General features: G+C 42.3%; 55 protein-coding genes (1 of these 55 running past the window's edge). 33 read left to right on the forward strand and 22 right to left on the reverse strand.

Annotated features, from left to right (window positions below; genetic code table 11):
• Positions 1-617: 617 nt before the first annotated feature.
• Positions 618-1,316 (forward strand): hypothetical protein, encoded by a 699-nt coding sequence (locus ACYVBM_RS13500; RefSeq protein WP_460686200.1) that lies wholly within the window; start codon positions 618-620, stop codon positions 1,314-1,316.
• Positions 1,317-1,387: 71 nt separating this feature from the next.
• Entirely contained in the window at positions 1,388-1,552 is a 165-nt protein-coding gene (locus ACYVBM_RS13505; protein ID WP_460686201.1) for a DUF6728 family protein, read from the forward strand.
• On the opposite strand, the gene lpxB is transcribed toward ACYVBM_RS13505, so the two are convergent.
• Both lpxB and surE read right to left on the reverse strand, forming a co-directional pair.
• Entirely contained in the window at positions 1,538-2,683 is a 1,146-nt protein-coding gene (gene lpxB / locus ACYVBM_RS13510; protein ID WP_460686202.1) for a lipid-A-disaccharide synthase, read from the reverse strand. The two genes, ACYVBM_RS13505 and lpxB, sit on opposite strands and share 15 nt — an antisense overlap.
• Positions 2,684-2,719: 36 nt before the next feature.
• The gene (gene surE / locus ACYVBM_RS13515; RefSeq protein ID WP_460686203.1) at positions 2,720-3,568 is read right to left on the reverse strand and encodes a 5'/3'-nucleotidase SurE; all 849 of its coding nucleotides are present in this window, start codon (positions 3,566-3,568) and stop codon (positions 2,720-2,722) included.
• A 361-nt stretch (positions 3,569-3,929) separates the two neighbouring features.
• Here surE and ACYVBM_RS13520 point away from each other — a divergent pair, with 361 nt between their 5' ends.
• The 5 genes from ACYVBM_RS13520 (at position 3,930) to ACYVBM_RS13540 (ending at position 7,456) form a co-directional block, all read left to right on the forward strand.
• Positions 3,930-4,430, forward strand: coding sequence for a hypothetical protein (locus ACYVBM_RS13520; protein ID WP_460686204.1), 501 nt, complete (start codon positions 3,930-3,932; stop codon positions 4,428-4,430).
• A 108-nt stretch (positions 4,431-4,538) separates the two neighbouring features.
• Positions 4,539-5,153, forward strand: a complete 615-nt coding sequence (locus ACYVBM_RS13525; protein WP_460686205.1) for a hypothetical protein — start codon at positions 4,539-4,541, stop codon at positions 5,151-5,153.
• A gap of 18 nt (positions 5,154-5,171) precedes the next feature.
• Positions 5,172-5,462, forward strand: a complete 291-nt coding sequence (locus ACYVBM_RS13530) for a winged helix-turn-helix domain-containing protein (RefSeq protein ID WP_460686206.1) — start codon at positions 5,172-5,174, stop codon at positions 5,460-5,462.
• A 56-nt stretch (positions 5,463-5,518) separates the two neighbouring features.
• Positions 5,519-6,898 (forward strand): DUF4153 domain-containing protein, encoded by a 1,380-nt coding sequence (locus tag ACYVBM_RS13535; RefSeq protein ID WP_460686207.1) that lies wholly within the window; start codon positions 5,519-5,521, stop codon positions 6,896-6,898.
• A gap of 15 nt (positions 6,899-6,913) precedes the next feature.
• The gene (locus tag ACYVBM_RS13540) at positions 6,914-7,456 is read left to right on the forward strand and encodes a hypothetical protein (RefSeq protein ID WP_460686208.1); all 543 of its coding nucleotides are present in this window, start codon (positions 6,914-6,916) and stop codon (positions 7,454-7,456) included.
• Positions 7,457-7,551: 95 nt separating this feature from the next.
• Here the strand turns inward: ACYVBM_RS13540 and ACYVBM_RS13545 are convergent, their stop codons facing one another.
• The 8 genes from ACYVBM_RS13545 to ACYVBM_RS13580 all read right to left on the reverse strand — a co-directional run bounded on the left by ACYVBM_RS13545 (position 7,552) and on the right by ACYVBM_RS13580 (position 12,951).
• Positions 7,552-8,040 carry a ribonuclease H-like YkuK family protein gene (locus ACYVBM_RS13545; protein WP_460686209.1) on the reverse strand — a complete coding sequence of 163 codons (489 nt, stop codon included), beginning with the start codon at positions 8,038-8,040 and terminating at the stop codon, positions 7,552-7,554.
• A 141-nt stretch (positions 8,041-8,181) separates the two neighbouring features.
• Positions 8,182-9,291, reverse strand: a complete 1,110-nt coding sequence (locus ACYVBM_RS13550; protein ID WP_460686210.1) for a PA0069 family radical SAM protein — start codon at positions 9,289-9,291, stop codon at positions 8,182-8,184.
• A 92-nt stretch (positions 9,292-9,383) separates the two neighbouring features.
• Positions 9,384-9,992 (reverse strand): 2'-5' RNA ligase family protein, encoded by a 609-nt coding sequence (locus tag ACYVBM_RS13555; protein WP_460686211.1) that lies wholly within the window; start codon positions 9,990-9,992, stop codon positions 9,384-9,386.
• Between the two features lie 191 nt (positions 9,993-10,183).
• Positions 10,184-10,615, reverse strand: a complete 432-nt coding sequence (gene apaG, locus ACYVBM_RS13560; protein ID WP_460686212.1) for a Co2+/Mg2+ efflux protein ApaG — start codon at positions 10,613-10,615, stop codon at positions 10,184-10,186.
• Positions 10,616-10,641: 26 nt separating this feature from the next.
• On the reverse strand, positions 10,642-10,983 hold the full coding sequence (locus ACYVBM_RS13565; protein ID WP_460686213.1) for a translation initiation factor: 342 nt from the start codon (positions 10,981-10,983) through the stop codon (positions 10,642-10,644).
• A gap of 75 nt (positions 10,984-11,058) precedes the next feature.
• Complete coding sequence (locus tag ACYVBM_RS13570; RefSeq protein ID WP_460686214.1) at positions 11,059-11,427, reverse strand: four helix bundle protein; 369 nt, start codon at positions 11,425-11,427, stop codon at positions 11,059-11,061.
• Between the two features lie 124 nt (positions 11,428-11,551).
• The gene (nadC, locus tag ACYVBM_RS13575; protein WP_460686215.1) at positions 11,552-12,412 is read right to left on the reverse strand and encodes a carboxylating nicotinate-nucleotide diphosphorylase; all 861 of its coding nucleotides are present in this window, start codon (positions 12,410-12,412) and stop codon (positions 11,552-11,554) included.
• 149 nt (positions 12,413-12,561) lie between these two features.
• Positions 12,562-12,951: a DUF4783 domain-containing protein gene (locus ACYVBM_RS13580; protein ID WP_460686216.1), complete on the reverse strand. Its 390-nt coding sequence runs from the start codon at positions 12,949-12,951 to the stop codon at positions 12,562-12,564.
• 141 nt (positions 12,952-13,092) lie between these two features.
• Here ACYVBM_RS13580 and gpmI point away from each other — a divergent pair, with 141 nt between their 5' ends.
• Positions 13,093-14,640 carry a 2,3-bisphosphoglycerate-independent phosphoglycerate mutase gene (gene gpmI, locus ACYVBM_RS13585; protein WP_460686217.1) on the forward strand — a complete coding sequence of 516 codons (1,548 nt, stop codon included), beginning with the start codon at positions 13,093-13,095 and terminating at the stop codon, positions 14,638-14,640.
• A gap of 57 nt (positions 14,641-14,697) precedes the next feature.
• Here gpmI and ACYVBM_RS13590 read toward each other — a convergent pair whose 3' ends face one another.
• Both ACYVBM_RS13590 and ACYVBM_RS13595 read right to left on the reverse strand, forming a co-directional pair.
• On the reverse strand, positions 14,698-15,240 hold the full coding sequence (locus ACYVBM_RS13590) for a GNAT family N-acetyltransferase (RefSeq protein ID WP_460686218.1): 543 nt from the start codon (positions 15,238-15,240) through the stop codon (positions 14,698-14,700).
• A gap of 46 nt (positions 15,241-15,286) precedes the next feature.
• Positions 15,287-16,852: a calcineurin-like phosphoesterase C-terminal domain-containing protein gene (locus ACYVBM_RS13595; protein WP_460686219.1), complete on the reverse strand. Its 1,566-nt coding sequence runs from the start codon at positions 16,850-16,852 to the stop codon at positions 15,287-15,289.
• Between the two features lie 136 nt (positions 16,853-16,988).
• Here ACYVBM_RS13595 and uvrC point away from each other — a divergent pair, with 136 nt between their 5' ends.
• Positions 16,989-18,809, forward strand: coding sequence for an excinuclease ABC subunit UvrC (uvrC, locus tag ACYVBM_RS13600; RefSeq protein WP_460686220.1), 1,821 nt, complete (start codon positions 16,989-16,991; stop codon positions 18,807-18,809).
• Between the two features lie 17 nt (positions 18,810-18,826).
• On the opposite strand, the gene ACYVBM_RS13605 is transcribed toward uvrC, so the two are convergent.
• The 3 genes from ACYVBM_RS13605 to ACYVBM_RS13615 form a co-directional block, all read right to left on the reverse strand.
• Positions 18,827-19,384: a DUF1543 domain-containing protein gene (locus ACYVBM_RS13605; protein ID WP_460686221.1), complete on the reverse strand. Its 558-nt coding sequence runs from the start codon at positions 19,382-19,384 to the stop codon at positions 18,827-18,829.
• Positions 19,385-19,390: 6 nt separating this feature from the next.
• Positions 19,391-21,427, reverse strand: a complete 2,037-nt coding sequence (locus ACYVBM_RS13610; protein WP_460686222.1) for a thioredoxin domain-containing protein — start codon at positions 21,425-21,427, stop codon at positions 19,391-19,393.
• A gap of 117 nt (positions 21,428-21,544) precedes the next feature.
• Entirely contained in the window at positions 21,545-22,366 is an 822-nt protein-coding gene (locus tag ACYVBM_RS13615) for an alpha/beta hydrolase (RefSeq protein WP_460686223.1), read from the reverse strand.
• A 310-nt stretch (positions 22,367-22,676) separates the two neighbouring features.
• Here ACYVBM_RS13615 and ACYVBM_RS13620 point away from each other — a divergent pair, with 310 nt between their 5' ends.
• Positions 22,677-23,618, forward strand: coding sequence for an ATP-grasp domain-containing protein (locus ACYVBM_RS13620; protein ID WP_460686224.1), 942 nt, complete (start codon positions 22,677-22,679; stop codon positions 23,616-23,618).
• A 107-nt stretch (positions 23,619-23,725) separates the two neighbouring features.
• Positions 23,726-24,835, forward strand: coding sequence for a carboxylate-amine ligase (locus ACYVBM_RS13625; protein ID WP_460686225.1), 1,110 nt, complete (start codon positions 23,726-23,728; stop codon positions 24,833-24,835).
• A 10-nt stretch (positions 24,836-24,845) separates the two neighbouring features.
• Here the strand turns inward: ACYVBM_RS13625 and ACYVBM_RS13630 are convergent, their stop codons facing one another.
• From ACYVBM_RS13630 to ACYVBM_RS13640, 3 genes are read right to left on the reverse strand one after another with little or no spacing between them, the layout of a single operon-like run.
• A complete protein-coding gene (locus ACYVBM_RS13630; RefSeq protein WP_460686226.1) occupies positions 24,846-25,463 on the reverse strand; it encodes a SprT-like domain-containing protein in 618 nt (205 codons plus the stop codon).
• Positions 25,456-25,863: a hypothetical protein gene (locus tag ACYVBM_RS13635; RefSeq protein WP_460686227.1), complete on the reverse strand. Its 408-nt coding sequence runs from the start codon at positions 25,861-25,863 to the stop codon at positions 25,456-25,458. The genes ACYVBM_RS13630 and ACYVBM_RS13635 overlap by 8 nt, the downstream gene beginning before the upstream one ends.
• Entirely contained in the window at positions 25,850-26,071 is a 222-nt protein-coding gene (locus ACYVBM_RS13640; RefSeq protein WP_460686228.1) for an AtpZ/AtpI family protein, read from the reverse strand. Before ACYVBM_RS13640 ends, ACYVBM_RS13635 begins: the two co-directional genes overlap by 14 nt.
• Positions 26,072-26,330: 259 nt before the next feature.
• Between ACYVBM_RS13640 and ACYVBM_RS13645 the strand changes: the two genes are divergently transcribed.
• Complete coding sequence (locus ACYVBM_RS13645) at positions 26,331-28,739, forward strand: penicillin-binding protein 1A (RefSeq protein ID WP_460686229.1); 2,409 nt, start codon at positions 26,331-26,333, stop codon at positions 28,737-28,739.
• A gap of 209 nt (positions 28,740-28,948) precedes the next feature.
• Positions 28,949-30,223 (forward strand): aminotransferase class I/II-fold pyridoxal phosphate-dependent enzyme, encoded by a 1,275-nt coding sequence (locus ACYVBM_RS13650; protein WP_460686230.1) that lies wholly within the window; start codon positions 28,949-28,951, stop codon positions 30,221-30,223.
• A gap of 98 nt (positions 30,224-30,321) precedes the next feature.
• Here the strand turns inward: ACYVBM_RS13650 and ACYVBM_RS13655 are convergent, their stop codons facing one another.
• Entirely contained in the window at positions 30,322-30,726 is a 405-nt protein-coding gene (locus ACYVBM_RS13655; protein WP_460686231.1) for a hypothetical protein, read from the reverse strand.
• A gap of 785 nt (positions 30,727-31,511) precedes the next feature.
• Between ACYVBM_RS13655 and ACYVBM_RS13660 the strand changes: the two genes are divergently transcribed.
• From ACYVBM_RS13660 to ACYVBM_RS13680, 5 genes are all read left to right on the forward strand, one after another.
• On the forward strand, positions 31,512-34,100 hold the full coding sequence (locus ACYVBM_RS13660) for a phosphoenolpyruvate carboxylase (RefSeq protein WP_460686232.1): 2,589 nt from the start codon (positions 31,512-31,514) through the stop codon (positions 34,098-34,100).
• 132 nt (positions 34,101-34,232) lie between these two features.
• Positions 34,233-34,811 carry a DUF4878 domain-containing protein gene (locus ACYVBM_RS13665; protein WP_460686233.1) on the forward strand — a complete coding sequence of 193 codons (579 nt, stop codon included), beginning with the start codon at positions 34,233-34,235 and terminating at the stop codon, positions 34,809-34,811.
• A gap of 5 nt (positions 34,812-34,816) precedes the next feature.
• Positions 34,817-35,218, forward strand: coding sequence for a nuclear transport factor 2 family protein (locus ACYVBM_RS13670; protein WP_460686234.1), 402 nt, complete (start codon positions 34,817-34,819; stop codon positions 35,216-35,218).
• Between the two features lie 64 nt (positions 35,219-35,282).
• Entirely contained in the window at positions 35,283-35,831 is a 549-nt protein-coding gene (locus ACYVBM_RS13675; RefSeq protein ID WP_460686235.1) for an inorganic diphosphatase, read from the forward strand.
• A 97-nt stretch (positions 35,832-35,928) separates the two neighbouring features.
• Positions 35,929-36,555 carry a hypothetical protein gene (locus ACYVBM_RS13680; protein ID WP_460686236.1) on the forward strand — a complete coding sequence of 209 codons (627 nt, stop codon included), beginning with the start codon at positions 35,929-35,931 and terminating at the stop codon, positions 36,553-36,555.
• Positions 36,556-36,585: 30 nt separating this feature from the next.
• On the opposite strand, the gene ACYVBM_RS13685 is transcribed toward ACYVBM_RS13680, so the two are convergent.
• Entirely contained in the window at positions 36,586-37,359 is a 774-nt protein-coding gene (locus ACYVBM_RS13685; RefSeq protein WP_460686237.1) for a C40 family peptidase, read from the reverse strand.
• A gap of 138 nt (positions 37,360-37,497) precedes the next feature.
• Between ACYVBM_RS13685 and ACYVBM_RS13690 the strand changes: the two genes are divergently transcribed.
• The 3 genes from ACYVBM_RS13690 to ACYVBM_RS13700 all read left to right on the forward strand — a co-directional run bounded on the left by ACYVBM_RS13690 (position 37,498) and on the right by ACYVBM_RS13700 (position 39,033).
• Positions 37,498-38,082: an RNA polymerase sigma factor gene (locus ACYVBM_RS13690; protein ID WP_460686238.1), complete on the forward strand. Its 585-nt coding sequence runs from the start codon at positions 37,498-37,500 to the stop codon at positions 38,080-38,082.
• Positions 38,072-38,440, forward strand: coding sequence for a hypothetical protein (locus tag ACYVBM_RS13695; RefSeq protein WP_460686239.1), 369 nt, complete (start codon positions 38,072-38,074; stop codon positions 38,438-38,440). The genes ACYVBM_RS13690 and ACYVBM_RS13695 overlap by 11 nt, the downstream gene beginning before the upstream one ends.
• A 161-nt stretch (positions 38,441-38,601) precedes the next feature.
• Positions 38,602-39,033 (forward strand): hypothetical protein, encoded by a 432-nt coding sequence (locus ACYVBM_RS13700; protein ID WP_460686240.1) that lies wholly within the window; start codon positions 38,602-38,604, stop codon positions 39,031-39,033.
• A gap of 171 nt (positions 39,034-39,204) precedes the next feature.
• Here ACYVBM_RS13700 and ACYVBM_RS13705 read toward each other — a convergent pair whose 3' ends face one another.
• Positions 39,205-40,584, reverse strand: coding sequence for a UDP-N-acetylmuramate--L-alanine ligase (locus ACYVBM_RS13705; RefSeq protein ID WP_460686241.1), 1,380 nt, complete (start codon positions 40,582-40,584; stop codon positions 39,205-39,207).
• Between the two features lie 179 nt (positions 40,585-40,763).
• Here ACYVBM_RS13705 and ACYVBM_RS13710 point away from each other — a divergent pair, with 179 nt between their 5' ends.
• From ACYVBM_RS13710 to gyrB, 3 genes are all read left to right on the forward strand, one after another.
• Positions 40,764-42,188, forward strand: coding sequence for a bifunctional UDP-3-O-[3-hydroxymyristoyl] N-acetylglucosamine deacetylase/3-hydroxyacyl-ACP dehydratase (locus tag ACYVBM_RS13710; RefSeq protein WP_460686242.1), 1,425 nt, complete (start codon positions 40,764-40,766; stop codon positions 42,186-42,188).
• Between the two features lie 41 nt (positions 42,189-42,229).
• A complete protein-coding gene (locus ACYVBM_RS13715) occupies positions 42,230-42,607 on the forward strand; it encodes a hypothetical protein (protein ID WP_460686243.1) in 378 nt (125 codons plus the stop codon).
• A gap of 158 nt (positions 42,608-42,765) precedes the next feature.
• On the forward strand, positions 42,766-44,745 hold the full coding sequence (gyrB, locus tag ACYVBM_RS13720) for a DNA topoisomerase (ATP-hydrolyzing) subunit B (RefSeq protein ID WP_460686244.1): 1,980 nt from the start codon (positions 42,766-42,768) through the stop codon (positions 44,743-44,745).
• Between the two features lie 3 nt (positions 44,746-44,748).
• Here the strand turns inward: gyrB and ACYVBM_RS13725 are convergent, their stop codons facing one another.
• Positions 44,749-45,894, reverse strand: a complete 1,146-nt coding sequence (locus ACYVBM_RS13725; RefSeq protein WP_460686245.1) for a tetratricopeptide repeat protein — start codon at positions 45,892-45,894, stop codon at positions 44,749-44,751.
• Between the two features lie 141 nt (positions 45,895-46,035).
• On the opposite strand from ACYVBM_RS13725, the gene ACYVBM_RS13730 reads away from it, so the two are divergent.
• From ACYVBM_RS13730 to ACYVBM_RS13770, 9 genes are all read left to right on the forward strand, one after another.
• Positions 46,036-46,239, forward strand: coding sequence for a hypothetical protein (locus ACYVBM_RS13730; RefSeq protein WP_460686246.1), 204 nt, complete (start codon positions 46,036-46,038; stop codon positions 46,237-46,239).
• Positions 46,240-46,541: 302 nt separating this feature from the next.
• The gene (locus ACYVBM_RS13735) at positions 46,542-48,188 is read left to right on the forward strand and encodes a glycoside hydrolase family 28 protein (protein ID WP_460686247.1); all 1,647 of its coding nucleotides are present in this window, start codon (positions 46,542-46,544) and stop codon (positions 48,186-48,188) included.
• A 20-nt stretch (positions 48,189-48,208) separates the two neighbouring features.
• Positions 48,209-50,116: a glycoside hydrolase family 88 protein gene (locus ACYVBM_RS13740; protein WP_460686248.1), complete on the forward strand. Its 1,908-nt coding sequence runs from the start codon at positions 48,209-48,211 to the stop codon at positions 50,114-50,116.
• A 54-nt stretch (positions 50,117-50,170) separates the two neighbouring features.
• Positions 50,171-50,998, forward strand: coding sequence for a DUF4350 domain-containing protein (locus tag ACYVBM_RS13745; protein ID WP_460686249.1), 828 nt, complete (start codon positions 50,171-50,173; stop codon positions 50,996-50,998).
• Between the two features lie 80 nt (positions 50,999-51,078).
• Entirely contained in the window at positions 51,079-52,518 is a 1,440-nt protein-coding gene (locus ACYVBM_RS13750; RefSeq protein ID WP_460686250.1) for a tagaturonate reductase, read from the forward strand.
• A gap of 43 nt (positions 52,519-52,561) precedes the next feature.
• Entirely contained in the window at positions 52,562-54,049 is a 1,488-nt protein-coding gene (locus ACYVBM_RS13755) for a UxaA family hydrolase (protein WP_460686251.1), read from the forward strand.
• A gap of 9 nt (positions 54,050-54,058) precedes the next feature.
• Positions 54,059-55,702: a UxaA family hydrolase gene (locus ACYVBM_RS13760; RefSeq protein ID WP_460686252.1), complete on the forward strand. Its 1,644-nt coding sequence runs from the start codon at positions 54,059-54,061 to the stop codon at positions 55,700-55,702.
• A 261-nt stretch (positions 55,703-55,963) separates the two neighbouring features.
• Positions 55,964-57,379 carry a glucuronate isomerase gene (uxaC, locus tag ACYVBM_RS13765; RefSeq protein ID WP_460686253.1) on the forward strand — a complete coding sequence of 472 codons (1,416 nt, stop codon included), beginning with the start codon at positions 55,964-55,966 and terminating at the stop codon, positions 57,377-57,379.
• Positions 57,380-57,419: 40 nt separating this feature from the next.
• Positions 57,420-57,671: the 5' end (the start) of an SDR family NAD(P)-dependent oxidoreductase gene (locus ACYVBM_RS13770; protein ID WP_460686254.1), read on the forward strand. The gene runs 513 nt beyond the window's last position; only the first 252 of its 765 coding nucleotides appear in the window; the start codon lies at positions 57,420-57,422; the stop codon falls past the right edge of the window.

A 57,671-nucleotide genomic window follows, 5' to 3' on the forward strand; every position in this document is an offset into this window, starting at 1 on the left:
ACAACTTAAAGCGAAAGAACTATCCTTACTTCAAAGACTTGCTAAAAAGCATGAATTGCAAGTCATTGGTATTTAGACAGTTGCTTCACTTGTCATTAACAGCACCTATAAAAACGTTTTTAAGTTTGGAATGACAAGTTAAAGAACCCTTGTAGAAACAGATGCCCCATTTCTTTCTTTTGCATTTTTTTTGTTTACCCAAAAAGTGGAGTAAACCTGTCTTGCCGGCAGGCACGAAAGAGCAGCCGGAAAATTGTCGCCAGCTATTTCCGGCAGGAATTACTATCAGCGGTCTGCCTGGCAAATCATCTGTGAATACCCGCCTGACCGACGGCCGGTTTGCTTACACCTGATTTTAGTCTCTATGTTTTCAGGAATTTTGCTTAATGATACCAGTAACTTCAAAAGTCGCCTATTTTTGTCCGGTGCTAATATATCATCGCATTTTTACAAACAGTATTTATTAAAGAGGGCTGGTTCAACTATGAGAAGGTCCGGAAATGTTATTCCCAGTGTAATTACGAATAATTTTAACGGTTGCCAAAGGAAAATGTCAGCGATAATTTATTTATAAAATATCCCCTAATTTTACCTATTCAAAGATTTAAAACAGGGACATGAAGAAAGTTTATTGTATTGCGTGCGGGTTGCTGGCTTTGATGTTTATTGCCAGTGTTAATGTGCTTGCCCAGGATGAGGAAGTAAAAGTCAGTAACGCTAATGAGGGAGAGCCCCTGCCGCCAGAAAATGGCTTTAAAAAACATAACCTGTTTACCGGAGGCAATGTAACCGCTTCTTTTTATACAGGCGGTAGCTTGTTAGGGGCCAGCCCGGTAATAGGCTATAAGCTGAACGATTATTTTGATGCAGGCGTGGTGCTGAACTATGTGTATAACGGCGCCAGGGATTGGCGGGAAGTGAATGACCGGTTTCGCAGGCATATTTACGGACCGGGATTATTTGCCCGGGCTTATCCTGTTCCTTTCTTATTTGCTCAGGCACAGCTGGAGCATAATTTTATAGCAGAAAACTATATAGCAAAGCCCGGCAGTGCTTATTACCAGGACGGCCGGTTTAGGGCAAACGCTACTTCGCTTCTTTTGGGTGGAGGCCTTTCTACAGGCAGGAACAAGGGCGGTACCACATTCTTTTATTTTTCTGTATTAGCCGATGTGTTAAAGAACAGGAACAGCCCGTATATAAGTGTAGATAATTATGGCCAGCCAAACGAGCGGCTAAGGATAGTACCTGTATTACGGGCCGGTGTAAGCGTAGGACTGTTTCAAAAGAGGTATGGCGTGTATGAGGAGTATTAGTTGAAAGGTTGATAAGTTAACCGGATCATAAGGAAAGATCTATTTATCCCGGTCATAAAACTCATTTTGATATGGGCGTGTTTAGACAATTGGCAGAATACCTGTTTCTGAAAAAGAAAGACCCCAACCGGCCTAAAAGCAGCTGGGTAGGCTATATGCACGGTATTAACAGGCTTAGTCTTTTCCTGTTTATTATCTGTATGATCATTCTGGCAATAAAGCTATTGAGAGGCTGATGCTACAATGATCCTGGCCGCTTCCTCCGAAGCATTACCCCCGGTGCTTAATATTTCTTTCAGGGCCTTATAATCCTGCCGGATCTGTGCCTGCTTTCCGGGATCATGGAGCAGTGCATCCAGCTCTTTAGTAAGCAGCTTCACATTCATTTCACCCTGGATCAGCTCTTTTACCACTTCCCTGTCCATAATAAGATTTACTAAAGAAATATATTGAATGCTGATCACTCTTTTCGCAATCTGGTAGCTGATCTCAGAGCCTTTGTAACAGACCACTTCAGGCACACCAAACAGTGCTGTTTCCAGCGTGGCCGTTCCGGAAGTTACTAATGCTGCGGTGGATTGCATCAGCAGCTCATAGGTACGGTTGTTTACAATACTTACGTTAGGGTACTGGCTGGTGAATGTTTCATAGAAAGAGGTCTCCAGAGCAGGGGCCTGCGCCACCACGAACTGATAAGCCGGAAAAGCCTTGCTGACTTCCAGCATTACAGGCAGCTTCTTTTCTATTTCCTGCTTTCGGCTGCCCGGAAGCAGCGCTATTACCGGCTTTTTATTGGGCACTCCTTTATTGTCTTTAATAATAAGATCAGAGCGCGTATTTTGCTTTTTTGCAATTTCTTCTATCAGCGGATGGCCAACATAGGTTACCTCCCAGTTCCATGTATTACTGAAATAATCTTTCTCAAAAGGCAGTATAACCAGCATTTCGTCAATACACTGCTTCATCATTTTCACACGGTTCTCTTTCCATGCCCATACCTGCGGTGAAATGTAGTATACTACTTTAATATGATGCTGTTTGGCCCATTTGGCAATGCGTAAGTTAAAACCCGGGTAGTCGATCAGCACCAGCACATCAGGCTTAAATGACAGGATATCTTCTTTACAGGATTTCAGGTTTTTTAAAATAGTGCCGAGATTTTTTACTACTTCAATAAAACCCATGAAGGCCAGGTCGCGGTAATGCTTTATGAGTTCCATGCCGGCAGCCTGCATCTTATCGCCACCCCAGCCGCGTATTTCTGCGCTGCTGTCAAGTTTTTTAATAGCCGCGATTAAGTTGCTTCCATGCAGATCGCCGGAGGCTTCGCCGGCGATGATATAATATTTATGATTGCGAATTTTCAATATTATTTATTAATTGCTCATTGTGAACGATCTGTCCTATTCTGATTTACGCATGCTCTTTTTAACCACTTTTTTCTCCGCTGTTTTCACGTTGCGGTTGGTTTTGTCTTTCCAAAGTGTTTCCAGGCGTTTCTTTACCACATAATCTGTAAGATCAAATTCTACAGGAACAATACTTACATAGTTGTTGGCAAGCGCCCATACATCGCTGTCCTTTGTATTATCAAAGTTGAGGAACTCCCCTGTTAGCCAGTAATATTTTTTACCGCCCGGATCTTTACGCTCTATGAATTTTTCCTGGTACTTGGCATAAGCCTGTTTGCATATTTTATATCCTTTTATTTCCGACAGCGAAAAGTTGGGAATATTAACGTTCAGCAATATATGTTTGCTTAATCTGTTCTTCAGCATTTTTTCTGTAATCAGCCTTGCATAATGTTGCGCAGCAGCAAAATCAGCGTTCATGCTGTAATTCATTAATGAAAAACCCACGGCAGGAATGCTTTCTATTGCCGCCTCCATTGCAGCAGACATAGTGCCTGAATAGATAACATTAATGCTATGGTTCGGTCCGTGATTGATACCGCTCAAACAAAGATCGGGTTTACGGTGCAGTACTTTGTCAACTGCAAGCTTTACACAATCTACAGGTGTGCCCGAGCAGGAATAGGCTTCAATATCGGGATACAGGTCGGACTTCTGCAAGCGTAACGGATGTCCTAAAGTAATAGCATGACCCATGCCCGATTGGGGTTTATCAGGGGCTACTATTACAATCTTTCCAAGATCTTTTACCGCTTCGTATAAAGCTCTTATACCTGGTGCAGCAATACTATCATCGTTGGTTATAAGTATGGTTGGTTTTTCTTTTCTTGCTTTTGCCATAAGCAGCAAATTTATGATTTGTGTGGAAATGTCAGCTATCAAAAAAACGTTACGGATGAGCAGCTTTATAGGATAAGACCAAGGCGGAAAGCCGGTTAACAGTTGCTTGTTACCGGTTTCGGGAGTTCATGGCATAGTCGCTTTACTTTTGACTTCTGCCTTCCGGTGTTCCGACCCTGGATTTTCAGATTTTCATTCTACCTGAATAATTGTTGAAACTTCATTTCCTAATCATTTGCTAAAACCGCGAACAGCGCTATCTTTTTAAAACAAGCTACCGTCTATTCATCAAAGCGCTTTACAAAAAATTGTAAACCCGTCCGACCCGGTCAATCCAGGCGGTCAATAAAAACTAAAGATCATGAAAAAGCTCATTTTTGCTGCGTTCATTTGTGCCGGATTTTTCTTGTCTCATAGCGCCAATGCGCAGGTCAGCATTCGCATCAATATTGGCAACCAGCCGGCCTGGGGCCCTGTGGGATATGATTATGCACGGTACTATTATTTGCCTGAAGCCAATGTTTATTATGATATTAATGCCGAAAGGTTCATGTACCTGGAAAGAGGCCGCTGGATCACTGCAAGGCAATTGCCTTCTATGTACAGGGGAATTAATTTATATAATACTTACAAAGTGGTTATTAACAGAAATTATCCTCCCTACCGTGATAACCGGAAAGATATTATAGCGTATAACCGGTATAATAATATTCGCAACCAGTATATAATCCGTGATAGCAGGGATGTGAAATATTATCAAAGCAGGTATCATCCAAGGCACAGGGAATGGAGCAATAACGGCGGAAGGGATGCGAACAGGTACGCCGATCGCAGGTATCATGACAAAAACCACCACCGGTAAGCGTTTCAATAGCTTGTTGCAGAGCCGCCCAGCCGGGCGGCTTTTTTATTAAAGAAATTTGGAAGTTCCCCGTTGTTTTATTTACTTTGTTGTTCAAAGTACTTTTTTATGATACAGGATGTAAAGGATGACCTGCAGCATATAAGAAGGATGATGGAGCAGTCATCCCGGTTTATTTCGTTAAGCGGATTGTCGGGTGTGGGTGCTGGACTTATAGCATTAGCCGGAGCTTTTGCTGCGTGGTATATTTTTAAACAGCACAACATTGATTATTTTGATAGCTACAGGAGTGGTGGAACTGCTGGTTGGATGTTAGAGCTGCTGCTGCTTGCCATACTGGTACTGGTTGCTGCCATTGGCTTAGGGGTATTGATCACTGTGAACAAAACCAAAAAGCAGGGACTTAAAGTATGGACCTCCACCACTAAAAAACTACTTACGGCATTATTTATACCCCTGGTATTGGGAGGATTGTTCTGTCTTGCTGCGTTGTACCACGGACATTTTGAAATTATTGCTCCGCTGATGTTACTGGTTTATGGGCTTGCGCTGATCAATGCCGGTAAATATACTTTTTCCGATATCCAGAACCTTGGCTATTGTGAAGCAGTTTTGGGCGTCATTGCTATGTGCTGGCCTGGATATGGTTTGGTATTTTGGGCGGCTGGCTTTGGGGTGCTGCACATTGTTTACGGGCTGCTGATGTATAAAAAATACCGGTAGCCAATATTGTATGGTGTAATGAGCTTATTACAGTATTTAAATAAAGATTTTGAAAGCAGGGTAAGGCTGGGTATTATGTCTGTGCTTGTGGTGAACACATGGGTAGACTTCCTGGAGATGAAAGAACATTTGCAGGTAACAGATGGTAACCTTGCCAGCCATATCAATGCTTTAGAGCAAAAAAAATATATTGAAGTGAAAAAGGAATTTGTGGGAAAGAAAACCAAAACCTCTTACAAAGCTACCAAAACAGGAAAAGAGGCTTTCGAAAAGCATATCAACGCACTGGAGAAATTATTAAGGGGATAACTTTTTTTTATTTATTTACTTTGAATTGCAAAGTACTTTTATTAATATCATTTTTTATGAAAAAGAACATTCTTTTGTTGGGTTCCGTGGGGTTATTTGTGTGGTTATTTTACCGGCAGGCACCCGGAATCAACATCAGTATTTTCGGTATTATTGCCTGGTGCTCTCTGTTTTTTGTAATGGAAAAAAGAAAGAGAACTGCCATTTTTGGGGCGCTTTCAATTGCAGGCTTTGTTTCTGCGCTTTCATTTGCCTGGTATGGCGATTTTATAAGCTTTGCCGCGGTGTTTATATCCCTGTTGCTTGCTGGTTTTAAGGCTATCTATCCCCGGCTGAATGTTTTATCGTTCCCGTTTGCCTTGGCATTTAATTATGCCAGCTTTATTTTCCGGGTATTGGTACCCCAAAAATGGTTGGGCTTATCCATATCCGGCAATGGATTGTTTAAAAGGATATTGGGGTATATTTTAATTCCCGGAATTTTTGTAGCCGTATTTATTGGCGTGTACATGCAGGCCAGTGATAAGTTTGCTTCGCTTTTTGCTATTGATCTTAAATTTGATTTCTTCCAGATAGCCGTTTTGAGCACGGTCGGGTTTTTCCTCATGTTTAACTTCTTTTATTTCTCCGTACCGAAAATGCTTATTTATTACAATGGCTATCTTAAGGATGATTTTTCAGAAGACTATACATTGCGGAAAGCCAAAGGGTTTTATTTGCTTGACATAACCTCGCAAAGGCGCAGCGGAGAGATCTCCCTGGTATTATTAAACCTTGTACTGGCATTCTTTATTATAACTTACAGCATGGAGCAATTTGGGGCAAAAGAAATTTCGGGCACATTAAGCAACGAAGTGCATGAACGGGTATACGTACTGATATTTTCTATTGTTATGGCCATTATAGTGATCATGATCTTTTTCCGGGGGCTATTGAACTTCGATATTCATTCCCGCTTGCTGAAAAGGCTTTCATTTATCTGGATAGGCCTGAATATACTCCTTGTGTTCACGGTATTTTTCAGGAACCTGGAGTACGTAGCGGCTTATGGCCTTACTTTTAAAAGAATCGGGGTATTTGTATTTCTTCTGTTAAGTCTTGCCTGGCTGGTATTAACATGGCACAAGATCGCCTACACGAAAACGAACATCTTCCTGGTGAACCGTATGGTATGGGCTTCCTACACTACGTTGGTAATAAGTTGTGTTATCAACTGGAGCTGGATAGTTACCAGCTATAATACCAATCGTTTTCAGAACCCGGACTGGAGCTATCTCGAAACATTGGATTATAATAAAAAGCTGCTGCATAGTATTTACCTGCAAAACGGAAGGGAACACCGTTGGATTGAAGAACAAGTTAATAATAAGCGGTCTGGAAAATTTCTTTCCAAAAGATTATATTATGAATTCATAAACTTAAAGAATATAAGATAAGGCGTTGAAAGCAGTATGACAACTGAGCAATATATAAAATCAGGAAAAAGAAGCGCTGTAATCTCGCTCCTGTCCGGAACAATTATCTTCGGAACCTACATGCTCACAACCTCCGCTGGATTGCTGTTTTGGGGATACGCCTTTATTGTATTGGCTGGGCTAATGAACTTATTCTTACTGGCCGCTATGCTAATACGGGCAGGTAAAGACCGGGAAAACCGAAGCCGGCTCATTAAAACAGCAAAATTGTTGCTGATCAATATTCCAGTGGCTGTTTTATACTGCTGGATTGTAATGCGTTCTCTTGAAACGCTTAGAATAACATGTACAAATAATACCGGAGCTGATTTAACAGACATCAATATTACCGGATGCAGTGACGGACATATCAATTATTTACAACAGGCAGAAAGTAAAACGTTATACATGTCAATTAAAGCAGATTGCTCCATATCAGTTGATTATTTATGGAACGGGCATAGAATGCAAGAAGAAGTGATAGATTATGTAACTCCGGGAATGGGACAGAAAGTTCACTATAAGATAGAGGGTAAATAAATTTTTTCTTTGCTGCATCATAATGCGCAATACCAACAGAAGCGTACACCTGTATTATAAACCTTTAAATCTCAATCAGTGAGAAGAATTACATCCTACTGCACTACTTTATTGGCACAGCAGGAACTGGCAAAGGCTTCCGGCTTGGCTTTAAAGGCAAATCCCATTCCCGTAATATAGCCAATCGCCTCTTTGAGTGCATCGTTGCTTTTATAAAGCGGACTGGTATTGATGTCGGCATGTATTTCCATATCTACGTTGTGGTTGGTAAATACATTACTTAAATGATACGCCACTTCAATACTTTTAGATACTTCCGTCATCATGCGCTGTTTAATGCTCATCTTCTCCCGGGTGGTTTCGTTATTCAAAAACATAAAACCGCCGCTGCCTTTACGGATGAACACGATCGCTGTAGCAAATTCTGTTTCGGAGCCTTTTACCTGGCTATCGGTACCAATGCACACTTTAAGTGTGTGGCCTAATTCTTTTTCGCGGAGTATAGCGCCCTGCACCTCGTCTTCAATGTAGCTTTTGAGGTACTCGCCCGTCAACTTCCTCCATTGTTTTGTTTGATATTGCATGGGATTAGTGTTTCACAACATTATTTTTTATATCAATATGATACAAATAAATTTATGCACAATATGTGGATGAAACCATTTATTCTTCTAAGTTATGAAACTTACGGCATGGTGATCTTTAAGCCATTGTTATGTTTTGTTTTAAAATAAAGTGAACTGCTGCCCCGGTCTTTTAAAGCTGGAGAGATTTAACCCTGTGCGGCCCTCATTCATGTTGTAAAGTTTGCCGTATTTGGCATATTGCTGGGCCACCATTTCAGCAATGCTGCCTTCTCCCCGCATACGCAGCCCCCATCTGCTGTCGTTTACCTGGCCGTTATGGCTTTGTTCAATTAAATGCCATATCCTGTCGGCCCTGTCGGGGAAATTCTTATACAGCCAATCATGAAACAGGAATTTTATGGCACCGTTCAGCCGTATAAATGTGTAAGCTGTAAAGGTAGCGCCGGCATCTGCCGCAGCTTTCATGATCCGCTGCATCTCATGCTCATTCAGGCCGGGGATCATGGGGCCCATCATAATGCCCATGGTTACACCTGCGTTGCTTAACTCCTCAATTACTTTTAAGCGCTGCAAGGCGGTAGTGGTACGGGGTTCCATTACCCGCCGCAGCTCCTCGTTGAACGAGGTAATAGACACCATGGCCCGTACCAGGTTTTTTTGGGCCATTTCCCGGAGCACGTCTTTATCATGCAGTATGCCCGAATTTTTAGTAAGGATACCTACAGGCTGGTTAAATTCGTTGCACACTTCAAGCAGTCCTCTGGTAAGCCGGTACTTTTTCTCTGCAGGCTGGTAACAGTCTGTATTTCCGCTAAGCATGATGGGCATAACCTCCCATTTGGGATGCATAAGCTGCTTACGGAGCAGCTGTGGCGCATTTTTTTTAACTATGATCTTTCTTTCAAAATCCAGCCCTGCGCTGTAACCCCAGTATTCATGCACATTACGGGCATAACAGTAAATACAGCCATGCTCGCAGCCGGCATAAGCATTCATGCTATAGGCCATACCTACATCAGGACTATCCACTTTGTTTACAATAGTTTTAGCATCCTGTTCAATGTATTGGGTAGCTGTGTTGGGCTCCTCCCAATCATCAATAGCTTCAATATGTTCCTTTACCAACTCATTCTTCAAAAAGCGGTTCCTGGTATTGAACTGGGCCCCGCGTCCCTGTAAATACTGAACCTCTTCCTGCTTTTTCGCAATGCCTACTTTAAAGTGGTCCTGCTTTAGTTTTTTTTCCATAGTTTATCGTATTTTATTTTGAACCCAACAGTAGCGCTGCTACGAGCAGCCTACAAACAATATAAATTTCTCCCTTCAGCAGGGTGGGGCAGCTAAAACAACGTTGCCTGTGAGGCGCTGACAGGAATACTTTGGAACGCAAATTTTTCAAACAGTTCATATTTAGTGGCATCAGGCCTTTTTTTAAGAAGAGTCATTTCGGTTGCAATAAACTTTCCGGAAAAATTGCTGTTGCTATATGCCGCCCATGCGTGTTCATATTGCCAGGGATTTAGCTTTCGTGCGATGGTGATATGTGGCTCCAGTATAAAATGAGGTTTATTATCGTTATCCGGCTTCATCATACCCTGTAAGTGGGCACGTATATTTTTCACCAGGTTTTGTATGGCTGTCCTGGTAACTACATTGATGAATATCGTGTGCGAAGGGAAAGCGCCAAAGCCCTGCAGCTCAATACCAAAGGGAGCGGCTTGTAAAGACAGGGTCCGGAGCCGCTGCCTGATGCGGCTTTCAAAGGTGGTGTATTGTTTGTAATGAACCAGCGTCAAATGCGGTTTGCCTTTAAGCGCTTCAGGAGCTTTATATCTGTCGCAAAAGGCTTGTTTAATGGTGGTAATATGGTCGCTTAAATCTTTACGGGGTTCAAGCAACAATAGGTATTCAGCAACGGCCGGTGTTTTTATCGTATCTGTAAGGGTCATAATAACTAAAATAATTAGCACAATATTACTAATTATTTTAGTTATTTAAAATTTATTTATCCCCATTCAGGAGCATGAAGAATGGGGACTGGTAAGACGAGTAAAAATATAATGGGACCGGAGAAATGAAAAGACTAAAGTTATGGTATTAAGAAAGCCGTGACTTTTATCACAGCATACCATTCATTGCATTAATTGGCTTTGGCCGGTACGATCATTTCAAATTCGGGAATGAGCACCTGGAATTTTTTATGAAGGTCAAGATTTTCCATTTCATACATTCCTTTCATTTTTCCCATATCAGTACTGAGGTTACAGCCGCTCATGTACTGATAGCTGTTCCCCGGCTGCAAAACGGGCTGAACACCTACTACGCCTTCCCCTTCCACTTCCCTGTAAATGCCATTACTGTCGAATATATGCCAGTGGCGGCGTAACAGTTTTACTGCGTGGGGATTATAGTTTTCAAGCGTAATGCGATAGGCAAACATGTACTCGCACTGCAAGGGGTTGCTGTATTCGGGTTGATAAAAAACCTCAACATTCACCATTATGCCTGCTGATATCATATTGCCCATAAAGTAAAAATAACGATTTTTTGGGCTATAATGTAATTTTCTCATATTTCAGCATATGATTGATAGAAAAGCTACCCGCCGCTTTTCTTCACATTTTTATACCCGTTTTTTAAAAACCATTGCAGTATCTTTTCCCGGTGATCTCCCTGTATAATGATCTCACCGTCTTTTACCGAGCCACCTGTTCCGCAAAAGGATTTTAATTTTTTGCCTAATACTTCCAGGTCGTCTTCTGTTCCGGCAAAGCCCAATACTACCGTGGCCGTTTTGCCGCCGCGGTGTTTGGTTTCCAACTGCAGCCTTAGCTTCTGTTCGGCAGGTGGCAGGGTTTGCTTAGCTTCAGCGTCATCGTCAAATTTAAAATTGGGATCGGTGCTGAAAACAAAAGGACTGTTGGATTTATTTTTGGACATATGAAGGTTGAAAAGTTTATAAGTTAAAATATTCAATAAGCAATGTTCAATATTCAATGTTCATTAACTGTAGCATCATTTACTATTTTCTTTGGCTGTGTTAACACTTTTAGAAAGAATGGCTATTAATTCTTCATTTCCCTGCATTACAGCATGCATTTGTGTAAGAGTTTGAATCATTGCTTTACGTATTATGAGCTTTAGGCAAATTCTTGTTTCTTTTAATTCTTTTATCGCGATTTTCATTTTGTGAATAAAATCATTTCTTGATTCTGCACTTTGCACTTCACCATAAAGTAAGGCCGGTGCAAGTCCACAGCGAACCAGTTGACCAGAAATGTAATTTCCGGCTTTGCTGGATGGTAGTTTTTCCACTACGTCTATAATTCCTGAAGCAAATTCAATCAGCCGTTCTTCTAAGTCATAAATCCTTTCTTTGGACATAATTGAAAATTGATTGTTGCGTATTGAAAATTGAGTATTTTAAAAGTCTGATGCCTGCTCTATAGTATTCAGAATATTCAATAAGCAATGTTCAATATTCAATGCTCATTGGTTGGAACTTGTACTATATGACAGCCTTTAAGCTCAGATCAAGGCTTCGTGCCTGGTGTATCAGCCCGCCCACGCTAACATAATCCACACCGGTAGCTGCATAGCTTTCAATAGTGTCTAAGTTAATGCCACCGCTGGCTTCTGTTTCAAATCTTCCGTCGATCAATGCAATCGCTTCTGTTATTTGTGCCGGAGTATAGTTATCAAGCATTACCCTGAACACTTTGCCCACGCCTACCTGCAATACTTTTCTGATGTCTTCAAGGGTGCGTGTTTCTACTTCGATTTGTATATCGAGATTGTTGCTCTGAACATACTCGTAAGCTTTATTGATCGCTTTTTCAATTCCACCGGCATAATCGATATGATTGTCTTTCAGCATGATCATATCATATAGCCCGAACCGGTGGTTTACACCACCGCCAATACGTACGGCCTCTTTTTCAAGCAGACGGAAATTGGGCGTTGTTTTGCGGGTATCCAGCAGGCGGGTCTTATAGCCCTGCAGCTTGTCCGTATATTGCCTGGTTAAGGTGGCTATACCACTCATGCGCTGCATACAGTTCAGCACCAGTCTTTCGCATTGGAGTATAGTATGCTCGTGCGCGGCCACCTGAAATGCTTTTTCTCCTGTAAACATAGGTTCGCCATCTTTTTTAAAAGACTCAAAGCTGCAGCCAGGCTCTTTATATTCAAAAATGAACCGGGCCACATCCACTCCTGCCAATATGCCATCCTGCTTTATTTTCAATACCGCTCTTCCTTCTGCATCAGCATCAATACTTGAAAGAGTAGAGTGATCGCCGCGGCCAATGTCTTCCTGAAGCGCTTCCTCTATAAGATGCTTTAGTTTTTGTTGAAATTCCTGGGTCATTATTTCGATGAATTAGGTGATGCCATTTATATTGCTGACGAACGGAGCGTCGCAGGCATGTGGTTTTATATGTATTGCGAATAAGAAAATCCGGGTAAAAATAAAAAGCCTCCCGTTAAGAGAGGCATCATGACGTATAAAAATTTTGCTTATTCTATCAGCTGAAAGCGTAATTCTTTAATAACTTCCGTGTTACCTTCTTTTTTCATAAAGATATTTACGCGGTAATTACCGCCCGATGTGGAAAGTGTCCCTATCGCATACTGGCCTTTGGGAGAATTGCCTTTATGTTTTACGTCAAAGCCTTTAATCTGGTTTTTACTAAAAAAATCTTTAAGTGCTTGCTGGGCCTGGCTTTTGCTGTAATTGTTGCTTTTATCCATTATGGTAAGAGAAAAGCTCTCCCCGGCATTGTCTGTTATTTGACCGGCATTACCATTTTTAATACCAGTTACCACACCATCAATACTTTGCGCATACAAAGCAGATGCAATGAAGAGTGAAGCGGTAACAAAAACAACGGCAATAAACTTTTTCATCTTTAATTGTTTTTTATTTTCATCAAAAGTCCTAAAAATATGCCAAACTGCACTTTTTTTGTTATACGATCATTCTTTACCTTTAGGGCTGCTAATGCTTGAATGAATTTATTAATAAAATGATAATCAATACTTTAAAAAATGTCATTACCACAAAAAAAAGCCATCTTAATTATAATGGACGGCTGGGGATTAGGAAAAGTTGCATCCGCTGATGCCATTCAGAACGCTAATACGCCGTTTACCCGGTCATTATATGGTAAATACCCGCATACCACATTAACTACTTTTGGCGAGCTGGTAGGCTTACCCGAGGGGCAAATGGGCAACTCTGAAGTAGGCCACCTGAATTTAGGTGCCGGGCGTATTGTGTACCAGGAGCTGCAAAGAATAAATGTGGCGGTCAAAACCGGTGAACTGGCTGGAAATCCTGAGCTGGTACGCACTATTGATACCGCTATAGCTAATAGCAAGCCGCTGCATTTAATGGGGCTTGTGAGTGATGGCGGTGTGCATTCGCATATCAGCCATGTAAAAGCCTTACTGGATATATGTAAAGAGAGGGGATTGAAAGAAGTATATGTTCATGCCTTTACGGACGGGCGTGATACCGATCCCAAAAGCGGGCTTCATTTTATAGAAGACCTGCAAAACCACATGGATACTACAGGTACAGGTAAAATAGCCACTGTTGACGGGCGCTACTATGCAATGGATCGGGATAAACGCTGGGAGCGGGTGAAGCTGGCTTATGATGCTTTGGTGAACGGAGTGGGCGCTACTGCTGCCAGCGCAGTGGAAGCGGTAAAGAAAAGCTATGAGGAGCATATTACCGATGAGTTTATCATTCCTACCGTAGTAGTTGATGCAGACCACAAACCTGTGGCTACGATTAAAGATGGTGATCATGTGCTATGTTTTAATTTCCGTACAGATCGCTGCCGCGAGATCACAGAGGTATTAACGCAGGCCGATAATGAAGCCTTCGGTATGAAGAAGTTAAACCTGGACTATACCACCATGACGGTTTACGATCATAAATTTTCAGGGGTACATACCATCTTCAGAAATGAGGACCTGACCAAAACCCTGGGCGAAGTGATCGCTGACAATGGTTTAAAACAGATCCGTATTGCAGAAACGGAGAAATATCCGCATGTAACCTTCTTCTTCAGCGGTGGCCGGGAGCTTCCTTTTGAAGGAGAGTCGAGGATTTTAAAGGCTTCTCCCAAAGTAGCGACGTACGATCTGCAGCCAGAAATGAGCGCTAATGAATTAACGGAAGCTCTATTGCCCGAAATTCAGAACCAGGCAGCTGATTTTATTTGTCTCAATTTTGCCAATGCTGATATGGTAGGACATACCGGTGTTTTCTCAGCGGCTATAAAAGCGGTAGAAACAGTGGACCATTGCGTGGAGCAGGTGGTTACAGAAGCGCTGAAGCAGGATTACGTGGTATTCCTGACCGCAGACCACGGCAACTCAGATTACCTGATCAACGAAGATGGCAGCCCCAATACCGCGCATACTATGAATCCTGTTCCTTTGTTCATTATAGATAATCACTGGCGCGGCAAAATTAAGGAAGGTAAGCTGGGCGATATTGCGCCGACTATTTTGAGCTTTATGAAGCTGCCCATTCCGCCACAGATGATGGGAGAGGTCTTGGTTGATACCGCTTCATTATAAAAGTATACCTGAGAAAGCATTGAAATGCCTCATAGTTTCAAGGCTATGAGGCATTTTTTATTCTTTACCCCATTCGGAACGTAATAATGAATAAAGCATTAAATCGAGCGGCTCATCATTGACCCATTCCGCACCTCTCAAAATACCTTCGCAGGTAAAACCCAGTTGCTCCGGTATGGCCTTACTGCGCTGGTTACCGGTAGCCGCTTTGATCTCAAGGCGATAAAGCTGCAATCGTTCAAAAGCAAATGATACCAATTTTTTCACGGATTCGCACATAATTCCTTTTCCCTGCGCCTGCTCTGCCAGCCAGTAACCTATGTTTGCCGATTTATTGGTCTTGCTGATAGAGCTTAACCCGATTCTCCCCGCTATTTGCCCGTTATGAAAGATATTAAAGCTGTAATCCAACCCGTCTTCCATTAACCTGGTACAGTTCAACAGGTAGTTTTCCATATTTTTTACCGACAACATATGAGGTACCCAGGGTAAAAACCGGGACAGGTGCAACCGGTTATGGTCTACCAGGGTAAATAAGTCAATGGCATGGCTTACTTCGTTGATTACCAGTTTTGTAGAATTATTTACTTGAATGATCATTTTTAAAAATAAAAAAATCCCGGCATGGAGCGCTTTTAAAATTAAATTACTCTATCTTATAGCTTTGCTGTTGTTGGTACGTATTGCCATACATATCCTTTGCTCTTACGTAAATGGTATGTGAACCGGGTGTCAGTTTTTTATTAACCGGTGCAGACCATACATGGTCTGAAGCTACAGGAGCAGAAGGGCGCCTGCCTGGTAAAAGGGTAGTGGTTTCGTCCCACCTGGTAACCATTTTCAGGTAGGTATAATCAAAAGTTGAATCGCGCTGCATCGCATTCCATCTGCCGTTATCTATTTTATATTCAACTATGTCCTTGTCTGACCCCATAAAAAAGTTAGCATAGAATGGCGCTGCGCCCCGGCTGTTGTGTGCTACAATTTTGGGCGCGTAAATATTGATCTGGTACGAGCTGTCTTTACCGGCAACTTTATAGCGCAGATTGTATTGATTGTTCTGTATGTTTAAAAATGCATAGCCGCGAGGTGTGCCGTCTCTCATTGTTCCGTCAGGTACGCCGGAAGCATTGATCTCGCCCGAGTACCAGTCTCCGGAAGTGGTGCCTGCGTTATACTCATGTAAAACGCCTTTTCCATGCCATCCATCGGCTGCTTTGTAATAGATCTGTTTTTGGAAGTGGGTGTGAGCCGACATCAATAAACAATTATCAAAATCTTTTAACAAATCAAACATTGCCTGCCTGTCTTCCAGTCGTATAGCATCTCCGCCTTCATTATTAAACGGAATATGAAAGGAAATAACTATCAGCTTATTTTTATCAACCAATGCCAGGTCATTTTTTAAAAATTCAATCTGGTCGGGCCGCAAGCCTCCCCAGTAACCTTTCCCGTCACGTGGGTCGGGGTAGAGGATATTATCGAGGATGATAAAGTGGGTGTTGCTATAATTCCATGAGTAATTGTTGGGGCCAAAATTCCTTTCAAATGTTTCATCCGATAAAGAATCGGTAGTTGCCTCATAGTTCATGTCGTGGTTGCCCATAACATTATACCACGGCAACTTTAGCCGGGTCATAATTTCTTTGTATGGAAGATGCAGGTCGAGGTTGTCTCCTACGATATCGCCCAGGCTGATGCCGAACTTCACCTGGTCTGTTGCGCGTACATCGCCCACGATACTTTTTGCAAAATACCCCAGCTCCTGTTCGTTATAAGGCTGCGGATCTCCGAAAACCAACACGCTGAAATCAGCCGGCTCGTCCTGCTGATACAGCGCAAAGTCCAGGCTTCCCGGCAACGGCGGCGTAGCTGCTACTCCTTTGTATTTAAAAGATGAAGGGGAACCCTGCGGCTTATGGATATAATAAAAGTCTGAAAGATTATACTGGTTCTTTTTAAACTGATAACCAGCAGGTTTAATCACAAAAATAATATGATCGTTACCTACAGGTAGCTGATACTTTCCGTTTTTGTCGGTAATGGTAACTTCTTTACCGTTGGAGACCGCTACCCCGGCCAACCCTTTTTCTTTTTTATCAAACTGGCCGTTATTATTATAGTCGGCATATACATAGCCTGATACACTACTCTGAGCAGAGGCGGCTAAACTAAATGCCAGTCCTGCTGTTATAAAAATTTGCTTTAACATGATTATTTTTTTAAATAGTGGTAATATGCTTTGTATTTTTAGCCTCGAACAGCAAATCTATACGTTCACTATTACCTCAATATTAAATTAGCGGAATCATGCTTATCATTGTGGTTCAATAAGAGGAGTGATTGATATGACCCAGGAAGAATTCTCAAAAATAGCATCCACCATTCCCCTGCAGCCAGGTATTTACAAATATTTTGATGCGGGTGATAAAATTATTTATGTAGGTAAAGCTAAAAGCCTTCGTAAACGGGTAAGCTCTTATTTTAACAAGACGTTTACGAATTATAAGACCCACGAGCTGGTACAAAAGATTCATAAAATTGAGTTCACTATTGTGAACAGCGAGCCGGATGCTTTCTTCCTGGAAAACTCGCTGATAAAACAATTCCAGCCGCGCTATAATATCAATTTAAAAGACGATAAATCGTACCCTTACATTGTAGTAAAGAACGAAAATTTCCCGCGTGTATATTTGACCCGGCAACCGATAGATGATGGCTCTGAATACCTGGGGCCGTACACATCTGTTTTTAAAGTGCGCGAGCTGCTGGAGTTTATACGGCGCGCCATACCGCTGCGCACCTGCACATTAAATCTTACAAAAAATAATATAGATAAAAAGAAATTCAAGATTTGCCTGGAATACCATTTAGGTAATTGTAAAGGGCCATGTGAAGGGTTACAGACCAAAGAGGATTACGACGAAAGCATACGCCAGGTAAGAAATTTGCTGAAAGGAAATCTGTCGCCTGTTGTAAAACAGTTTAAAGAAGAGATGAAAATGCTGGCTGCTAACCTGGCGTTTGAGAAGGCAGAGTATGTAAAGAAGAAAATAAAATACCTGGAAGATTATTATCAGTCCAGAACCGTGATCACGGGTTTGAAAGGCGGCGATAAAGATGTGTTCAGCATTATTAAAAATAATGACATTGCCTATGTAAACTACCTGATGGTACGCAGCGGCACTATTGTACAAACACAGACCAATAAGCTGGAAACCCACCTGGACGAAGCTGTTGAAGAAATTCTGGTATACGCCATAGAAAGGCTGCGCGATATATTTAAAAGCGATGCAAAAGAAATTGTAGTTCCTTTTGCTATTGATTATCCCGCGGAAGACGTGGAAATTATTGTTCCTAAAGCCGGTGACAGGAAAAAATTAATTGAGCTTTCAGAAAAAAACGCTAACTATTTTATCGAAGAATTAAAGAACAAGGAACGCTTAAAGATAAGCCGGAATGTAGACCAGGTAAAAGTTTTAGAACAACTGCAAACAGACCTTCAATTGCAGGATCTGCCGGTTCATATAGAATGTTTTGATAACTCCAATTTCCAGGGCAGCTATCCCGTAAGCGCGATGGTGTGTTTTAAGAACGGTGTACCCAGCAAAAAAGATTACCGGCACTTTAATGTGAAAACCGTGCAGGGCATCAACGATTTTGCATCGATGAAAGAAGCCGTGTACCGGCGTTATAAAAGATTAAAAGAAGAGCTGCAGGATTTTCCGCAATTGGTGATTATCGATGGAGGCAAAGGGCAGTTGAGCGCAGCTATGGAAGCTATTGAGAAACTGGAGCTGCATGGTATGATCACGTTGGTAGGCCTTGCCAAAAATGAAGAAGAAATATTTTTCCCGGGTGACCAGGAATCGCTGAAACTGCCTTATAATGGCAGCAGCTTAAAGTTTATCCGTTTTATACGCGACCAGGTGCACCGCTTTGGCGTTACCTTTCACCGAATAAAAAGAAGCAAAGGCACTTTTAAAAATGAGCTGGAAGATATAAAGGGTATCGGGAAGTCTACGGCTGATACGCTTTTGAAAGAATTCCGCTCTGTAAAAAACATACGAGAAAAAAGTTGGGAAGAACTGGCCGTTTTGATAGGAAATGCAAAAGCTAAAATAGTATGGGGTTATTTTCACAATGGGGACGAACTAAAAAATGCATAAACGGGAAATCAAGGCATTTAAACTTTATCCAGCTTTAAATACCCGATGTGCAATTCATCTTCTATCAATCCTTCTTCTTTGGAAATAGCAATAGTAAACCGTTCTTTTTGTACAAATGGCAGTATATCCTGTACATTAAAAACCTCATCCACATCTACCCCATATTTATTATCTACGTGGCTGACCCCTTTTTTATCTTCAGTATTATAGGTTCTATAAAAACCGGTTTGCTTTGCATTTAAAATCGCCTTGGCCATATCATCAGCAACCGTTAATAACTTGTAATGATGTTCTTCAAAAGAGCCGGGCAAATATCCGCCCAGGTTGATGAAAAAAAGATTTTGCTTTTTAGGAGCAGGTATGGTTTTCTCTAATACAGAAATTCTATAGCCGTCAACGGCGGTTACTTCGCGCCAGCTGTCAATATGTATCTTTCCTGCATCGGGCCAGAACTGCCGGATATCCGGAATGATATCTTTTAAATTGTTGGCGATACCAAAAAATACATCATGCTGTTCTGTATGCCTGCCGGGAGGAGTACAACCTAAGAGCAGGTAGAATAATTTGTAGCTCATAATAATTTATTTCAGTTGTTGTAACAACGCGGCAACACTGGCTACCGGTTGTTTGCAGGCATATTGCTCACACAGGAAAATGGCCAGCGCCTGGCCGGATGTTTTATTCCTTAATAAGGGGAATTCAGGGTCAGCGGTTTCCGATGCCATTACAATGCTGTGGGGGAGTGGGTTTGCAAGCAGCTCCTTTAACTGGCGCTCGTAGTCGCCCAGCAAAACAATTTCCCTGGTGCCTTTCACGTGCTGGTAAAAACAAGCCAGCCAGATGCCAAAGGAAGTGGGATATTTTACAGCAATCGTGCTTAAGCCGCTTACCATGGCATAGGCGCGTTGCTGCCACTGGTTATTGTCTAACAAAATTCCAAGCTCTAAGAGGTTTTGTGCCATTACCGAATTACCACTTGGTGTAGCGCCATCGTACACTTCTTTTTTCCTTACTATAACATCCTGCTGATATTCGGGTGTATAATAAAAATACCTGGCGGGTTCTGAGAAGTCTGTAATAACTTTTTCGCAAAGGGCCCGGGCCTTGGATAAATAACCAATATGTGCTGTGATGCGATATAATTGTAAAAGAGCCTGGATAAGATAGGCATGATCGTCTAAAAATGCAGGGAATTTTGCGGTGCCATTTTTCCATACGTGTTTTAAATGTCCATCGGCATCAGCAAATGCTTCCAGTAAAAATTGCATATTCTCAACAGCTTTTTGCTTATAGGCTTCATTGCCCGTAGCTTCATAAGCTTTGCTGTAAGCAATGTTCATTAAGGCGTTCCAGCTTAAGATGATTTTATCATCTAATGCCGGACGTATTCTTTTTTCGCGCTCCCGTAATAATTTTTTATTGCAATTTTCAATAAGTTCCTCTAAGGACGCTGTATCAATGCCGTGCTTTTCAGCAAAGACCGGCAGGGGCTCTAATATCCGTAAAATATTGGTGTGCTCCCAGTTGCCTGGTTCTGTTATGTTATAGTAAGCGCAATAGAACGACGCATCAGCGCCTAAAATTTTTTGTACTTCTGCATGGTCCCATACATAAAATTTTCCTTCTTCTCCCTCGCTGTCTGCATCTAACGCAGCGTAGAAGCCACCGGAGGGATGTTGTAATTCCCGCTCTGCAAATGCAATAGTATGCACCATAGCAGCTTTATATTTTTCTATTCCGGTGATTTGACAGGCGTCGCTCAAAACCGTAACCAGCAGCGCATTATCGTAGAGCATTTTTTCAAAATGCGGCACCAGCCATTCTGCATCGGTTGAATAGCGTGCAAATCCTCCGCCCAGCTGGTCGTAAATGCCGCCATCGATCATTTTGTCCAGGCTTAGCAATGCCTGCTGTAATGCTGCATGGGCAAGGGGCTCATTTCTTTTACTTTCGAGGTGATAATATCTTAACAGGAACTGGATAGAAAAGCTTTGTGGAAATTTGGGCGCCCTGCCAAAGCCGCCCCATTGCCGGTCGGCCTGTTGTAAAAGATTCCCACATGCAGCATCTATTTGCTCTGTTGAGAAGTGGCCAGCTTCCCTGCTTATTCCAAAGTCATTGGATGTAAATAAATGTGCTGTCAAGCCCTCCGACTGCTCCTCAATTTCTTTTCGTTTGTTTGTAAAAGCATCGGCAACTGCCATCAAGACATCTTTCCATGAGGGCCGGCCCATTACTGCGCGGGGAGGGAAATAAGTGCCGCCATAAAAAGGCTTTTTACCCGGCGTAAGAAATACATTGAGTGGCCAGCCGCCGCTCCCTGCCATTGCCTGTACCGCGTCCATATAAATATGGTCCAGGTCGGGCCTTTCTTCACGGTCTATTTTGATATTGATGAAATGCTCATTCATCAGCGCTGCAACATCTTTATCTTCAAAACTCTCCCGCTCCATTACATGACACCAATGACAGGCCGCGTAGCCTATACTTATCAGGATAGGCTTGTCTTCGGTGATTGCCTTTTCCAGCGCTTCGTCGCCCCAAGGATACCAGTTTACAGGGTTCTGTGCATGTTGCAAAAGATAAGGGCTGGTTTCGTGTATGAGTGCGTTGGGCATTTGATAATGTGATAATGTGATAATATAATAATGTGCTGATGGTTCATGGCTGATAGTCTATAGTTCAAAGTTCAAATTTCAATGTTGCCGCGAATGTGAAACTTCAAACCAGAAACTTCAAATCTCAACCTTCTCTCCCCATCCCCATTTCAGGAATACAGGCATGGCTTCTCCCCATGTGGTAACATCGTGTTTGCCATCTGCCAGTTCAAGGTAAAAAATATCTTCAGCACTGTAACCTTTATCGAGCAATTCTTTAATATGATCTAAAGTGTCGTCTATCGAATCAATAATGCCATTGTTATTCCTGTCGCCGCTTTCATCCAGCCTGCCACATTCGAAAAAGAACCTGAGTCCTGGCGCATATTTTCCCCTGCGTATTTGCTGTTGCATAATCCGATGCTTGTGATCATTATATTTCTTATCGTTCTGATCTATGCTGCGCCACCACAGCGATCCGGAAAACACACCCACTTTTGAAAATATATCAGCGTGGTTCCATACAATATCCAGCGCGCTTAAACCGCCAAGCGAGAAGCCGGCGAAAGCAGTTTCTTTAAATGCAGGAACATTACAGGTTTTTTTGATGAAGGGTAAAAGTTCATTTAGTATAAACTTAGCGTATTGCCCGGCTTTGGCGCCCCTGCCTAAATAATCTTTTTTCCCGGCCACGCCATACTCCTGCATCCTTTCTGCACCGGCTGTTATAGCTGCACATAATACAGGCGCAATAGCATCCTGTGCGTACAGGTTGCTAAGGATCTGCGCCAGGTTCATAACAGGCATATCCTGCCCGTCGTTAATTAATAACAGGCTCATAGCTGCAGGCTTCAAAACTTTTTCAGGTGCATAAAGCCGAAGCTCTACTTCCCTTTTCAGGTATTTTGATTGTACATGCATTGTGTCCAGAACCAATTGTTGTTTCTCGGCAATTTCCATTAATATCAAAAATAGGAAAATGGAACCCATTTTTACAATTAGTCATTCGGCGGGAAGATCAGTTCAATGATACAGGATCTCAGTATCGGGCCCGTGAGTGTTCTTTTACAGACTGCTGTATTATAAAAAGCAGTATTGCCGGGAGCGCTGGCTACCTGTGGATATTAAAAAATGGCTGTATTGTCATTATAATTTTTGTTGATATCATAGAAAAAAATATATTTGGATAGGAAGTATTGATGAAGGACAGGCTTTTTGCTGAACATCTTACATAGCGGCTCAAAATTATTCACATTTAAACAGTTGAACAATGAGAAAAATCGGTATACTTTACGGAAAAGAAAGGTCGTTTCCTAATGCTTTTGTTGAAAGAGTGAATCGTAAAAATGTGGAAGGAGTGATGGCCGAACCGGTGAAGATAGAAAGAGCCCTGCAAGGCCACCCCAGTGGTTATGCGGTAATTATCGATCGTATTTCGCAGGATGTGCCTTTTTACAGAACCTGGCTGAAGAATGCAGCGCTTACAGGTACTGCAGTGATCAATAACCCTTTTTGGTGGAGCGCTGATGATAAATACTTCAATAACTGTTTAATGACACAGATAGGGGTACCTGTTCCAAAAACAGCGATCCTTCCTTCAAACGAGATGCCCGATGATACCAGTGCTGATTCATTTTCGAACCTTTCTTATCCTTTGGACTGGGACAGTATTTTTAAAGAAGTAGGGTTCCCCGCCTATATGAAACCCTTTGCCGGAGGAGGATGGAAGAATGTGTATAAGCTGAACAGCATGGAAGAGTTTTTTGAAAAGCACAACGAAACAGGACAACTGGTGATGTTATTACAGGAGGAAATTATTTTTGAAGAATATTACCGTTGTTACTGCATAGGTGGTAAACATGTGCGCATCATGCCTTATGAACCACGCAACCCGCATCATCTTCGTTATAAGGCCGAGTTTGCTCCCTCCGCAGAAAAACTGAAAGAAATGACAGATATCGTTCTGAAAATAAACAAATACCTCGGATACGACTTTAATACGGTAGAACTGGCCTTGCGCAATGGCGTGCCTTATGCTATAGATTTCTGTAATCCTGCACCTGATGCAGATATAGCAAGTGTAGGCGAAGAGAATTTTGAGTGGGTGGTAGAAACTTCGGCCAACTTTGCCATAGAAAAAGCGCTGGCCAATAATGGCGGCGATAATCTTACCTGGGGAGCGTATATAAAGGAAAGTTCTGGTAAGGTTTGATGGTTGAAAAGTTGGGGTCAGTTGTTGAGCTGAAAAGTTAAAACTGACAAGGTGGTTATATTGGCTCATTAACATGTCATCCTGTTCGCAAATTATTACATGAAATTATGGTATTGAATTATAAAGCATTTACACTTGGTGTAGAGGAAGAGTATATGGTGCTCGATCCTGAAACGTATGAGCTTAAAAGCCATGAGCAGAGAATTGTGCACGAGGGGCAGAAAACGATCAAAGATAAAGTGAAGGCTGAAATGCACCAGGCAGTTGTAGAAGTAGGTACTGATATTTGCCAGGACATAGAAGAGGCGCATAAAGATGTGGCCTTGCTGCGCAGAACGATACATAATATTGCAGGGGATATGGGCTTTACCCTGGGCGCATCGGGCACCCATCCTTTTAGCCATTGGGAGAAACAACTGATCACCGATCATCAGCGTTATAACGAGATTATTATTGAACTGCAGGATGCGGCGAGAAGCAACCTGATTTTTGGGCTGCATGTGCACGTTGGGATGGAAAGCCGCGAGCTGGCGAACCATATTGCCAACTCAACGCGCTATTTTCTGCCTCATATATTTGCGTTGAGCACCAATTCGCCCTTCTGGGAAGGACGTACCACCGGTTATAAATCGTACCGTACCAAGGTTTTTGATAAGTTTCCGCGTACAGGTATACCCGATGCTTTTGAAAGTATTGAAGCGTATGATAACTATGTAAAAATGCTTATCAAAACCAATTGTATTGATAACGCTAAAAAGATATGGTGGGATCTTCGGGTGCATCCTTTCTTTAATACAGTGGAGTTCAGGATCTGCGATATACCGATGACGGTTGATGAAACAATTGCCATCGCAGCCCTGTTTCAGGCCATTTGCGCACGTATTTATATGCTGAGGAGTAAGAATCTGAACTATATTCAGTATTCCCGTGCTTTAATTAATGAGAATAAATGGCGGGCCAGCCGTTACGGACTGGATGGGCGGCTGATAGATTTTGGTAAAGAGGAGGAGGTAAATACCCGTGCGCTTATTTACGAACTGCTTGATTTTGTGGATCCTGTACTTCACCATCTGGGCAGCAAAGACCGGGTAAATTATGTGCACAAAATACTGGAATATGGTACCGGGGCCGACAGGCAGCTTGCTGTATTTGAAGAAACAAAAGACCTCAGCCGGGTAGCCAGATTTATCAGTGACAGCTTTTTACAGGGAACCTGACCTGAAATTTTTACATCATGCGCACTTCGTATATAGCGCTGAAGAGATAAATTTTCCGTGTCGCAATTTCAACACAGGTATAACGTTTAATACGTTTAGGGCCTTTTTGGAAAATACGGCCATCTTTAGTACCAAAGACAGCGCCTTCGGGTAATGTTTCTAATAAGGCGTATCCGTCTTTCTTTGTATTATACCTGTATAATATTCTTTGCAGGCTTTCTTCCGAACACGTAGACGCGCCGGGATTCCGCAGCGTATTCAGCAGTTCTTTTGTAATATCCGGCGGGAAAATATTCTTTTCTATAAACTGCGCCAGTATCTGCCCGTAAATATTTTTCCATTCCTTACCATGAGCCTGCACCTTATTGCCATATTTTTCATAGGTTATCAGGTGTGCCAGCTCATGTAAAAGCGTGATCAGGAAAGCATATTTATTCAGGTTGCCATTTACACTAATGCGGTGATGTTGCGTATCTACCCGGTGCCGATAATCCCCTAACACCGAGTTCCTGCTTTTGGCAATGGTTAAATGCACTTTGTAAAAATTGAGATAGGCAATCACCGGCTCATAAGTATGGTCCGGTAAATATTGAGCCAGTTCTCCCAGTGGCATTTCCTTTTTAGGCATTCTTATTATTCCTCAGCGCTTTTTGCAAAGAAGACACTTCAATTACATTATACAATATATAAATACCCAGGCAGGCAAATAAAGAGGTTTTATCTACTTTCCCGTTATTGGAATAAATGTAAATGAATGCAGCAATGGCACAGGCAAAAAGCCTTATAATAAAGCCGGTATAAAAAACACGTACAAATACATGCGGGTTAGGATTGCTGATTGCTTTCAGACCATTTCTTATGGTAAAAGTTCCTATCAGAAACAGTATTCCGTTAGCGATGAGTAATACGGCGGTATCAACCCCTGCTTTTGTCAGTGTATTTTTAAAGACCACGAAGAAAGCGCTTAAGAGTACAAAAACGAGTATCATCAGTTTCAAAGGACTAAAGCCTTTTTTATTTGCTTCCATTGTCTTTATTCTTTTTCCCGGTTTCCTTAATGAGTTTGTAAAATGTTACAGCCAATACCAGCAAAGGTAAGGTTACTGTTAATAAAGGCGCAAGGCTAAATTTTTCATCCAGCCAGATGCCGCCATACACGGCAAGGCCGATGATCACCAACAGTTGTGCTGTAATGCCCATATAACGGAGCCAGGGACTGTATTTTTTTGTTTCCAAGAATTAATATTTTTAACACTCGATTTGTATGCAATGTTCCGCTGTAGCCGATTTCCTCCATAACTATTTCGCACGTAGGAATGAAGGGGAATTGATTATTTCGTTGTTGATACAGATCATTTCAAAAGGGCAAAATTAAAGTTCCTGTTTTTAAATTTTAGGAATAAGTTCGCTATTAAAAATGTAGATTTACTGCAATTTTGCTTCGTTAAAACACTCAGCTTAAATAATGAGGGATAAATTTTAAATAATATATTGAATGAAGAAATCGGTAAGAATATTTTGGGGATTATTTTTCACAGGGATAGGATTATTTATTGCCATTCTTTTGCTGGCCAACTTTGGTGTTTTTGGTAAAATGCCTTCTATAGAAGAGCTTGAAAATCCAACCATAGCACAGGCCTCTGAGGTATATGCAAGCGATGGTACCCTTATGGGGAAGTACTATCTGCCATCGGGAAACCGGAGCATTGTAAAGTATAAGGATATATCGCCTAACGTTATTAATGCTTTGGTGGCTACTGAAGATAAAAGATTTTACGAGCATTCAGGGATTGATATTAAAGGAACCCTGAGAGCGGTCTTCCTGGGCGGATCGCGGGGCGGAGGAAGTACCATAACGCAGCAATTAGCCCTGGCGCTTTTTAACAAAAGGGCTACGAATCCATTATTGAGGGTTATCCAGAAGCTAAAGGAGTGGATCATAGCCGTTAAACTGGAGCGGAACTTTACCAAAGAAGAAATACTGGCTCTTTATCTGAATGCGGTCCCGTACCCCGATAATGTATTTGGCATCAGGAATGCTTCCAGAACGTTTTTTCAGAAAGAGCCCGGTCAGCTAAACGTAGAAGAAGCTGCGCTGCTGGTAGGCAGTATCAATGGGCCGGGTGTTTATAACCCGCGCCGGAATCCTAAAGCGTCTATGGACAGACGTAACCTGGTACTGGGGCGTATGGCTGAAAACGGCAATATTCCCGGGGCTGAGGCAGAAGCGCTCCAGGCCAAACCTATTGTTTTAAACTATAAAAAACCAAGTGAGGACGTGGGGTATGCGCCCTATTTCCGCGAAGTGCTGCGTGAAGAGGTTAAAAAGATATTAAAGGAAATAACCAAGCCCGATGGATCTTCTTACAATATTTATAATGACGGGTTAAAGATTTATACAACGATCAATCCGGTAATGCAATTGTATGCCGAAGAGGCCGTAGCCCAACAGGCCCCGCAATTGTACAGGAATATGATCAGGCAGGGATATATTAAAAATGGAAGCGTGTGGAATAAACGGGATAATATACTGGAAGCTGCCATGAAGGCCAGCGAAAGGTGGAAAAACCTGGCAGAGGATGGCCTGAGCGATAAAGAGATCAAAGCTACTTTTTTTGAGAAAACACCGATGAGGGTTTTTGCCTGGAATGCAGAGCGATCGAAGGACACGGTAATGACGCCTTATGATTCCATTAAATATCACCGGCTATTTACCCAGGCCGGGTTTATGGCAATGGACCCTGTTACCGGTGAAGTAAAAGCCTGGGTGGGTGGCATTGACTTTAAAACTTTTAAATATGACCACACCAATATCAATACCAAAAGGCAGGTGGGTTCTACTATAAAACCTTTATTATATGGCGAGGCGGTTGAAGAGCTGGGCTTTTCTCCCGAAACGCCTGTGCAGGATGTACAACAAAATTTTGGTGCAGGGCAGCTGGTACCTGCCACAGGAGGCAGCTGTACAGGGCGTACCATGACGATGGCGTCGGCTTTGGCCTGGTCCCGGAACTGTGCTACTGCCTATATTATGAAACAGGTGGGACCGCGAAGATTCACTGATTTCCTGCAGCATATAGGTATTCCTACAAAAATTCCTTCGTATCCTTCTATAGCCTTAGGAGCCTGTGAGCTTTCGTTATTTGAAATGATGTGGGCTTATTCCATTTTTGGCGGGCGCGGCTTTTCAACCAGGCCTTATTTTATCAGCCGCATAGAAGACCGGAACGGTAATGTTATTAAAAGATTAGATTACAGCGTTAACCGCAGGGAAGCGGTAAGTGAGGCTACCGCTTATAAAATGTCCCGTATGATGCAGGGGCCGGTAGATATGGGCACTGCATCGGGCTTAAGGGCCAGGTTAGGCGCTGTGGAAATGGCCGGTAAAACCGGTACTACCAACGACAACAGCGATGCATGGTTCATGGGTTTTGTACCGCAGCTGTTAGCCGGTGTATGGGTAGGCAGCGATGACCGTTTTATACGTAATGAAGGCGCAGGTGGTTTGGGTGGCCAGGCGGCCAGGCCTATTTGGGAGCATTTCTTTAAAAAGGTATATGCAAATAAAGAGCTGGGCATTAACCGGGAGGAGCGGTTTATAGAACCCCCCACGCTGGCCAATGAAGCTCAGAGTGCAGATCCTTCTTTATATTATACCGATCCTTCTAACCCCGATCCTGTTGCTGCCGGTGAAGATATGGGGGTAGGCACCGAAGAAGAATATATGCAGAACAATAATGAGTACATCGGGCCGGAGTCTGCGCCTTTGCCGGATGATCCTAATAAAAAGAAACAACCGCCAAAAGATACCGTGGTTAAAAAAGAAAAAGTAGTGTCCCCGGAAGAGCCCAAGAAAAAGAAAGGCCTGTTTAAAAAGATTTTTGGCAAAAAAGAAAAAGAGTGATCAGGCTTTTTCTGCTATCAGTTTCAAAGTCCACGGTATGTAGCATTACAGTGGGCTTTTTTCTTTGTTGGCAGGTCTCCGGTAGATGCGCTGTTATACCCTTCTGTAAAAAATGTATGTGCCTGTAAAAATCATATCCCGGCATCTTTAGCAATTGGGTGTTATATTTGCACGATTTTTTTCTTATACTCATTATACAATTAAATAATATGGCAGATATTTTTGAAAGGTTGTTACAGAACTATGGCCCTCTTGGCCAGCATCGCGAAAGAGCGCATGGCTATTTTGCATTTCCTAAGCTGGAAGGAGAGATTGGCAGCCGTATGAAGTTTAGAGGGAATGATGTAATTGTTTGGAGCTTAAATAATTATTTAGGTTTAGCCAATCACCCCGAGATCAGGAAGGCTGATGCCGAAGGCGCCGCTACATATGGCCTGGCGCTGCCGATGGGTGCACGTATGATGAGCGGTAACAGCAACCTGCACGAGCAGCTGGAAGCCGAACTTGCAGCTTTTGAAGGTAAAGAAGACGCAATATTATTGAATTTTGGTTACCAGGGTATGGTAAGCATTATTGATGTGCTTTGCAGTCGCCATGATGTTATTGTGTACGATGCCGAAAGCCATGCCTGCATTATAGATGGCCTGCGCTTACATCCCGGTCATCGCTACGTATTTAAGCATAACAATATTGAAGATTTTGAAAAACAAATGGAGCGGGCCTCTGCGCTGGTTGAAAGACAGGGTAAAGGCGGTATACTGGTAATAACCGAAGGTGTATTTGGTATGGCTGGCGATCAGGGTAAGCTCAAAGAAATAGCAGCGCTGAAAAGCAAATACAGCTTCAGGCTGCTGGTAGATGATGCGCATGGCTTTGGTACACTGGGCGAAACAGGCGCCGGTGCCGGTGAAGCGCAGGGCGTTCAGGATCAGATTGACCTGTATTTTTCAACTTTTGCAAAATCAATGGCCTCCATTGGCGCTTTTGTAGCAGGCGACAGGAAGATCATTGACTATATCCGCTATAATATCCGTAGCCAGATTTTTGCCAAAAGCCTGCCAATGCCTTTAGTAGTAGGTAATTTAAAAAGGCTGGAACTTTTAAAAACCAGGCCCGAACTTAAAAATAAGCTATGGGAAAACGCACTTAAGCTTCAGCAAGGATTAAAGGAAAGGGGGTTTGATATTGGTAGTACCGATTCTGTGGTAACGCCTATATACATGAAGGGTGGCGTAGAAGAAGCCACGGCCATGGTAATGGACCTTCGTGAAAACTATAAAATATTCTGCTCTATTGTGGTATATCCTGTAATACCACGCGGACATATCATTTACAGGCTTATACCCACTGCGGCCCACACAGATGAGGATATACAGATAACACTGGAAGCGTTTACAGCTGTAAAAGAAAAATTAGACGCCGGTGCTTATAAAGTAAATGCCATTCCGGATATGGCTGAGCCCAGAAGTAAAACTGTTGAATAAAGAGAACCAGCCTTGTTTATGCTGGTCGCATACCTATAAAAAAAGTGAACCCCCGCAACAAAGCAGGGGTTCACTTTTTTATAAATTAACTGATTGCCTTATTTTACTTTGTTTATTGCAACTTCATTTACAATCTTGTTGCTTTTGCTAACATTATAAGCGCTCACGGTTTTACCTTTTGTATCAGAAATAGTGAAGGTAAGATCGTATTCATTATAAAGGTCAGCATCAAACTGATAGTTACGAACGATTTTGGAACCTTTTACTTTTTCATTATAGATAACGGTACCCTCGTTATCTGTAACAGATACAAAGTAAATTTGGTCGGCATCATTGTTTAAAGATAATCTGTAAACAGGAAGATCGTTTATATTACCAATATAGCTGATTTCAGCCTTTTTGTCATCATCATTGCCGGCAAACGCTGGGGCAGTAAATGAAGTAGCGAATACAGTTACCAGGGCTAATGCGAAAATTTTAGTTTTAGATAAGTAATTTTTCATTGTATAAAAATTTTATATGTTTTAAAAATAGATTGTTGTTTTAAAGCGGGTCAACTCATTACTAAGCTACCCATTGTGTGTTTACCTTGAAAAAGACGCTGTTGTCAAGGTGTTTGCAAATAATACTCCTAGCTTGTAGGCTATCTGTTGCACTTTTAAAATAATTGTTTTCATAATTGTCTCCTTTTTTTATTAATCTTTAAATTATTTCTCGTCATATGGTCTAAAATCGCCGGGCGGCAAACAAAACGAGACAAGCGAAAGTTGGTTTTGAGCTCCTATAATCTATACCGGTACTTTGTATTCGATTATGTATTTGTTACACAAAGATAGAACGCTTTAAACCCTGCAGCAAACCAATGTTTGCCGGTTTTTAGGAAGCTAAAATTTTATTTTTTTAATATATTATATTGATAAACAGATGTTTAAGTTAATAAATGTGATGATGCCCAACCATAGAAGTAAGCGTATTGCTCATCAGTGAAAAGAAGGCAACGTGCTGTATTTTTTATAAAATTCATTTATTGGGGCTTGTCTGGTAGCCTCTATCATATCATCAATAAATAATAATCAAAATGAATGGCTGCCCGCTCTTTTCCGGAAACGGTTAGCGAATGTAAAAAGGAGACACCTGGCAGGATACTTGAATACAGCTTCGCCTATTGGCTATAGATAAGAAGTGCTGACACAAAAAATGCGGCATATACTCAAAAAATATTATCTTAACGCCCTTAATTGCCTGCTCTTGAAAGGAGAAAATAGAAAAATATATAATTTAGAAAATAATGGATATTGCTGTTAGCAGGAGTTTACACCATTTCAAAACAGAAGTTGGAACAAGGTTTCAATTGTATAATAGCCTCTTTACCTCGCTGCCTTTTCATAAAATGGAAAAGACCGGGATTTTGCTGTCTCTTTTTTCCAGTAATTGCGAAGAAGGTTATGCCCGATCCCATAGCCCGGTTGATATTATAAATGGTTTTTTTGATAAGCATACGAGCTTAGCCACAGAAAAAGAGCGGCTGGACCTGCTTTTCAGGTTTACGCAATATGTAGAAAGGCAGGTGGTGCTATTTGATGCCCTTGAAGATGCCGCGTACAGAGATACGCACGATCTGAGTGGCGCCGGCACCTTAAAGCAGCTCATGAGCGATGTGGCTCAGCATAATAATGAAAAAGAGTTTGCAGCAGTGTTAAGATCGTTTGGTGTAAGATTGGTGCTTACTGCGCATCCTACCCAGTTTTATCCTGGTTCTGTATTGGGCATCATCCACGATCTGAGCCAGGCGCTTATTAAGAACGACTCGGTAGAGATCAATACCTACCTGCAGCAATTGGGCAAAACCCCTTTTCTAAATAAGAAAAAACCCACGCCGTATGATGAGGCCGTAACGCTGATGTGGTTTTTGGAAAATGTATTTTATGAGGCCGCTGGGCGAATTGTAGACGAGCTGAAAAATCAGTTCCCTGATGCAATAACAGCGCAGAAACCTGTATTACAAATGGGTTTTTGGCCTGGTGGGGATAGGGATGGAAACCCCTTTGTAAAATGTGAAACTACTTTAAGAGTAGCTGATGCGCTGCGCAGCGCTATATTAAAATGCTACTATTTTGATGTGCGCCGTTTAAAGCGCAGGCTTACTTTTCACGGTGTCGAGGAGCCTATTGCCGAGCTGGAGCATAAACTGTACGATAATGTGTTTGTACCCGGTTTTAACATCAACATTTCTGCAAGGGAGATAAAAGAGGTTTTAACAGGCATTAAAAAAACACTGGAAGAAAAGCACAATTCGCTTTTTACAGCCCAGGTGCAAAGCCTCATTAATAAAACCGATGTCTTCGGCTTGTATTTTGCGTCTCTCGATATCAGGCAGGAGAGCACCGAGCATCAGAAGTTGTTTGAAGCAGCTGCAGGCAAAACCAATGGTATCATCCCTGCTAACTATCATGAGTTATCAGAAAGCGAAAAAATAAAAACGCTCATGAATATCAGCGGAACAGTAGCAGCTGATATTTTTGAAGATGAAGTGACAAAAGATACGGCGCTTATTCCGTCTGTGATCAGGCAAATACAGGAGGCTAATGGGGAAGCAGGATGTAACCGCTATATTATAAGCCAGTGCAACAGCACGCTCAATATTATTGAGGTATTTGCCCTTTTTAAAATGCAGGGCTTTGCCAACGAGGATATTCACGTAGATATTGTGCCGCTGTTTGAAACCATTGATGACCTGGTCAATGCTGCGTCAATTATGCAGGATTTATACAGCATTCCGGCATATAAAGAGCATTTAAAGCGCCGCAATAATACACAAACCATAATGCTGGGCTTTAGCGATGGCACCAAAGATGGTGGTTACCTGATGGCCAACTGGAGCATTTACCGTGCAAAAGAAGAGCTCACACGTATTACAAAGCACTATGGTTTTGAGGTCATCTTTTTTGACGGCAGGGGAGGTCCTCCTTCCCGCGGTGGCGGTAAAACCCATAAGTTTTATGCATCCATGGGCAATAATATTTCCAACAGGGAAATTCAGCTGACCATACAGGGTCAAACGATCAGCTCCAATTTTGGGATTATTGAGGCGGCCCAGTACAACCTGGAGCAATTATTAAATGCAGGTATCACCAATAATCTGCATGTAGACAGGCACCCCCCTTTAACAGGAAAGCAGGAGGAGCTGCTGCAGGAATTATCATCTTATGGTTTTGACGAATATAAAAAGCTGAAAGACCATCCCCTGCTGCCCAGTTATTTGTATGAAATAAGTCCGCTCAGGTTCTATAATGAAACCAATATTGGCAGCCGCCCCGCCAAGCGTGGCAAAACCCAGGGCGATATATCGCTGAAAGATCTGCGGGCGATACCATTTGCCGGGGCCTGGAGCCAGTTAAAGCAAAATGTTCCCGGCTTTTTTGGTGTAGGTGCTGCTCTTAAAAAAATGGAATATATCGGGCGTTTTGAAGAAGTACGGCAACTGTACCAGGATTCATTATACTTCAAGACCCTTATTGATAATTGCGAGATGGCAATGTCTAAATCCTATTTCCCGCTTACGGCCTATGTAGCAAAGGATGAAACCTATGGCGGGTTGTGGAATATGATATTTGAGGAATATAAGCTGACGATGGAGTATGTTTTAAAGCTTTCCGGTAATGAAGAATTAATGGATGGTTACCCGGTAGATAAATTATCTATTTCTATGCGCGAAAGAATCGTATTGCCTTTGCTTACCATTCAGCAGTTTGCTATGTATAAGATACGGGAAGCAGAAGCAGAAAACAGCGATGTAACAGACCTGAAAGAAACTTACGGTAAGCTGGTAATGCGCTGTTCTTTTGGTATTATAAATGCCGGCAGAAATTCTGCATAATCACTATCACTGATCTGTACGCCGGAGTTTGTTACACAGCTTCGGCGTTTTTAATATAGCAATGCGCATACTTTTTGAATTTAAGTTTTTATATTAAAACACATTCTTACATTTGTTTATATTAAGTACACTATGAGAAATAAGAAGGGAAGGAAATTATATTTATTGATCGCATTGATCCTGTTTGCTGCCTGCAGCAATGTTACTAGTAATGACCCTAATGTAGTATTAGAGGAATTTTTTGAGCACCTGGCAAAAAAAGATATTGACGGCGCTTCCAAATATGTAACCTCAGACAGCAGGCCTACCATGCAAATGATGAAAAAAGGACTGGATATGGCGGAAAAGATGAAAGAAAATGCACCGCAAAACGATCCGTTGAAAGAATTTGAAGATGTAATAATAGCACCTGCAAGGGTAATGGGAGATTCGGCCCTGGTTACTGTAAAAAGTAAAACCGGTAAAAGGCCTGAAGCGGAGTTTAAGCTGCTAAAGCAAAGCAACGGCTGGAAAGTGGATTTTACGATGAGTACACTGATGCGCATGGGAATAGAAGCAGCAGGCGAACGCCCCGATGCTGTTTTCCCCGATACCTCAGCTCTTAACAGGGATCATATAAAAAAGGGCATGGAAGTAGCAGACAGCATTTTGAAAAATATGGATCCGCAAACGCTGGAAGACCTTCAGAAAAAATTGGAACACCTGAAATGATACAGATGAAAAAATTAATTGTATTACATTTATGGGCAGTTATCTGCCTGGTTTCCTGTAATTCAGGATCTGAAAGCAATGCTGCCGAAAATGATGTGGATGCTGCCAGGAATTTTGTGCAGGCAGCCCTGAAGGGAAGATATGACAGAGCGGCGGATTACATGTTGCACGATTCTTTAAACGATGAAAGATTAGACGCGGTGTCCAGGATGCAGCTTTCTTCCGATGAAAAACAGGGGCTGTGGGATGCCAGCATCAATATTCACAGCCGAAAGCTTATCAATGATTCCACAAGCATTATCGTATATTCCAATTCTTTTCATAAAGAAAACCATGATACCCTTAAAGTGGTTAAAAAGAATGATAAATGGCTGGTAGACTTCAAATACCTCTTCGATCATGAGTAGCAGGTATACATTAAACACATATTTTTGCAGACTTTTAAATTGTATAAACAACTAATTGAGCCTTATGACTACTACTATCCAACATCCCTGGCACGGTGTGAGCTATGGTGCGAATGCACCCGAATACGTAAATGCGATCATCGAGATCCCGGAAGGTTCGAGATCGAAATATGAGATTGATAAGGATACCGGCCTGCTGAAACTGGATAGGGTGATTTATTCTTCTTTCCATTATCCGGTCAATTATGGCTTTATTCCGCAAACCCTGGGACAGGATATGGACCCCCTCGATATCCTGGTATTATGCTCTCAAACCATCCGTTCACTTTGCCTGGTACAGGCCAAGGTGATTGGAAATATGCAAATGATTGACAGCGGTGAGCGTGATGATAAAATTATTGCAGTAGCCCTTAACGACCCGTCTGTAAGGCAATATGATAATATAGATGAGCTGCCGCAGCATTTTTTACTGGAAATGCGTAATTTTTTCGAACAATATAAAGTGCTCGAAGATAAAAAAGTGGTGATAGATACTTTCCAGGATAAAGGGACCGCTCTGCCAATTGTTACAGAAGCTATTGAATATTATAAAGAAAAATACAGGAAACAATAAAGGGATAAAAGGCCCGTATTTTTTTAAGATGCTTGCAACCTTAAGTGAGGCAGATGCGTCTGCTTAAACCGGCAACTGTTATATAAAATCACAAGTATTGAGGTTATTGATAACAATAGTCGCATTCCTGTTAAGCCCGGCAATATTTGCACAGGAGGTTTTTGTACGCACCGTACAGGAGTATTACCGGGTGGATCCATTCCATGGAAGCTTTTCAGCTTTTATAAAATCCCTTACCACAGATTCAGCATTATTGAAAAAAGAAATTCTTAAGCAAACAGATTCTACCGGCTACCTGGTAAAGGGAGAATACAAGGTTTTCAACCCTTTTAGCCTTAACGCCAATAAGGTAGAAATGATTTTTTATGAAAACAGTTATAATGCCCAGGACCGCTTTCTTTTTAATTTTTACACCTACCAGCTCACTGCTTATTTTCCAGACACTGAACTCACCCGAAGAACAGTAAAGAAAGAGTATGCCAAACTGGGAAGAAAATTACGCAGGGATCTGTATCGTGTAAAAATAAATAATCTTAAGGGCTACCAGGATATTGAGGATGGAGAAATTACAACCTATACCAATAACGATTTTCCTCTTGTTCCGGCTATGCTGAGCTGGCAAACACTTTCAAAAACGAAGCAGTTAGGGTTAACGCTGGTGGTAAGGATAAGACAGTACAATAATTTAGCTTATCCAGTAAATGAGTTAAACGTAGCTTTTTAAGCCCAATATTAAATTTTCTTTGAACTATAGCTAAAGCAGCCGTTTAATAAGCTTTAACGAATGCGTTCTTTTTCCCGTATCTGTATTAATGATCCCTTTATTGTCAATAACATCTTTTCTTACTTTTCCTGCCGCATGAATTATTTCGCCGGAACCGGCTAAAATACCCACATGCACGATCTCATCCTTATCATCAAAAAATGCCAGGTCGCCGGGAATAACTTTTTTCAGAGAGCGGATGAGGGTGCCCTGTTGTGCCTGCAGCCGTGCATCGCGTGCAATAGGAACACCTGCCAGTTTATACATAGTCTGGCTGAATCCGCTGCAGTCCACGCCCAGTATGGTTTTGCCACCCCAAAGGTAAGGTGCGTTCAGCCATTGCAGCGCATTGGCAATCAGTGTTTCCCGTTTGTCCGGAATACTGGCTGTATTAACCGGCATACCTTTAAAATGGTAGGCGCGGCCTGCTATAGTTCCTTTTCCGTTTTGATAATGAACGAGCGATGCGGCTGCCGGAATGTGCATGGTTGCACCATTGAAAAAAATTTCATTTAAAAGCTGGGGTGCCAGTAAATGGCAATGCGGCAGCGCGTCGGCAGCATCTACCTCAGTAATAAGGCTGCTGGTTAACCAGCCCCTGTAGGTATCGTATAAGCTCTCTACCTTATACCAGTCTTCTTTTTGTTGAAGTACTTTTACAGTTTCACCAAATAGTAACTGGTTGCTCATTTCCTTATGGTGATCGGGCGTTTTTCGTACCGGTGCTGCCGGTACGGTAACAATAGCATAGTTGATGGAATTCATAATGTAAATATAATTGATTAAAGATCGTTACGCTTCCTTTTAGGGTACCATCTGCATGTAGGGCTGTTTACATTGACGGAGGTATAAAAATTATGGAATTAACGGGGATTTGCATCTAAGCTTCATAACTTTAGCCATGTGAGTAAAGAGCTGTATAAAGACATAAATGACGCGGAATTGCTGCAACGGTTTTGGCAGACCCAGAACAATGAGTGGCTGGGCATTTTATTGCAGCGGTATACCTTATTGTTGTTTGGTGTGTGTATGAAATATTTAAAGGATGAAAATGATGCACGCGATTGCGTACAACAAATCTTTTTAAAAGTGATACAGGAAGTATCTAAGTATAAAATTGATTATTTCAAGAGCTGGCTGTACATGGTAGCTAAAAATCAATGCCTTACTTTACTGAGGAACAAAAAAGGGAAAATACCTGTAGCGCTTACAGAAACCAGTGGCCAGGTGGCTTATGAACAGCAGAATCAGGAGGAACAGCCGGAGATAACCGGTGATATACTTGAAGACGCCCTGAACGGGTTAAACGAAGAGCAGTACAAATGTGTAACTTTGTTTTATCTGCAAAAAAACAGCTATCAGCAAATAAGCGAGGTTACGGGATATTCACTATTGAAAGTAAAGAGCTATATACAGAACGGCAAAAGAAATCTCCGGCTGATGATTGAAAAAAAGATCAAAGAAACTGATTCAGGTAATGCAAGATGATTTAAAAAACATATTATCCGGGGCAGAAGGCAATATCAGCGGGGATCAGTTATTGAAATACCTGAAAAATGAGCTGGGGCCTGCCGAAAGTCACGAGCTTGAAAAGCAGGCTGCGGATGAGGGATTCGAAAGTGATGCGCTTGAAGGTCTGCAGCAGGTAACCCATAGTGAAAAAATAGAACTTATTGTAGATGGCCTGAACCGGGAGCTTAAAAAACGTACAGCTAAAAAAATCCATGCCCGGCAAAAAAGGCAGTTAAAGCCCCAATGGTGGTTGTATTTTTCTATTCTGATCCTGTTAATATTGGTGGTACTGATATATATATTACTGCATCATAACATAGGTGCTAAAACATAAGGGGAAAAGATCATTTTTCCACTTATTTCCTGTCTTTTTTTCTATATGTGAAAAAACAATTTTTTTTCAGCCTGCATTGTATTATTTCAATATTAATTTAATGTTAACACGGCGAATGGCCATAAATATGTGCCAACTTTGCAGTTGTAAACTTGATTATTATGCAATGGAAAACAATAACGACCAGCCTGGGCAACAGTGCCTATAGTTTATGGAGCAATGGTCGAAAATTGCTTACACTCGCTTACAGGAACCAGTCAGACCGTGTGTATATCGAATCGGAGGATGGAGAAAAAAGATCTTTCAAATGCAGAAATAAGGGCCTTCTGAAAAATAAGCTGGTTTTGGAGAATGAGTATGGAACCAATTTGGGAAAGCTGAAGAGGGAAGGAGGAAGAGAATATATAGTAATTGACAACAAAAGATACTACCTGAACTTTTTGACAAGCAAAAAAGTTGAAATAATAGCAGAAGATACCGACCGCACTCTTACGGTTTGCAGTTTGGATCTTGAAAACGCGGAAGCCAAAAATGGCCTGCTGATAGTGCTTTGTTATTATTTGCTGGGCCATCCCCAAAAAGTGGCAGTTTAAAAGCATTATGCCGGGATTAATTTCGGAGATCGTTTGAGCTGCATCATCCTGCTCACAAAGCGCCGTGTTGGGTGTAGGGCATTTAGGTAAAACACCAACAGGCAGGTTCTTCCCAAATATTCTTGGTGCTGGTTCGCACGCATGGCCGTGTTCAATACCAATAACGGCTGTTTAAAGGTTCTCAAAAATTGTTTTAGAAAAAGCTTCCAGCGAGGGGTCTCTTGCACCCATTAGCAGCAATACATTCTCTTTTTTTATATGAGGCCTGGCCACTTCTAAAAACCGGGTTCTGTCTGCTACGAACCAGGCGTTTTTGCCCAGGGCTTTCAAATCATTTATCAGGTCGCTGGCCGAAATATCTTTGGTGGTGGTGCCGCCGGCATAAAAGATCTCGCTCATCCAGATTTCATCCTGCGGTCTCAGCGCTTCAGCAATTTCTTTTACAAAGTCTGCTCTTAAAAATTTGGTGGGTGTATAGCCATGAGGCTGAAACCAGGCGATCACTTTGTCAGCTACAGGCTGGCAGCTGCGGATAGCAGCAGCACATTTCACAGGGTTATGTGCAAAATCATCCACCACCCATATACCATTTTTATTACCCAAAACCTGGCAGCGCCTGTAAATGCCTTCATAATGCTTTAACGCTTCGCTGGCTGTTTTTAAGGATACGCCTGCCTGTGTGGCTGCAGCCACAGCTGCTATGGCGTTTTCCATATTATGCCGGCCTGCTACATTCATTTCGAAAGCTTCATTATTAATAGTAAAAGAAATATGAAAACCTTTTTGCAGGAAGGCTCCGGCAGCAAACCCGGCGCCCCGGCTCTTTCCTTCTGTTTCAAAGTCATTTATTAGCCTTACAGACAGTTTGCCGGAATGTTCATTAGACTGGTTTACAATAAAAGTGCTGCTGTTGTTCCTGAATGTTTCAAATATCTTCATCAGCTCATCCAGTTCTTTATGGTCTTTCTCTATATTCAGCAATAAGCCGATAGCTGGGTGATATTGAACAATAGAACCATCACTTTCATCAGCTTCTATTACCAGCCACTCACTGCTGCCCACAAAAGCATTGCCTATTTTCCCTTTTTTGATAAGGTTTACCAAACCTGCACCACTGATGATGGAGGGAGACAGGCCTGCATAGGTCATAATATCAAACAGCATAGCCGTAGTGGTACTTTTACCGCTGGTGCCGCCAACAGCGATGGTTTTTTTACTTGCTGCTATTAAGGCCAACAGCTCTGCGCGTTTAATAACAGGAATGCCCAGCTCTCTGGCCTTTTTAATCTCAATGACCGTATCTTCAATAGCAGTAGAGGCTACTACCAGGTCGGTTTCGGAGTGAATACCACTGCCATCCTGCAGGTAACACCGAATGCCTTCTGCTTCCAGCTTCTTCTTAATATCTCCGGCCTTACCCTCATTGAAAAAACGGTCGCTGCCGCTAACGTTCATACCCGTTCCCTGCAGATATTGCGCAATAGCACTCATGCCCGCTCCTGCTACGCCTATAAAAAAGGGGCCCCTTATATTTTGTAAATTGATGTTCATACCTGTAAATGATTGAAGCAAACGTACATGAAATTTTTCGTTCATAAAATGCACCAGGAAGGAATGAAAAATTTCATGGGAGTTTCTCCCCTGACAAAAAATAGTAATAAATAAATATGCAAGCGAAATGTGCAAAGAAATTGTACAATAAACGTGTACAAAATCTAAAAAATCTATATTTGCCGAATTCAACAGTTACTATGAGCAATAATTTTAACCCTGACAAACAGCATACATTAAAAAAGTCTGTCAATATCAGCGGTACGGGCCTGCACACAGGAGTCCTGGCCGATGTTACGCTTAAACCGGCTAATGCAGGCTTCGGATTTCAGTTTCAAAGAGTAGACCTGCCCCATAAACCGGTTATTAAAGCTGATTGCGACCTGGTAACAGATACCAGCCGTGGTACCACGCTTGAAGCCAATGGAGCTAAAGTAAGCACGGTGGAGCATTTGCTGGCAGCCCTGGTGGGTATGGGCATAGATAACTGTCTTATTGAAATCAACGGCCCGGAAGTGCCAATCATGGATGGCAGCTCTATGCCATTCATTGAAATTATTGAAGAAGCAGGCATAGAAGAGCAGAATGCTGCCAAAGCCTGGTACTCAATTGATGAGAACCTCTACCTGACGGATGAGGAAAAACGGGTAGAAATGGTTATAATGCCAGCGCGCGAGTACCAGATCACAACGCTTATTGATTTTAATTCTCCGGTATTGGGCACCCAGCATGCCGAGCTCAAGACCATGAAGAACTTTAAGGAAAAAATTTCTACCTGCCGTACTTTTTGCTTCCTGCATGAGCTGGAAATGTTGCTGGAACACAACCTGATCAAAGGCGGCGATGTAAATAATGCTATTGTGGTAGTAGATAAGCCTGTAGGTGAGGCAGAACTGGAGCGGCTGAAGAAGATATTCAAAAAAGAGAATATAGAGGTGAAGAGCGAAGGGTATCTGAATAACCTGGAGCTGCGTTATCCTAACGAACCGGCCAGGCATAAGCTGCTGGATATTGTAGGCGACCTTGCCTTAATAGGATACCCGGTAAAAGGCCGTGTTATAGCCAACCGCCCGGGGCATAGCAGCAATGTGGCTTTTGCCAGGATGATCAAAAAGCATATCAAGGCCAATAAGCACATTAAGGATGTGCCTAATTATGATCCCTCGGCCCAGGCGGTTTACGATCTGCAATACATTGAAAAAACATTACCCCACCGGTTCCCGTTTTTACTGGTAGATAAGATCACAGAGTTAACCGATGAAAAAATCATTGGGATCAAGAACGTGACGTTCAATGAGTGGTTTTTCCAGGGGCATTTTCCGGGTAATCCGGTAATGCCGGGCGTACTGCAAATAGAAGCTTTGGCGCAATGTGGCGGTATACTGGCCATTAACCTGGCAGGAGAAGGACAGTACGATACTTATTTCCTGAAAATTGATAACTGTAAGTTCAAGCAAATGGTACGCCCAGGCGATACCATGATCCTGAAAATGGAGTTGACAGCGCCTATTCGCCGTGGTATTTGCGAAATGCGCGGAACAGTATATGTAGGCAATAAGGTGGCTACAGAGGCTGATTTAGTGGCGCAGATCGTAAAGCGTTGAGTAACGGAGGCTCTTTTATTCTAAGATAAAAAAATTTAGCTATGAAGTTTCGGTATATCATCTTCAGTGCGCTGCTGTTGGCTGGTTTGATGTCCTGCAAAAAAGAAAAAACCGATGATTCGGTTGAAGGCAGGTTCCAGGGAAACTGGATAGAAAGCAGTGCCAGGCAGATTACGCTCGTAGTTACAAAAGACACCGGCGGAGATGCCAGTACTCCCAACCTGTTTTTGAACATTGGAAATACCGGTTATCCAATGGTTTACCGGTTTAACAGCTCCGGCGACTCTATTTATTTATCGTCTTCGGAGGGGCTTAGTAAGCCGTATAAGATTGCCTTTTCCGAAAAATCGTTTACTATAAAAAAATTCCATTCAGCATTACCTGATCTGGAAGAAGTAACGTTCTATAAAGTGAACTAGCGCCTGCCGGAAGGCCCGGGTTTCTGCATTCTGTAACCTGCTGCAATATAGGTTTTCACTATATATGCACATTTCAATTTAAGTGCCTTAAAACGCTCATTTTTTCGTAAATTTGCCCATTGCCTTGAGGGCATCATTTTTATGTATTTTAAAGAATTATGAGCGAAGAAATAAAGGAAGTTGCAGCAATTGAAAAACCCGCTTATGGGGCGGATAGTATACAGGTTTTGGAAGGGCTGGAAGCAGTGCGCAAACGCCCTGCCATGTATATTGGCGATATTGGAGTTAAAGGGTTGCATCACCTGGTTTATGAAGTAGTGGACAACTCTATTGACGAAGCGCTTGCAGGCCATTGCAAAAATATAGACGTCATCATTCATGAGGATAATTCCATTTCGGTGCAGGATGATGGCCGGGGTATACCTACAGGGATTAATAAAAAAGAAAATAAATCTGCACTTGAAATAGTGATGACCGTCCTGCACGCCGGTGGTAAATTCGATAAAGACAGTTACAAGGTATCGGGTGGTTTGCATGGCGTAGGTGTAAGCTGTGTAAATGCGTTAAGCACCAAAATGATTACCACCGTTCAGCGGGAAGGCAAAGTTTTTGAGCAGGAGTACCATATCGGTATTCCGCAATATGAAGTACGCGAGATCGGTATCTCTGATAAAACCGGCACCCATCAGCATTTCTGGCCGGACGACTCTATTTTTATTACTACAGAATATAAGTTCGATATTCTTGAAGGCCGCCTGCGTGAGCTGTCGTATCTTAATAAGGGCATCCGTATTACCCTCACAGATCTCCGGGAGAAGAATGAAAACGGGGAGGTGATCTCTAAAATTTTCTACAGCGAAGGCGGTATTACCGAATTTGTGGAAATGTTGGATAAAAGTGCTGGTCGTACCCCTTTGATCCCTAAAGTATTAAGTGTAGACGGTCACGATGAAAATTCTAATGTGGCCGTGGAAGTAGCGCTTACTTACAACGATTCTTTCAGCGAGCATATTTATTCCTATGTAAATAATATCAACACTATTGAAGGCGGTACGCATGTTACCGGTTTCAGGCAGGCGCTTACCAGGGTATTTAAAACCTACGGCGATAAGAACGGCATGTTTGAAAAAGCCAAGGTTTCGATTGAGGGCGACGACTTCAGGGAAGGACTGAGCGCTATTATTTCAGTAAAAGTGCCGGAGCCCCAGTTTGAAGGGCAAACGAAAACCAAACTAGGAAACAGCGAAGTAAGCGGTGTGGTACAAACTACTGTTGCCCGTGTGCTGGAAGCCTACCTGGAAGAAAATCCCAAGGCTGCCAAAACGATCATCGATAAGGTGATCCTTGCCGCGCAGGCCCGTGCTGCGGCCCGTAAAGCCAGAGACCTGGTGCAGCGCAAATCGGTGTTAAGTGGTGGCGGGTTGCCGGGTAAACTGGCCGATTGCTCAGATCGTGACCCCGAGCGTTGTGAACTTTACCTGGTAGAGGGTGATTCTGCGGGCGGTACAGCCAAGCAGGGCCGCGATCGCTCGTTTCAGGCTATACTGCCTTTGCGTGGTAAAATCCTGAATGTGGAAAAAGCGATGGAGCATAAGATATATGAGAACGAAGAGATCAGGAACATTTATACTGCACTGGGGGTAACGGTAGGCACCCCTGAAGATCCCAAAGCATTGAACCTGGCAAAGCTTCGTTACCATAAGCTGATCATTATGACGGATGCCGATGTGGATGGAAGCCACATTGCCACGCTCATATTGACCTTTGTCTTCAGGTATATGAAGGAACTGGTAGAGCAGGGATATGTGTACCTGGCACAGCCTCCATTATACCTTGTTAAAAAGGGGAAAGAATCGGCTTATGCTTATAATGAGGAACAGCGGAAGGCATTGGTGGAACGGCTAGGTGCCGGCAGGGAGGATACTGTAAATATCCAGCGTTATAAAGGTTTGGGAGAAATGAATGCTGATCAGCTTTGGGAAACCACTATGGATCCCGATCGTCGTACCTTAAAGCAGGTAACCATAGAAAGCGCTGCAGAAGCAGATCGTGTTTTCAGCATGTTAATGGGAGATGAAGTTGCCCCCAGGCGCGACTTCATTGAAACCAATGCCAAGTACGCTAAACTGGACATATAACAGTCAGGGCTTTATATACTCCCTGATATACTTAAATAATTGTTCCTCTGCAGGATCTTCGGGCTTTTGTTTTTCCGCAATATATTTTTTGTAAAAAACAGAAGCCTGGATTTTATTTTTCAGGTAGATATCATATATCCTGGCTTTGTAATATAAATCGGTTGGATGGTTAAAAATATAATAAGAGCTATCGTATTGCGCGATGGCTTTTTTATATTCTTTGGTAGCCTCGTAATTATCGGCTTTACTTCTGAAATAGATCACAGCGGTTGATATCAGGTTTTGTTGCAGGCACTCATCCAGCAGCAGGTTACTTGTAACATAGTTTTTCTTTTGGGCATGGCATTGGGCAGCGCAGTAAGTCAGCGATTCATTTTTCATATTATTTACTTCCATCCACTCGCAAAATGCAAGGCATTTATCAATTTGTTTCGTATTTAAATAAGCATAGGCAAGATCGGTATATGCCAGAGGTTCAGTTGCCGAATCTTTCAGCAATCGTTCGCCCCAAAAAATCACTTCTTTGTATTGGGCATTTCTTGCGCTGTAGTTAATTTTTCTGGCAATCACCTCTGCATTTGTCGAATCTGTTTTCAGGAAGTTGTTAATAACAGCTATAGCATTATCTCTTTGTTTTTGGAGAATGAGCCTGCTTGAATAGCGCAGTACCGCATCAGGCGCCCGGGGGTTGAGCTGGTATGCTTTTTCGGTATAAGCAAATGCCGAATCATTCATTTCTAAAGCGCTGAACATGGATGCCGCATATAGCCAGTATTTATATTGATCTGGTTGAACCAGGGTGAGTTTTTGGTAAAATGGAAGTGCGTATCCATACTTCCTCATTTTTTGGTAAATAATGCCAGGGTATAGATTGGCCTGAAGATTATCCGGCTCTTTTTCATGCAGTTTTTGATAAACAGCAAGCGCATGCTTACTATCGCCGTTCATGTAATAGCAATATCCCAGGTTCAAAAGATATTCTTTATTATAGCCGCCAGGATCGGCTTTTTTTAGCCAACTTATCGCTTTAGTGTATTCCTGTATTTGCAAATATTGTTGCAGGCTATCAGTGCTGTTCCCCTGCGCAAAGGCTATACTCGGATTTGATAATAATAATAATAATAAATTGATTATCAGTTTTTTAATCATTTTTTGTACAATTTTGGATGTGCAAATTTTTTACAATATAACTAAATATTTAGTTATATTGTGCCGATTTTATCGAATATTTCCGGTTTCTTTTAACTAAATCCCTTAATTTCATTTTTTCTTAATTAAAAAACAACAGCTATGGCAGATGCAACACTTACAGCTTACAATGTAAAAACCAAAGAGAAAAACGTTCCTATCCAGGAAGCCGTTATATCAAGAACAGCTAAAGGCGGCTATATCGCAAAAGGACACGATGGTAAAGGAAATAAATTAACCGCCCTTTTAGGAGAAGCAAAAGCGCTTGCCGCTATTAAGGCGGGTGTGGCAAAACAAGATTGGTAGAAAATTGTTGTAATTTTCGCATTTAATATAAGCCCGGCAATTCAGCCGGGTTTTTTGCTATATGGTCATTTATGTTGAAGCGGCTATTTTCAGCGCTTACTCTTTTTTTAACCTGGTTCGTTATTTGGGGGATGTTCCCCACTTCGAGAGCAAGGCACGGGCAGAAATCTTTTTAAAAAATGTTGTTTTTTCCTGCCGGGATGTATTTTAATATAATGGCAACGTTTGCGTAAATAAACTGGTGTTGTAATGCTGCTGAAACCGGTATTCTTTTTTACCTTGTACACCCTAATAGCTTGCGGATGTTAAAGAATTTTATTTTAGGATGGTTGCTCACTACCACCACAATTGTAGCTTTCGGACAAAAAAGCTGGGATCTGCCAAAAGTTGCAGAAACAAAATTTAAGGCCGATAGTTACCCAATAACAAAGTATGGAGCGGTACCCGACGGGTATGTATTGAATACAAAGGCTATCCAGCAGGCAATTGACGAGTGCACCGCAAAAGGCGGAGGTATAGTACAGGTTCCCGCCGGGTTATGGCTTACGGGGCCCATTGTATTAAAGAGTAATGTGAACCTGAACCTGGCGGTGGGCGCTACTTTGTTGTTTACAAAAGATAAAAGCCAATATCCGTTGATTAAGGCTAACTGGGAGGGTTATGAGCAAATGCGTAATCAGTCGCCTATTTCTGCTGAAGGAGCTGATAATATAGGCATAACCGGTAAAGGAATCATCGACGGTAACGGAGATGTATGGAGGGCGGTTAAAAAATTCAAGCTTACCGAAAGCCAGTGGGAGAACCTTGTGAAATCAGGGGGTGTACTGAATGCTAAAAAAGATCTTTGGATGCCATCTGAGAGCTACGCTAAAGGTGATGCAACAAAAGATCCCGGAAGAATTGAGGCGGGCAGGGATGATGCCTTTTTCCAGTCGGTAAAAGATTTTTTAAGGCCTAATCTCGCTGTGTTTACAAAATGCAATAAAATACTGCTCGAAGGGGTTACTTTCCAGAATTCACCGGCATGGTGCCTGCATCCGCTGATGAGCTCCAACATCACCGTAAGGAACGTCACGGTTAAAAATCCCTGGTATGCGCAAAATGGCGATGGAATCGATCTGGAAAGCTGTAGCAATACGTTAATAGAGAACAGTATTTTTGATGTGGGGGACGATGGGCTTTGTATGAAGAGCGGACGCGATGCAGATGGGCGTGCCAGGGCAATGCCTACCAAAGATGTGATTATTCGCGGATGTACGGTTTATGCTTCACACGGAGGGTTTGTGGTGGGCAGTGAAATGAGCGGTGGCGTTAACAATGTATATGTAAGCGACTGCACTTTTATCGGAAGCGATATAGGCCTGCGTTTTAAAACAACCCGGGGAAGGGGCGGTGTGGTAGAAAATATTTTCATCAGGAATATTTATATGAAAGATATACCGGGCGAAGCCATACTTTTCGATATGTATTATATGGCAAAAGATCCCATACCCCAGGCAGGCGAGAAAAGAGCGCTGCCTAAAATAGAAAAATTACCGGTTGATGAAACTACCCCGTCTTTCAGGAATATCAACATCAGCAATGTATATTGTAATGGCGCCGAAAAAGCAATATTTATCAGGGGGCTGCCCGAAATGCATATAAAGGATATCAAAATAGAACATTCGGTATTCCAGTCACAAAAAGGCGTAGACATACAGGAAGCCAGTAATATTACGCTTAACAATGTAAAAGTATTTAGCAAAGAAACCGCACCGGTTATAGATATTATTAACAGCAATAATATCTCTTTTAAAGGATTTGAGTATAATGTTGATGCCAATACCCTGTTGCGTGTTGCAGGTGAAACAACTAAATCCGTGTCCCTGCAAAAAACAGATTATAGCAAAGCAAAAGTAAAGCTGAAGGCAGAGCTGGGCGCATCGGAAAAAGCGGTATCGTTGCAATAGGATGATAAATTAAGATCAGTATGGTGAAGAAAATATTATTTGTAGTTATTTGTTTTGTATCGCTTCAAACAGAAGCCCAGCAGGTTCCTTATTCTCAGCAAATGGCGCTTACCGCAATGCACTTATGGCCCGATTCGTTCAGCATGGGCGGAAGACCGGCCCGGTGGAGTTACGACCAGGGTGTTATTTTAAAAGGAATAGAAGGTGTTTGGCAGGCAACAGGAGATGCCAGGTGGTTTCAATATATAGAACACAGCATGGATCATTACGTGAGGCCCGATGGATCGATCAAGGATTATGATCAGGAGCATTATAATATTGATCACATTAATAACGGGAAGGCTTTGTTAACCATCTATCGTGTTACAGGAAAAGAAAAATATAAAAAAGCGGTTGAGCTTTTAAGAAAACAATTACTTACCCATCCAAGAACCAAGGAAGGAGGCTTCTGGCATAAACAGATCTATCCCTGGCAGATGTGGTTAGATGGCTTATATATGGGACAGCCTTTCTATGCGGAGTATGCACAGGTATTTGGAGAAGACACTGTTTTTAATGATGTTGCCCGGCAGTTCGTGCTGATGGAAAAAAACAGCCGCGATCCTAAAACAGGGCTGCTGTATCACGGTTATGATGAAAGCCGCGAGCAACAATGGGCTGATAAAAAAACGGGTAAGTCGCCGCATTTCTGGGCCCGTGCATTAGGTTGGTATGGCGTAGCTATGGTTGATGCCTTGGATTATTTCCCCGAAAATCACCCGGGCCGTAAGCAGATTATCGATATCTTAAAAAGGTTTGCTGCTGCCGTTGTAAAAGTACAGGATGCCAAAACCGGTATGTGGTACGATATTGTGGACCTGCCCAACAGGCAGCCTAATTATCTGGAGTCATCAGCCACCGCTATGCTTTCTTATACGTTGGCAAAAGGCGCCAGGAAAGGATATATTGCGCAAAGCTATGCCGCCAACGCGAAAAAAGCTTTTGACGGGTTGGTAAAGAATAAGCTTACAACAGGCGCTGATGGCTTTACGAATCTCGAAGGCACTGTTTCTGTGTCTGGTTTAGGAGGTAAACCTTATCGCGATGGTAGCTTTGAATATTATATGCGGGAGAAAGTCGTGCAGAACGATCCTAAAGGAATGGGCGCTTTTATCCTCGCTGCCAACGAAATAGAAATGATGCCTAAGCTTTCTGTTGGTAAAGGCAAAACAGTCGTATTAGATAACTTCTTTAATAATGAATGGCAAAAAGGTCCGGGCGGGCAGCAGCAGCCCTGGCACTACGTTTGGGAAGAGCGCGACAACAATGGGTACTATTTTTTGGGCAGCATTTTTGAACAACACGGGGCCGCTTTAAAAACCTTAAAGCAGGCCCCTAATGCTGGTAACCTTAAAAAAGCATCGGTATATATTATTGTAGATGCCGATACAGAAAAGGAAACAGCAGCACCTAATTATATGACTGCTGCTTATGCAAATAATATTGCCAATTGGGTAAAGGCCGGCGGGGTACTGGTAGTATTAGGGAATAACTCTGTAAATGCAGAGCAGGATAAGATCAACCTGTTAACACAAAAATTTGGCATAAAGTTCAATGGCGATGATCAGCTGATGGTAAAAGGTAAAAATTATGAGCAGGGCGCTGTTAAAATTGAGACAGGTAATCCCATTTTTAATTCGGCTGAAAAAATTTATATCAAAGAGATCAGCTCATTGAATGTGAGTGCACCGGCTAAAGCAATTTTGAAAAAAGATCATTTTAATGTAATGGCTACGGCTACATATGGGAAAGGAACAGTGTTTGTTTTAGGCGATCCCTGGATTTACAATGAATACGTGGATGGCAGAAAACTGCCCGAAGTATATGAAAATTACCAGGCCGCTACAGATTGGGTAAAATGGTTGTTGAAAAATGCCCTGGTTAAATAATGGTTGGGATAGGTGATGGAGTTAAAATTCTATCTTAGCAGCAAAAGATTAATTATGAAGTATTTTTTTATTGCTATTTCATTGATGACAATTACAGCAACGCTTTCATCTTGCGGAGAAAGTTCATATGCACAGAAAGAAGACTCCGAAGGCAATGGTGTTACTGCCGGTTCAAAGATCGTAATGCTGGATAATTTTTTTAACAATGAGTATAAAAAAGAAAACGGGCAGCAGGTTAAGTGGCACTACTTGTGGAGCGATACCAGTATGGGTGGTTACTCCGAACTCGGCAATCTGTTCAAAAAAGAAGGTGCAGAACTGGCTACGCTGACAGAAGCACCTTCCGCTGAGAATTTAAAGCATGCAGCTATTTACATTATTGCAGACCCTGATAATGAAAAAGAAACAGCCGCTCCTAATTTTATGACGGAAGCATATGCAAATACTATTGCCAACTGGGTAAAGGCCGGCGGGGTGCTGGTTTTGCTGGGTAACGATTCTTCTAACTGTGAGCTGGATCACTTTAATATACTCTCTCAAAAATTTGGGATCACATTCAATAAAGATAACCGGCTGGTAGTTCAGGATCCGCATTTTGAGCAGGGAGAGGTTAAGGTCAATGAAGGCAACCCTGTTTTTAAAAAGGCCAAAAATGTGTATATAAAAGGTATTTGCTCTGTAACTGCAAATGCCCCCGCAGAAGTGATCTTAAAGACCAGCGATTTTGATGTGATGGCTGTTGCAAAATACGGTGAAGGAACGGTGTTCGCATTGGGCGACCCCTGGATTTATAATGAATATATTGGCCACAGAAGGTTGCCGGCTGAGTTCGAAAATGATAAGGCAGCCGTAGACTGGGTAAAATGGCTGTTGGAACAGTGAATGGCGAATAGTGAAGTCGAATGTGCAAAAGCCCCTTATCTGTGAACCATTAACCATGAACTATTAATTATGCAATATATATGAAACCGTTAAATAAAACAACTGTGCAGAAACCGGCTTACCCGGTTAAGATCATGCAATTTGGTGAAGGAAATTTTCTCAGGGCTTTTGTCGACTGGATGATAGATAAAGCAAATAATGATGGCATCCTGAACCACGGGATCGCTATGGTGCAGCCTATTGCCGGTGGTGAATTCGTGAGAACGCTTTTTGAGAAGCAGGATTGCCTGTACCATGTTTACCTGGAAGGTATCAAAGATAAGCAGCCGGTGAAAGAAGTGGCTCTGGTAAAGTCTATAGACAGTATCATTAATCCTTATAGTGACTATCAGAAATATGAAACATTATTTTTAAGCGAAGACCTGGAGATCATTGTTTCCAACACAACTGAGGCAGGGATCCGTTACGAAGAAGGAGATGATTTAAATGCCGAACCTCCCAAATCCTTTCCTGCAAAGATTACGGCCTTATTATATAAAAGGTTCCGGAAGTTCAACGGAGATCTGGCAAAAGGTTTGCAGATCGTTTGCTGCGAGCTGATCGAAGACAATGGCTCTACTTTACGTGAATTTGTACTGAAGTATATTGCCGCGAATCAATTAGGGGCAGACTTTGAAGCATGGGTGAAGACTGCCTGCAGCTTCTACGATACGCTGGTAGACCGCATTGTTCCAGGTTTTCCTAAAGAAACTATTAATGAAATAAAAGAAGAAATCGGTTTTGATGATAACCTCGTGGTGAAAGGCGAATACTTCCACGTATGGGCTATTGGGGGCGACAGCATCATTAAAGAAAAACTGCCTTTAGATAAAGCCGGCCTGAATGTATTGTTCATGGATGATATACGGCCGTTCCGTGCTAAAAAAGTACGCATATTAAACGGCGCCCATACAGCAATGGTCCCTGTTGCTTTACAGCTAGGTTGCGAAACTGTAATGGATGCTTTCAATACGCCCGAGGTAGAACAGTTCATCAACCGTATGGTAGCTGAAGAAGTGTTGCCGGGTATCGGAGAAGATCCTGAAGAGCTAAAAGCGTTTGCCGCGAAGATCTTAGAGCGGTTCTATAATCCATACCTGAAGCATTATTTAAAAGACATTTCTCTCAACTCTCTATCCAAATGGGAAACCCGCGATTTTCCTACGGTAGCAGATAATTACCATAAGCTGGGTAAGAAGGCAAAGCTTACCACTTTTTCTTTAGCCGCTTTACTGGTATTATATAGCGGCCAGTCTGAAATAAGCTTTACGCCAAACGATACACCTGAATTTGTAGAGCTGATCCGCGCTGCTTTTAATAAAGAAGATATCAAAGGCTGGGTAAAAGGTATTATAAGCAATGATAAAATATGGACGGCCCGGCTTGATGAGCTACCCGGATTTGCAGAAGAAGTAGCAGCCGGTGTAACAGCTATTTTAGACAAAGGAATGAAAGAAGCCGTTAAAGAGGCCCTCGCTTAATGCAAAAAGATCTCTACGGAAACAATATAAAGGAACTCGAATAATGGAAAAATATCTGCAAATACACCCAGATGATAATGTTTGCGTAGCTATAGAAGCTATTGCAGAGGGTGATCTGATAACCGTAAACGGTGAAGCGATCATTGCGAAAGACCCGATAGAAACAGGTCATAAGTTTGCTATAAAACCAGTCCGGGAAGGTGAAAATATTATTAAGTATGGTTATCCTATCGGACATGCCCTGGCGGATATTGCCACGGGTGATCATGTGCACACCCACAATGTAAAAACAAACCTGCACGATAACCTGCAGTACAGCTATAATCCCGTAAATCCCAGGCTGGATATACCTAAAAGCGATCTTAGTTTTAAAGGGTACCGGCGCTATAATGGCGATGCCGGTATCCGGAACGAGTTGTGGATCGTGCCTACTGTAGGCTGCGTCAATGGCCAGGCACAGGCTATCATTAATCGTATCAAAAGTGAGCTGGATGTAAGTCATATTGATGATATCCGGGTTTTTTCTCATAATTATGGCTGTTCCCAGTTAGGAGATGACCACGAGAATACCAAAAATGCATTGGTAGCATTAGCAAAGCACCCCAATGCCGGAGGTGTACTGGTTATGAGCCTGGGCTGCGAAAACAATCAGCAGAACGAGTTCAGAATAGCAATGGGCGAGTTTGATGAAACCCGCGTCAGGTTCCTCATTTCCCAGGAAGTGGAAGATGAGATAGAAGCGGGGTTTGAAATGATGAGCAGCCTGGTAGAAAAAATGAGGAACGATAAACGTGAAAGCCTGCCTTTGTCATTGTTAAAAGTAGGGCTGAAATGCGGGGGGAGCGATGGTTTTAGTGGTATTACAGCAAATCCTTTGGTAGGCCGTTTTTCTGATTGGCTGATTGCCCAGGGCGGTACTACCATTCTTACTGAAGTGCCTGAAATGTTCGGCGCGGAAACGATCCTGATGAACCGCTGCACTACAGAAACGGTTTTTGATGATACGGTAGCTTTGATCAATAACTTTAAGAACTATTTCCGTAAGTATGATCAGCCTATTTACGAAAATCCGTCTCCGGGTAATAAAAAAGGAGGTATTACTACTTTGGAAGATAAATCTTTAGGCTGTACCCAAAAAGGCGGTAATTCAGAAGTAGTAGCTGTATTAGACTATGCCGAGCCTGTAAAAGTAAAAGGCCTGAACCTGCTCAATGCACCGGGAAACGACCTGGTGGCCTCAACTGCCCTGGCTTTATCCGGGTGCCAGCTTGTTTTGTTCACCACAGGCCGTGGAACACCGTTTGGCAGTTTCGTGCCTACAATGAAAATATCAACCAATTCCAGGTTGTACAATTTTAAAAAGAACTGGATCGATTTTAATGCCGGTACTTTATTGGAAGGGCATGCTGCGGCAGAAGTAACCAGCGACTTTATCAATTTTGTGATTGAAACATGCAATGGTAACTTGTTAAAGCATGAACAAACAGGCTTCAAAGAAATAGCTATATTCAAAATGGGTGTAACATTGTAAAATTTTTTTATGGCAGATTTGGTTTTAAAAGTCCATCCTAACGATAATGTGATCGTGGCGCTTAAAGATCTTAAAAAAGGGCAAACAGTTCAATACAAAGGTGAAAGTTTTGTGTTACAGGATGATGTAAATGCAAAGCACAAATTTTTCGTTCATGATATGCAGCCTGGCGATGAGATCATCATGTATGGTGTGCTGGTAGGTAAAGCGCAGCATTTTATTCCTGGCGGTGGAGTGATGAATACGGAGAACACCAAACATGCTGCCGATCCTTTTGAATACCGCCCGTATCATTATACATGGACGCCTCCTGATGTTTCTCGGTTTGAAGGCAGAACATTCAATGGTTACCATCGCAGCGATGGTCGTGTAGGCACGGCTAACTACTGGTTATTTATGCCTACTGTTTTTTGCGAGAACAGGAACCTGGATGTGATACGCGAAGCGCTGCATAACGAACTGGGTTATGCGGTTACCGATAAATATAAAAGATATGCCCATCAGCTCGTGGAAGCATATAAGAAAGGTGAGAATATAGAGCAGCTGGATCTTACGCCTATTCATCATACAACGGCTAATGAAAGGGTATTTAAAAATATTGATGGTATCAAGTTCTTAAATCACCAGGGTGGTTGCGGTGGTACACGACAGGATGCGGGTATACTGGGCAAATTGTTAGCTGCCTATGCCGATCATCCTAATGTGGCAGGTGTTACTATATTAAGCCTGGGCTGCCAGAACCTTCAGACAAAGCAATTATTAGAAGAGATCCAACTGCGAAATCCCGGTTTTGATAAGCCCCTGCTGGTGTACGAGCAGCAGCAATCGCAAAGCGAGGAGCAGCTGATAGGCAATGCCATAAAAGACACTTTTAAAGGACTGATCGAGGCCAATAAAATGGAACGCCGGCCTGCTCCGCTGTCTAAATTGGTATTGGGCGTAAAATGCGGCGGCAGCGATGGTTTCAGCGGTATCAGCGCCAACCCCTCAGTGGGTTATACCAGTGATTTGTTAGCGGCTTTGGGCGGTAAGGTTTTATTGGCCGAGTTTCCTGAATTATGCGGCGCAGAACAACAATTAATTGACAGGACCATAGAGGAAGACAAGGCCAAAAAGTTCATTCACCTGATGACCACTTATAATAGCCAGGCAGAAGCAGTGGGTTCGGGCTTTTATATGAATCCTTCACCCGGCAATATCAAAGATGGTTTAATAACCGATGCTATTAAAAGTACCGGTGCTGCCAAAAAAGGAGGTACATCGCCAGTTGTGGATGTGCTTGATTATACCGAGCCCGCCACCAAACCTGGATTAAGCCTTGTTTGTACGCCAGGGAACGATGTAGAGGCCACCACAGGTAAAGCCGCATCGGGCGCTACTTTGATACTGTTCACCACAGGTTTGGGCACGCCTACCGGTAACCCGGTTTGTCCTACTATTAAAGTATCGACCAATAATGTGTTAACGAAAAGAATGAGTGATATTATCGATATTAACTGCGGGCCTGTTGTAGAAGGAGAAAAGACCATTGAAGAAATGGGTGAAGATATTCTGGAATACTGTATTAAAGCTGCCAGCGGCGAAGTGATACCCAAAGCAGTATTGCTTAACCAGGACGACTTTATCCCCTGGAAGCGTGGAGTGAGTTTGTAATTGCGGAAGTTTATCCCCCTCAGTTTTGAAGAGGGGTGGGGAGAGGCTGTATACACCGGAAAAGGATAAGGCGGAAGGACTTCATTCTGCGGAGTTAGAGGTAGGATAATTTTACTTCAAACGTTTGAATACTGGTACTGTAAAGATCATTCAATAATTGTGGAGATTTCTGATTATTTTTCGATGAATAAAACAGGGATAAAAATATTTCAGTGACATCATAAATTTAAAAAATTGAGATACCAATAATATATATGATATATGGCAAAGAATTTCTTAGACGAGAACTTTTTACTGGAAACCGGTACCGCGCAAACGCTGTACCATGAGTATGCAAAGCAAATGCCTGTTATTGATTATCATTGCCATCTTCCCCCGGACCAGATTGCAGCTGATAAACAGTTTGAGAACCTGACGCAGATATGGTTATATGGCGACCACTATAAATGGCGTGCCATGCGAACGAATGGAGTAGCGGAAAGCTATTGTACCGGTAATAAAACGGATTACGAAAAATTTGAAAAATGGGCGGCAACTGTACCTTATACCATGCGCAATCCTTTATATCACTGGACGCATATGGAGCTGCAGCGCTACTTTGATATATATGATATTTTAGATGCATCCACTGCACAAACGATTTACGATGAATGTACCGCTAAGTTGCAGACCCCGGAGTACAGTGTAAGGAACCTTTTGCGTAAAATGAAGGTTAAAACGGTTTGTACTACTGATGATCCTGTCGATAGCCTCGAACATCATCAGAAAATAAAAGATGACGGCTTTGAAATCCCGATCATTCCGGCATGGAGGCCCGATGCGGCGATGAATGTAGCCGATCCGGCCGTTTTTGAGGCTTATATAAAAAAGCTTGAAGCGGCATCCAACACGCATATAACGTTCTTTAAAGACTTTATAGATGCCTTAAAAAAACGTCATGACTTTTTTGCTGCCATGGGCTGTTCCGTTTCCGATCATGGATTGGAGCACATTTATGCAGAAGATTATACAGAGCATGAAGTGCATTTGATTTTCGATAAAATATATGGCGGGCATGATCTCTCGTTAGAAGAGCAAAACAAGTTTCGTTCTGCAATGCTGGTGATTTTTGCAGAAATGGATCACGAAAAAGGCTGGGTGCAGCAGTATCACCTAGGGGCTATCCGCAATAATAATCTTAAAGCCATGCGCGAGCTGGGCCCCGATACCGGCTGGGACTCTATTGGCGACTTTTCCCATGCCCGTTCCATTTCAAAATTTCTCGGAGGCTTGATTGCCAGGGATAAGCTAACCAAAACAATTCTTTATAACCTGAATCCGGCAGATAATGAGTTAATGGCTACTATGATAGGGAATTTTAACGATGGTTCAGCCCCGGGTAAAATACAATGGGGCTCCGGTTGGTGGTTCCTGGATCAGAAAGATGGAATGATTAAGCAAATGAATGCACTTTCAAACATGGGTTTGTTAAGTAAGTTTGTAGGTATGCTTACTGATTCGAGAAGCTTTCTTTCTTTTCCCAGGCATGAGTATTTCAGGAGGATATTATGTAACCTGTTTGGTAATGATGTGGAAAATGGAGAGCTGCCGGCAAATATTGAATGGATCGGCCAGGTAGTACAGGACATTTGTTTTAATAATGCGAATAACTATTTCAACTTAAAATTAAAATGGTAGTTTCGGCGAATGAGCAAAACGCTTATACAATAAAGGAACTATGAGTTTAAATTATTTTGATCTGACAGGTAAAACAGCCCTTGTTACAGGCGGTAACAAAGGTATTGGGGCGGGGATGGCACTGGGTTTGGCCGAAGCCGGCGCTGATATTATTGTGGCTTCCCGAACCGTAGAAGAGGGGGCAGAGATAGAAAAAAAGGTAAAAGGGCTGGGCCGTGGTTTTAAGTTCTATAAGATGGATGCGGCCGACCGTAACAGTGTGTATGAGTTCATAAAAAAAGTGCTGGCAGAA

The organism is Niabella aquatica (assembly GCF_054779315.1).

Excerpts from the sequence above, each read along its gene's own strand:
- ACYVBM_RS13610 (WP_460686222.1), bottom strand. The coding sequence starts at position 21,427 with ATGCCCAACGCACTCATACACGAAACCAGCCCTTATCTTTTGCAACAT.
- ACYVBM_RS13740 (WP_460686248.1), top strand. The coding sequence starts at position 48,209 with ATGGTGAAGAAAATATTATTTGTAGTTATTTGTTTTGTATCGCTTCAA.
- ACYVBM_RS13665 (WP_460686233.1), top strand. The coding sequence starts at position 34,233 with ATGAGAAATAAGAAGGGAAGGAAATTATATTTATTGATCGCATTGATC.
- ACYVBM_RS13605 (WP_460686221.1), bottom strand. The coding sequence starts at position 19,384 with ATGAGCTACAAATTATTCTACCTGCTCTTAGGTTGTACTCCTCCCGGC.
- ACYVBM_RS13725 (WP_460686245.1), bottom strand. The coding sequence starts at position 45,894 with ATGATTAAAAAACTGATAATCAATTTATTATTATTATTATTATCAAAT.
- ACYVBM_RS13675 (WP_460686235.1), top strand. The coding sequence starts at position 35,283 with ATGACTACTACTATCCAACATCCCTGGCACGGTGTGAGCTATGGTGCG.
- uvrC (WP_460686220.1), top strand. The coding sequence starts at position 16,989 with ATGACCCAGGAAGAATTCTCAAAAATAGCATCCACCATTCCCCTGCAG.
- ACYVBM_RS13625 (WP_460686225.1), top strand. The coding sequence starts at position 23,726 with ATGGTATTGAATTATAAAGCATTTACACTTGGTGTAGAGGAAGAGTAT.
- ACYVBM_RS13555 (WP_460686211.1), bottom strand. The coding sequence starts at position 9,992 with ATGACCCTTACAGATACGATAAAAACACCGGCCGTTGCTGAATACCTA.
- ACYVBM_RS13530 (WP_460686206.1), top strand. The coding sequence starts at position 5,172 with ATGAGCTTATTACAGTATTTAAATAAAGATTTTGAAAGCAGGGTAAGG.
- ACYVBM_RS13745 (WP_460686249.1), top strand. The coding sequence starts at position 50,171 with ATGAAGTATTTTTTTATTGCTATTTCATTGATGACAATTACAGCAACG.
- ACYVBM_RS13595 (WP_460686219.1), bottom strand. The coding sequence starts at position 16,852 with ATGTTAAAGCAAATTTTTATAACAGCAGGACTGGCATTTAGTTTAGCC.
- ACYVBM_RS13630 (WP_460686226.1), bottom strand. The coding sequence starts at position 25,463 with ATGCCTAAAAAGGAAATGCCACTGGGAGAACTGGCTCAATATTTACCG.
- ACYVBM_RS13635 (WP_460686227.1), bottom strand. The coding sequence starts at position 25,863 with ATGGAAGCAAATAAAAAAGGCTTTAGTCCTTTGAAACTGATGATACTC.
- ACYVBM_RS13525 (WP_460686205.1), top strand. The coding sequence starts at position 4,539 with ATGATACAGGATGTAAAGGATGACCTGCAGCATATAAGAAGGATGATG.
- ACYVBM_RS13570 (WP_460686214.1), bottom strand. The coding sequence starts at position 11,427 with ATGTCCAAAGAAAGGATTTATGACTTAGAAGAACGGCTGATTGAATTT.
- ACYVBM_RS13660 (WP_460686232.1), top strand. The coding sequence starts at position 31,512 with ATGGATATTGCTGTTAGCAGGAGTTTACACCATTTCAAAACAGAAGTT.
- ACYVBM_RS13700 (WP_460686240.1), top strand. The coding sequence starts at position 38,602 with ATGCAATGGAAAACAATAACGACCAGCCTGGGCAACAGTGCCTATAGT.
- nadC (WP_460686215.1), bottom strand. The coding sequence starts at position 12,412 with ATGACCCAGGAATTTCAACAAAAACTAAAGCATCTTATAGAGGAAGCG.
- ACYVBM_RS13535 (WP_460686207.1), top strand. The coding sequence starts at position 5,519 with ATGAAAAAGAACATTCTTTTGTTGGGTTCCGTGGGGTTATTTGTGTGG.
- ACYVBM_RS13500 (WP_460686200.1), top strand. The coding sequence starts at position 618 with ATGAAGAAAGTTTATTGTATTGCGTGCGGGTTGCTGGCTTTGATGTTT.
- ACYVBM_RS13590 (WP_460686218.1), bottom strand. The coding sequence starts at position 15,240 with ATGATCATTCAAGTAAATAATTCTACAAAACTGGTAATCAACGAAGTA.
- ACYVBM_RS13715 (WP_460686243.1), top strand. The coding sequence starts at position 42,230 with ATGAAGTTTCGGTATATCATCTTCAGTGCGCTGCTGTTGGCTGGTTTG.
- ACYVBM_RS13580 (WP_460686216.1), bottom strand. The coding sequence starts at position 12,951 with ATGAAAAAGTTTATTGCCGTTGTTTTTGTTACCGCTTCACTCTTCATT.
- gpmI (WP_460686217.1), top strand. The coding sequence starts at position 13,093 with ATGTCATTACCACAAAAAAAAGCCATCTTAATTATAATGGACGGCTGG.
- ACYVBM_RS13565 (WP_460686213.1), bottom strand. The coding sequence starts at position 10,983 with ATGTCCAAAAATAAATCCAACAGTCCTTTTGTTTTCAGCACCGATCCC.
- ACYVBM_RS13520 (WP_460686204.1), top strand. The coding sequence starts at position 3,930 with ATGAAAAAGCTCATTTTTGCTGCGTTCATTTGTGCCGGATTTTTCTTG.
- ACYVBM_RS13755 (WP_460686251.1), top strand. The coding sequence starts at position 52,562 with ATGGAAAAATATCTGCAAATACACCCAGATGATAATGTTTGCGTAGCT.
- apaG (WP_460686212.1), bottom strand. The coding sequence starts at position 10,615 with ATGAGAAAATTACATTATAGCCCAAAAAATCGTTATTTTTACTTTATG.
- ACYVBM_RS13750 (WP_460686250.1), top strand. The coding sequence starts at position 51,079 with ATGAAACCGTTAAATAAAACAACTGTGCAGAAACCGGCTTACCCGGTT.
- gyrB (WP_460686244.1), top strand. The coding sequence starts at position 42,766 with ATGAGCGAAGAAATAAAGGAAGTTGCAGCAATTGAAAAACCCGCTTAT.
- ACYVBM_RS13645 (WP_460686229.1), top strand. The coding sequence starts at position 26,331 with ATGAAGAAATCGGTAAGAATATTTTGGGGATTATTTTTCACAGGGATA.
- ACYVBM_RS13545 (WP_460686209.1), bottom strand. The coding sequence starts at position 8,040 with ATGCAATATCAAACAAAACAATGGAGGAAGTTGACGGGCGAGTACCTC.
- ACYVBM_RS13705 (WP_460686241.1), bottom strand. The coding sequence starts at position 40,584 with ATGAACATCAATTTACAAAATATAAGGGGCCCCTTTTTTATAGGCGTA.
- ACYVBM_RS13620 (WP_460686224.1), top strand. The coding sequence starts at position 22,677 with ATGAGAAAAATCGGTATACTTTACGGAAAAGAAAGGTCGTTTCCTAAT.
- ACYVBM_RS13650 (WP_460686230.1), top strand. The coding sequence starts at position 28,949 with ATGGCAGATATTTTTGAAAGGTTGTTACAGAACTATGGCCCTCTTGGC.
- uxaC (WP_460686253.1), top strand. The coding sequence starts at position 55,964 with ATGGCAAAGAATTTCTTAGACGAGAACTTTTTACTGGAAACCGGTACC.
- ACYVBM_RS13670 (WP_460686234.1), top strand. The coding sequence starts at position 34,817 with ATGAAAAAATTAATTGTATTACATTTATGGGCAGTTATCTGCCTGGTT.
- ACYVBM_RS13655 (WP_460686231.1), bottom strand. The coding sequence starts at position 30,726 with ATGAAAAATTACTTATCTAAAACTAAAATTTTCGCATTAGCCCTGGTA.
- ACYVBM_RS13540 (WP_460686208.1), top strand. The coding sequence starts at position 6,914 with ATGACAACTGAGCAATATATAAAATCAGGAAAAAGAAGCGCTGTAATC.
- ACYVBM_RS13550 (WP_460686210.1), bottom strand. The coding sequence starts at position 9,291 with ATGGAAAAAAAACTAAAGCAGGACCACTTTAAAGTAGGCATTGCGAAA.
- ACYVBM_RS13505 (WP_460686201.1), top strand. The coding sequence starts at position 1,388 with ATGGGCGTGTTTAGACAATTGGCAGAATACCTGTTTCTGAAAAAGAAA.
- ACYVBM_RS13760 (WP_460686252.1), top strand. The coding sequence starts at position 54,059 with ATGGCAGATTTGGTTTTAAAAGTCCATCCTAACGATAATGTGATCGTG.
- ACYVBM_RS13615 (WP_460686223.1), bottom strand. The coding sequence starts at position 22,366 with ATGGAAATTGCCGAGAAACAACAATTGGTTCTGGACACAATGCATGTA.
- ACYVBM_RS13685 (WP_460686237.1), bottom strand. The coding sequence starts at position 37,359 with ATGAATTCCATCAACTATGCTATTGTTACCGTACCGGCAGCACCGGTA.
- surE (WP_460686203.1), bottom strand. The coding sequence starts at position 3,568 with ATGGCAAAAGCAAGAAAAGAAAAACCAACCATACTTATAACCAACGAT.
- ACYVBM_RS13730 (WP_460686246.1), top strand. The coding sequence starts at position 46,036 with ATGGCAGATGCAACACTTACAGCTTACAATGTAAAAACCAAAGAGAAA.
- ACYVBM_RS13735 (WP_460686247.1), top strand. The coding sequence starts at position 46,542 with ATGTTAAAGAATTTTATTTTAGGATGGTTGCTCACTACCACCACAATT.
- ACYVBM_RS13695 (WP_460686239.1), top strand. The coding sequence starts at position 38,072 with ATGCAAGATGATTTAAAAAACATATTATCCGGGGCAGAAGGCAATATC.